Here is a 57671-nt window from a genome sequence, read left to right on the forward strand (position 1 = left end):
GCAAGTGGGAGGGGATGGTTTCTTTGATTTTCAAGAAGGAATCACGGTCAACGTGCAAAACGGAAGTATCATTTTTACTTCGGTTGAGCCTTTTGGGGAATATCTGTTTGATAAACTGCGTGCGACAGCAGGTGAGAATTATGAGAATTCAGATACGTATAATGCCAATCAGCGCAAGTACGTATACACTTCATTATACGAGTCTACCAAAACCATTGCGCAGGACAATGCTGATAAAAACCTGTTTCAACTGCAAGGAACTTTTAAATCCACACAAGAAGAGGGGATTCCTATAGGTGCGTTTAATATTCCACAAGGTTCGGTTACAGTAACTGCCGGAGGTCGCGTACTTCAGGAAGGTTTAGATTATTCGGTAGATTATGCAAGAGGCCGCGTGATCATTTTAGATCAGGCGCTTAAGGGATCTGGTGTTCCTATTCAGGTTTCTACCGAAAACAATGCTTTATTTGGTCAGCAGACTAAGCGTTTTACAGGGTTAAATGTCGAGCATCAGTTTAATGAGAATTTTATGATTGGGGGTACTTTACTCAATCTTAATGAGCGTCCCTTAACACAAAAAGCAACGTACAGCTTTGAGCCCATCAACAATACAATCTTTGGTTTTAATGCGAATTATTCTACTGAAGTTCCCTTTTTAACCCGACTTGTAAACAAACTTCCTAATATTGATACCGATGTGCCTTCTAATATTTCGGTTAGAGGTGAGGTTGCTTATTTGATTCCGGGGCAACCCAAAGCAACTGAATTTGGTGGGGAAGCGGCTTCGTATATCGATGATTTTGAAGGAACACAAACCTCGCTAGACATCAGTTCGCCGTTACAATGGTTTTTATCGTCTGCACCTATAGATTTTGGAGGCGAACTTTCTAACGGAGACTTGAGAACGGGCTATAAACGCGCAAAGTTGGCGTGGTACACAATAGATCCTATATTTTACACCAGTCAGCGCCCGGATGGAATAACAGACGCCGATGTTTCAACTTATGCGACGCGTCGCGTTTTTAGAGATGAGATTTTTCCGGAACAGGATATTATTGCAGGAACCACCCAAGCATTATTTACGCTAGATCTCGCGTTTTACCCGGGAGAACGCGGACCGTATAATTACAGTCTGGATGCTCAGGACGGTATTTTAGAAAATCCGGTGGAGAATTTTGGAGGCATTATGCGTCAATTTGCTTCAACAGATTTTGAGCAGCAAAACGTGGAGTTTATTGAGTTTTGGGTAATGGATCCATTCATTTATGCTGAAAATGCAACCAATACCGGTGGACGTTTGACAATAGATTTAGGAAATATTTCTGAAGACGTACTGAAGGATGGCCGAAAACAATATGAAAATGGGTTGCCACAAGACGGCTCTGCGAGCAATACAGTTGCGACTTCTTGGGGTAAAGTACCTACCAATCAAGCGCTGATCTATGCTTTTGATACAGAAGGTGAGCAGCGTACCAATCAAGATGTAGGATATGACGGTCTGAGCGATGATCAAGAAGCGGTAAATTTTCCGGAGTTTGCCGGCTTTGAAGATCCTTCGGCAGATAACTATCAATATTTTGTTGCGGCAAATGGTTCGGTTTTAAACCGATATAAGAATTATAACGGCCTGGAAGGAAACTCTCCGGTTGATGTTTCTCAAACCGATAGAGGTTCAACAACGGTTCCTGATGTAGAGGATTTCAATAGAGATTTTTCTATGAATACTGTTGACAGTTATTATGAATATCAAATGGAAATCACCCCGCAAAGTCTTGATATTTCAAACGAATTTATAGTTGATCAGCGGGATATTGAAGTGACGCTTCAAAATGGAAATACGATGCCGGTGACCTGGTATCAATTTAAAATACCTATCAGTGAGCCTACGGGTAGCAAAGGCGGTATTAACGATTTTAGATCTATTCGCTTTATGCGTATGTATATGAGCGGCTGGGAAGACCCTACGGTGCTGCGTTTTGGCGCGTTTGACTTGGTGCGTGGAGATTATCGTCGCTACTTATACACGCTTGATCCTGACGAATCAGACCCATCAACTGAGAATACACGTTTTGAAGTTACTTCGGTAAATATTGAAGAAAACAACAATCGTAACCCTATTCCTTATGTGTTGCCTCCGGGTGTTTACAGGGAAGAGCTTATCAATAACAATAACAATATTAGACAGAATGAGCAGTCGCTGTCTTTAACGGTTTGCGATCTAGAAACGCAAGATAGTAGAGCGGTATATAAAAATTTCAGGTTAGACATGCGTCAGTATGAAAACCTAGAAATGTTTATACACTTAGAATCTCTGATCAATGAAGTGGCTATTCAAGAAAATGAAATGGTCGCGATCATTCGTATGGGGACCGACTTAACTTCTAATTTTTATCAGATTGAATTGCCACTGACCCCAACTGCGTTTGGAACGACAAGTCCTGATTTGATTTGGCCGGAAGCTAATCAGCTCAAAGTGCCTTTGGATGTTCTGCAAACGGTAAAAGCGACATTCTTTAATGGTAATTATAATACACTCTTAGATGAGATCACCTATTTTGATGAGGAAGGAAATCCTATCGCTGACCCTGCCGGAACGCCTTATGAAACCGGAAAAGTTCGTGTAGGTATTCAAGGGAATCCAAGTTTTGGAGATGTGCGCGTGTTGATGCTGGGGCTTAAAAATGGAAATGACGAAGGTCGCTCAACAGTATGCGCCGAAGCTTGGTTTAATGAATTGCGTTTGTCTGGTTTGCAAAACGAAGGCGGCTGGGCCGGGATCGTGAATATGGATGCTAATCTTGCGGACTTTGCTACGTTTTCAGGAACGGCAAGACAATCTACTACTGGTTTTGGTAGTATTGATGCGGGACCAAATCAGCGTGCTCGTGAGGATGTGAAGTCGTATGATGTGGTTACCAATGTGAATTTAGGACAACTATTGCCACAAAAGTGGGGCATTAAAGTGCCTTTTAATTATGCCAAAGGTGTTGAAACCATCACGCCACAATACGATCCGTTATATACCGACTTAGAATTAGATGATAGGTTGGCTTCTGCGTCTTCTGAGGCGGAACGTGAACGCATTAAAGAGATCGCGATTGAGCGCACCAAGCGAGAGAGCATCAACTTTATTGGTGTACGTAAAGAGCGCACAGGAGATAAAAAACCGATGCCGTGGGATATTGAGAATTTTACATTTGCTTACAGTCACAATCAGGAAGAACACAAAGATTTTGAGATTGAGCAATCAGTAAATAAAAACGTGCGCGCGGGAGCGACATATACGATGGCGTTTCAACCAAAAACAGTGGAGCCTTTTAAGAAGAATGATTCTCTATTTGCCAACAAATATTGGAAGCTTTTAAAAGACTTCAACTTTAATTATTTGCCGGCTAGCGTTAATATCTCTTCTAATATTACGAGACAATTTAGTCAGCAACGCTTTAGAGATATTCTTGCGACAGAAGGCTCTATTCCTATCCCAGAATATTTGCAACGCAATTATCAGTTTGACCGCAACTTTACGATCAACTTTCCGGTTACGAAATCCTTGCGTATCAATCTCGATCAATATCAGAACCGCGTAGTGCGTAATTATTTGAATCCGGATAGTTCCATAGATGAAAACGCCGGAGGGGTTTATTCGCAATTTTTTGATGTAGGAACACCTGATCGTCATAATCAGACGATGCAACTTAATTATGACTTGCCGGTAAATAAACTTCCGTTTTTAGATTTTGTAAAATCTACCTATTCCTATAGTGCAGATTTTCAGTGGACGCGTGGTTCTTATCAATTTCAAACCTTAGAGGGAATACCTGATCTTGGGAATTCGGTTCAAAATGCAAATACCCACGCATTGCAGACCACCTTAGATATGAAAACGCTTTACGATGCGATCGGCTTGTCTAAAAAATCTGCAGGCCCTTCTTCTAGATCAGACCGTAGTCGGGCTGTTCCTACCTTAGGAACACCAACACAGCCTAAGCAACAGCAAGAAGAGAATGCGCTGAGCGCCGGCGAAAAGGCTACCAATACATTGATAGGTATTGCAACCGGTATTAAGCGTATTCAAGTTAATTATGAGCAAAATAATGGGACCTATCTTCCAGGGTATTTGCCTGGAGTAGGCTTTTTAGGTACGGTGCGACCTACAACAGCTTTTGTATTCGGAAGTCAGGCAGAGGTTAGAGATTATGCTGCGAGACAAGGTTGGCTTACCTTATACCAAGAATATAATGAGCAGTATAGCGAAGTTGAAAACCGAAATCTAGACATTCAGGCACAGACGAGTTTTCTTGAAGATCTTACGATCGATATTAATATGAATCGTATTTATCAGGAAACCTATAATGAAAACTATAGAGTAAACCCGACGACTTTAGAGTACAATAGCCTTACCGGAAACACATTAGGAAATTACAGTATTTCTACCTTAATGATTGGTACAGCGTTTAACTCGAGTTCGCTGGAGTCATCGGCTAATTTTAATCGTTTCCGAAGCAATCGCCTTGTGATCGCTGAGCGTCTTGCAGAGGACTTTTATGGGAATGACCAGTATCCAAGAGATGAAAATGGCTATCCGGTAGGCTTTGGTCGCACGAGTCAGCGTGTATTGTTGCCCGCATTTTTATCGGCATACACTCCGGGGAATGCTTCAAATGTTTCTTTAGGCGCGTTTAGAAGTTTTCCGTTGCCCAACTGGAATTTAAAATACACCGGGTTGATGAAGTTAGATTGGTTTAAAAAACGGTTTAAGCGTTTTTCTATCAATCACGGGTATCAGGCGGGTTACACGATCAATCAATTCCGTACAAATTTAAATTATGATCGGGATTTGAATAATGATCCTAGCGATGCGCAAACCAATCAGGCGGGAGATTTTTTGAACCCCACATTGTATTCAAATATCAACTTAACCGAATTATTTTCACCCTTGGTACGACTGGATTTTGAGATGAATAATTCAGTAAAGATTTTAGCCGAATTGAGAAAAGATCGTACCCTGTCATTGAGTTTTGATAATAACTTACTTACCGAAATTCACGGAAACGAATACATAATAGGGCTGGGATATCGACTAAAAGATATTAGATTTGCCACCAGAATTGCAGGACGACAAACCGTTTTAAAAAGTGATTTAAACTTTAGGGCAGACCTATCGTTGCGGCAAAATGAGACCATTGTGCGTTATTTAGATCTTGAAAATAGTCAGATAACGGCCGGTCAGGATATTTATGGTTTGACATTTAAGGCAGATTACGCGTTGAGCAAAAACCTAACCGCGATCTTTTATTATGATCACGCGTTTGCCACGTATGCGATTTCAACCGCGTACCCGCAAACCACAATACGTTCAGGAATAACATTAAGATATAATTTCGGAAATTAATTAACACTAACTATGAGTTTACCAGCTGATTTAAAATATACAAAAGACCACGAGTGGGTGCGTATAGAAGGAGATGTTGCAACCGTGGGCATTACTGATTTTGCTCAGGGAGAATTAGGCGATATCGTTTATGTAGAAGTAGAAACCGAAGGGGAGACCTTAGATCGCGAAGAGGTTTTTGGTACGGTTGAGGCCGTAAAGACAGTTTCAGATTTATTTTTGCCGCTTACCGGTGAGATCATCGATTTCAATGCAGATCTTGAATCTGAGCCCGAAGCAGTAAACGAAGACCCATACGGTAAAGGGTGGATGATAAAAATTAAATTTAGCGATGAGAGCGAATTAGAAACGCTTTTAGATGCATCTGCCTACCAAGAAATTATAGGTGGATAACCTTTTAAAAATTGCGGTTTACATCTATACGGCATTTATCGCATTTGTTTGTTTAATGCCCATGCCGCACATAAGTGATGCGCCAAAAGATAGCGACAAGATCGTTCATCTCTTGGCGTATACTTTTTTTGTAGGCCTGTGGTTTTTGTTTTTTTATTGTTTGAAGCAAAAAAAAGACAATTTTTTGCCTGCTTTGATAAAATCTTGCATACTTGCTTTTATTTATGGTATAATTATTGAGATTTTACAGGGTGAGTTAACAACCTCTAGGTCAGCAGATTTTAATGATGTTTTAGCAAATAGTATTGGGATTGTAATAGGAATACTGCTTGTATTCCTCGCAAAAACTCAATTTATTAAGCTAAAATCAAAACTTTAATTTCGAGTTGATACTATTTTTAATTAAATTAGCAATCCTTAATAACTAAAGATTCACATGGAACCTAAGAAAAATCCTAAAGCAGATCTAAGTAAAAGAAGTGTACTCTTCTTTCAGTTAGGTCTTATTCTGATACTCGGGCTGAGTTATTTGGCTATCGAGTGGAAGACGTATGAGAAAGAGGCCATTGATATCGGACAATTACAGATGGACGATATGCTTGAAGAAGATGTGCCTATTACAGAGTTAAACACGCCACCTCCACCACCGCCACCTCCACCGCCACCACCGGCTCCCGAGCAAATCGAAGTTGTTGAGGATGATGTTGAAATCGAAGAAACTGTAATAGAGTCTACTGAAACAAGTCAAGAAGAAGAGATTGTTGAGGTTGAAGAGGTTTCTTTTGAGGAAGAAGAGGTTATCGAAGATGTACCGTTTGCAGTAATCGAGAACGTACCGGTTTACCCTGGTTGCGAAGGAGAGAAAGGCAACGATGCAAAGAAAAAATGTATGTCTGAGAAGATTAGCCAGTTTGTAAACCGAAAGTTTAATACTGAATTAGGCAGTGAGCTAGGTTTATCTGGAATCAATCGTATCTATGTACGTTTTAAAATCGATCAAAAAGGAAACATCGTTGATATAGGATCACGTGGGCCACACCCTCGTTTAGAGCAGGAAGCTGCACGTGTTATTAAACTATTGCCACAAATGACTCCTGGTATGCAGCGAGGAAAGGCAGTAGGGGTATTATACTCACTACCAATTGTGTTCCAAGTTCAGGATTAATTCTTGAACACATAGAAAATTTAAAATCCCGTCCACGAAAGTGCGACGGGATTTTTTTGTGGCAAGCTTATTGTTAAAGTTTTATCGAATATTAATCATTAAAACTTTTCTTATGAAAAATTCACAAGAAAGCTCAAAAGTCGCTCGGCAAAGCGATAATCGAGCTACAAGCAAGCACGACGTAAATTTACGTAAAAACAATGTGGTCCATTTTCAAGTGGGATTGATCTTGGCTTTAATTTTAGCAATTATTGTTATTGAGCTGAAATCACCCTTACTCGCTCAAGAACCGCCAAAAATGAATGATGTTGCTGTGGTTTCCTTTAATGACGATTGGAATGAGCCCATTCGTCGGGAGGTTAAAAAGCCTGAAGCGCCAAAACCGGTTGTAGTGTCTCTTGATGTTCCACCTATTGTAGACGAGGAATTGCCGGAGACTTTAGAACTTGAAGTTGAAACTCCAGAGCCTACTTCTGAAGCGCCAGATGTTACTGATATTGAGCCGGTACCTGACGATGAACCTGTTGTATGGGTCCCTTTTATGGCTGTGGAAACTGTTCCTGTTTTTCCGGGTTGTGAGGGGTTAAAGAGCAATGCAGAACGCAAAGCCTGTATGCAAGAAAAAATGAATGCACACATCAGTAAAAATTTTGATACTTCTTTAGGCGATAAGTTTGGTCTAAAGGGAATGAACAAAGTAGATGTGCAGTTTACCATTGATGAGTATGGTGAAATTATTGATCTCCGAACACGTGCACCACATCCTGCTCTAGAGAAGGAAGCTATACGTGTTATGGAAAAACTCCCTTCTATGGAACCGGGAAAGCAAAGAGATCGCAAAGTGCGTGTAATTTACTCTCAACCCATTTGGTTTAAAGTTCAGAATTAAATGATATAGAACTACCTTGATCAAAAGCGTCTGCAACTTGTTGCAGACGCTTTTTTGTTTTTAGCAGTTTTCAATTTTTGACCGGCTCAGCTGCTTTTTAAAAAAATACTATCTTTCGTCTCCTAAATCTTTTGAGTCCATGTCATTGAAGACTTTTGCTTTTGGTTGCGTATTGCTTATTTCAACTACAGGAATAGCGCAACTCATAAGCGGCAATTTTGAAAAATATCCTGTTTTTAGTTCGTGTGAGACGGTTGCTGCTGCAGATTCTAAAGACTGTTTTAATCAAACCCTTATCGCTAAAATAAAGACGGAGTTTAAGATTCCGCAGGATATTTTAGATACCAACTATAAGGGAGATATGGTTGTGCTTTTTGAGGTGACAAAAGAAGGGGTATTTAAGGTGATCAATATTACTGCAGTATCTGAAGCTTTAAGAGAAGAACTTAAGCGTGTTTTTGATGAGCTTCCTAAAGTGAAGCCGGCAACCTATAATGGTAGGCCTACGTATATGCAGTTTAGTATGCCTATTCCTGTTCCTGAAGGGCTTCGGTCTGCGTCAGATTCTTTAGAGGTTAACGATAAATCTTTCGGAGTAACACCGGTGCAGGATCTGGAATCTGAATACGATGCAATTAAAACCTTTCCTTTTAAAAATAGAGAATACAACTCTGAGTTGTACATACCTTTTTCGCATCAAACCTATAGCAGATTTGATCAAGAGATGAATGCTGTAGGCACTAACGCGCATACTGCCGGGAAGCCTTTTATTTATTCCGAGGTCAATAAATACTATGACTTAAAAGAGAAGCGCGAAATCCTGTATAAGGATAAGGAGTCTTGGTTTGGTCGTAAATTATGGAATGAACATATGGTGACGTTGCAGGGAGAAGACTACTGGTTTACTCTTGATCCAGCAGCAGATTTACAGTTCGGTTTTGAAACCGCAGATAACGAAGATCAAAGTTTCACTTATAATAATACGCGGGCTTTAATTTTTCAAGGCGGACTAGGGGAAAAGCTTAATTTTTATACGGTCTTTTATGAGAGTCAAGGTACGTTTGCGGGTTATTTTAACCGCTATGCGCGTTCTATTGCTCCAGACGGCGGTAATCCTGCTATTGTCCCGGGAAGGGGCGTAGCTGCCGAAGCTGCTGACGGTAATTTTGACTATCCGGTTGCAGAGGCTTATTTGTCGTATTCACCTAGTAAATATTTTAATTTTCAATTTGGCCACGGTAAAAATTTTATCGGTGATGGTTACCGCTCGTTGCTTTTAAGTGATAATGCGAGTCCATATCCCTTTTTTAAAATGAGTACTAGTTTTTGGAAATTTAAATATACCAACACGTGGATGTCTTTAAGAGATGTGCGCTCTGATGTGGTTGAGAATGGTTCGTTTAAAACCAAATTCATGGCCAATCACTACCTGAGTTTTAATGCGACCAAGCGATTAAATATAGGTCTCTTTGAGAATGTGATTTGGACAAACGATAATGATCGTGGTTTTGATCTTAATTATTTGAATCCTATTATTTTTTATCGGGCCATTGAATTTTCAACGGGATCCCGCGGCGGAAATGCTTTAATAGGTTTGAGTGCGAAGTATAAGTTCAGCAATCAGTTTAATGCATACGCACAGGTGATCATAGATGAATTTTCTACAGGAGCTGTTTTTAGTTCTACTAAAAGTTTTCAGAACAAGCAGGGCGTTCAGTTAGGGGTGAAATATTATGATGCGTTTAATGTAGACAACCTTCAACTGCAACTGGAGTTTAATCAAGTTCGGCCTTATGTGTATAGCAATAATGAGATCATTTTAAATTATGGTCATAACAACCAGTCGATGGCGCATTTGTGGGGAGCGAATTTTAGAGAGCTCATCGCTATTGCGCGCTACCAGAATGACCGCTGGTACGGTACTGCTAAAGCCATTTATGGAAAACGTGGTTTTGAGATAGGGGATATTGATGATGTTTATTATGGAGGAAGCATCTACGGAAATGATGAAAATATCCCGAGTGAATTTGGTATTGAAATCGGTCAAGGAAATGCCGCAACAACGCTCATTGGTAATGTAGAGCTGGGCTATATTGTAAATCCTTCAACCAATTTTAAATGCTACGCTAATGTGCTCTACCGAAACCACACGATAGATCAATTTGATCCCGTGAACCTTGAGGAAAGTACGCTCTGGGTGAATTTTGGTATTCGTACAGATATTTTTAACTGGTATTTTGATTATTAAACTATTATAAATGAAAGCAGCACTTTTAGGATTACTTATTATGTTGAGTACTCTTGCAACATCTTGCAAAAACGAAACAACGCCTATGAAAGAATTTGATACCAATTTTGCTCATGTAGTGTATTTCTGGTTGAAAAATCCAGAGAGTCAAGAAGATCGAAGCGCTTTTGAAGCTTCTTTGAAGAAATTTTTAAGTACCAGCGATTATGCGCAAACTCAATTTATAGGTACGCCGGCCAATACGCCTAGAGAGGTGGTTGACAATAGCTGGACGTATTCTATCATTTTAACTTTTCCATCTAAAGAAATTCAGAATAAGTATCAGCAAGAACCTGTACACCTCAAATTTATAGAAGAGTCTGAGGATCTTTGGGAGCGCGTTCAGGTTTATGATGCTGTTGGTTTAGAGTGATTTGCCAAGAGTAATTGTTCTGTACTTTTTATGAAAACATACTCGGTTTTCAGTTAAGACCTTTTATTTCATTCTCATCTAAAACGGTGCTTTGTTGAGCGTTTATATTAAGTGTTGATTTGGTTGTGTAAAAGCACTTCGTGCAGTATCTTTGCACGACTTTTTAAAGCCCTTGAATAACACACTTTTGAGCCTCGTAGAAACCCATAAATCACCTTCATCTATCTGGATTGATTTTAAAGAAATCACTAAGATGCGGCTTGCCATTAGCGTGGTTTTTTCTAGTATGGCAGGTTATCTGTTGGGGGCTTACACTTTAGATTGGGTTACTATTGTGATGCTTGCTGTTGGCGGATATTTAATGGTGGGCGCTTCTAATGCTTATAATCAGATTTTAGAAAAAGACCTCGATGCGTTAATGGATCGCACCAAAAATCGCCCGGTACCTTCCGGCCGAATGTCAGTGCGTACTGCTTTTGTGATCGCTTGCGTTTTTACTATTCTGGGATTGGTGACACTGTATTATATCAATCCTATTACCGCAGTTTTCGGAGGGATTTCAATATTTCTATACGTTTGCGTGTATACGCCTTTAAAAACTAAAACACCACTTTCTGTATTTGTGGGAGCATTTCCGGGGGCTATTCCTTTTATGATGGGCTGGGTTGCCGCAACAGGTGATTTTGGCATCGAAGCCGGAACCTTATTTATGCTTCAGTTTTTTTGGCAATTTCCGCATTTCTGGGCTATCGGCTGGTTTTTGTATGAAGATTATAAAAAAGGCGGGTTCTTTATGTTACCTACCGGAAGACAAGACCGCGGTACGGCCGTGCAGGTGGTTTTATACACGATCTGGACGATATTAGTTTCTCTAATTCCTGTTTTTGGCGTCACCGGCAGGTTGTATTTAACACCTGTATCGGCGGTGTTGGTGGGGATTTTAGGTCTTGTGCTTTTATACTACGCCATTCGTTTATTCAGATTTAAAAATAATGTTACAGCAAAACGATTGATGTTGTCAAGTGTAAGTTATATCACCTTGATTCAGATCATTTATGTGGCTGATAAATTTTTGAGATAATGGATTATACTTCACAATCAGAACAAACTAAAATTGCACGTTCTAAAAAGATGATGCTTTGGTTTGGAATTATTAGTCTTTCCATGATGTTCGCCGGCTTGACTAGTGCTTACATTGTAAGTAGTGAGCGTCGTGATTGGTTGCGTGATTTTGAATTGCCACAGGCGTTTTACATCAGTACATTTATAATTATACTTAGTAGTTTGACTATGCTTGTTGCCAAGCAAGCAGTTAAAACGAGTAAGAAAAGCTTAGCGACTATAATGCTGCTCCTCACACTAGGCTTGGGGATTGCCTTTGTTGCTTACCAGTTCATAGGTTTTGATCAGATTATTGCTAATGGTTATTTCTTTACCGGAAGTGAAAGCACCGTAACCACTTCTTTTATTTATGCTTTTGTAATTAGTCATATTGTGCACGTTGCAGCCGGATTAATAGTGTTGTTGGTCGTGATCGTGCAGCAATTGCGCGGGAAGTATACTAAAGATCAGATGCTTGGTTTGTCTTTAGGGGCGACCTTCTGGCATTTTGTAGATATTCTCTGGGTCTACCTCTTCTTGTTTTTCATATTTGCAGACGATTTAATTCATTAACATTTGATCTCGCAAATACTAAGAATTCTTAAAAATTCTTTTTTTTGAATGGTTATAAATACCGATTATTGCTTTGAAAAGCATTTTTAAAATACCTATTTTTGCAACGCTTATAAACCCGATATTAAAATATGGACGCTACTGCTGTTAAAACAGGCACAGAAGGCAAAATTTGGGGAGGTGGAGAAGCTCAACCTCTCAAAGCTAGCTACGGAAAGATGATGATGTGGTTTTTCATCCTTTCTGATGCACTTACCTTTTCAGGATTTCTTGCCGCTTATGGATTTTCTAGATTTAAATTTGTTAACCAGTGGCCTATAGCCGATGAAGTGTTTACACACTTTCCGTTTTTACATGGTGTTGATGCACCAATGTATTATGTGGCGTTAATGACTTTCATATTGATCTTTTCATCGGTAACTATGGTTCTTGCAGTTGATGCAGGGCATCATATGAAAAAGAACAAAGTAATATGGTATATGTTCTTTACCATTTTAGGTGGTTTTATATTCGTAGGTTCTCAAGCTTGGGAATGGGCGAATTTCATCTCAGGTGAGTATGGGGCAATTGAAACTAAAGGAGGTAAAATACTTCAAGTAGTTAATGCTGAAGGTGAGCAAGTAGCTCTAGAAAGTTTTGCTGTAGAATTGCCAAGTGCCAGAACACAGCTTACCAAGAGCGAAGCATTATGGTATGAGTCAGAAAGTTCTATGCCTGATTTTGATCTTGCAGAAGTAGTTGAAGGCTTTAAAGCAAATCCAGATCTATTAATTCGCACACAATTACTTACCGAAGCAGGTGAGAAAACAATTCTTTCTCGTGAAGAGTCTCTTGCAAAATTAGAAAATGACGCAATGGGTGTTGTTCAGGGTGCAAACCTTATTCATAATGAGTATGGTCCACCACTTTTTGCAGACTTCTTTTTCTTCATCACAGGATTTCACGGATTCCACGTATTCTCGGGTGTGATCATCAACATCATTATCTTTATCAACGTGATTTTAGGTACTTATGAGCGTAGAGGAAGTTATGAGATGGTTGAGAAAGTAGGTTTATACTGGCACTTTGTAGATTTAGTGTGGGTATTCGTATTTACATTCTTCTACTTAGTTTAATAATAAAGGATTTAAAAAATAGATAATGGCACACGACGCAACAAATCACGGATCAGCCACAAAAAGAATTTGGACGGTTTTTGCAATCCTTTCGGTTGTAACAATTGTAGAAGTTATTTTAGGTATCATCAGACCGGCATTTTTAGTGGAAACTCACTTACTGAGAATGCACTTACTTAACTGGGTCTTTATAATCCTTACCATTTATAAAGCATATTATATCACTTGGGCATTTATGCACATGGAGCACGAAACTAAAGGGTTACGTCGCTCTATTGTTTGGACAGCCATTTTCTTGATATGCTACTTGATCTTCATTCTTTTAACCGAAGGTGATTATATCTTTGACGTTTATGATGAAGGATATATCAGCTGGGATTTCTAAACAGAACGAATTATAGAAAAAAAGACGGCAAGCGCCGTCTTTTTTTATGCCTTATTTCTTGAAAAGCGGTCTGTGATGTACCTTTGCAACCGCTATAAATACAGCGTAAAAAGGTTGAGATGAAGAAGTTTATTGTACTGGGAGTATTATTTATTCTACCTATTGTTGCGTATCTCTTTTTTGCTTCTGGGGTACATAATTTTGCTAAACTTCCTGTTTTAGAAGAGCAGTTACCGGAATTGCCCTTTGATCAAAAGGTAAAGCTTCAGGATAAGATCACTGTACTTGGATTTTTAGGAAGTACTATCGAGCGGGAAGGAGGTGATCTTTTCAACTTAAATCAAAAGATTTTCAAGCCATTTGCTGCCTTTGATGATTTTCAGTTTGTATATCTGGTGCCCGAGGAGATTGATGATGCAGCCTTAGAAAAAGTAACCTACGAACTTGGGCAATTAGTAGATTTGTCAAATTGGTATTTTATAAAAACTTCTCAAGAGCGTATACATACAGTGTTTAACAATTTAAATACTCCATACAGTTTAGAGGCTGATGGCGGATCTCCATACATTTTTATCATCGATAAAGATCGTAACCTTAGAGGGCGGGATGATGATGAGGATTACGGGGTGTTGTATGGCTATGATAGTACTGATATCGCAGAATTGGCTGATAAAATGAAAGATGATGTAAAGATTATTTTAGCCGAATACCGCCTGGCGCTGAAAAAGAATAATGCTGATCGCAAAAAATAAATGCTATGAATAGAAAAAAAACCTATATAGGAATTGCTGTCATCGTTTTGATTTTTGGAATCATTGTAATTCCAAAAATTATCGATAGGTCTATGCGCGGTGAGGTTGTAGATAACGATCGTCTCAATGTTGGGCAATTAGATACTCAGGAAAATGATGGTGAACTGGCATATATCAATATAAATGGCGCTGATCGCAAAGTCCCGCATTTTGAGTTTATAGATCAGAATAGAGATACGATCACAGAGGAGACTTATAAGGGAAAAGTCTTTTTAGTGGAATTTTTCTTCACAAGTTGCCCTACTATTTGCATCCCGATGAACAAAAATCTCGTACTTATACAAAACAAGTTTCAAGATAACCCTGACTTTGGTATTGCAAGTTTTAGTATTGATCCTGAGCACGACACTCCGGAAGTTTTAAAGGAGTATACTGAAAGCTATGGAATCACCGATCCTGACTGGCATTTGATGACCGGAGACCGCAAAGAGATTTACGAGCTGGCTAACGTGGGCTTTAATCTTTTGGCGCAGGAAAACCCTAATATTGAAGGTAATTTTCAGCATTCAGGTTTGTTTGCTTTGGTAGATCAAAATGGTTTTATCCGTTCGCGCAGAGATGAATTTGGAAATCCGCTGATCTACTATAGAGGTTTCATTCCGTATGGAGCGCCAGAAGTGGAAGGTGAAGAAACTTCACAAATCGATATTTTGATAGAGGATATTAATAAGTTGCTTAATAAGAACAAGAAATAAATGGAGAATCTGGCTCAAAAAGAAAAAGTATATAATCGGTGGATTATTGCATTGTCTATCGCAATTCCTGTGGCTGTTGCGTTTTTGTTTACCATTCGTATTCCTAATGTGCCTAGATTAGGCTTTTTGCCGCCTACCTATGCAGCGATCAATGCGCTTACCGCGATACTGCTATTTTCCGCAGTGATTCAGATTAAAAAAGGAAACCGCAAATTACACGAGCGATATATTAAAATCTGTATTGTGCTTTCGGTGATTTTCCTGGTTTTGTATGTTTTATATCACGCAACATCAGATTCTACTAAATTTGGAGATGCTAATCTAGACGGAATAGTGTCAGAGGCGGAAAGCGCTGCGGTGGGCATCTATAAATACATTTATTATTTTATCCTCATATCTCATATACTTTTATCTATTGGAGTGATTCCTTTTGTTTTGGTGACTTATGTGAGAGCTATGTTAGGTAAATTTGCACTACACCGAAAGATTGCACGGATCACATTTCCTATATGGTTGTATGTTGCCGTAACAGGAGTAATCGTATATTTTATGATTTTTCCGTATTACCCAGCTTAAATTGAATGCTATGAAACGTTTCTTACTCACTGTACTTTTTATTGTAGTTAGTTTTGTAGCTAATGCCCAATGCGCTATGTGTCGAGCGGTTTTAGAAAGTGAGACTGATAACAGTATGGCAGAAGGCGTAAACAATGGAATTATCTATTTAGCAGCAATTCCGTACTTATTAATGGGTGGTTTGATTTGGTTTATTTATAAAAGCCGAAAGAAGGCAAATAAAGGCGCGTAACGGCTATTCAAATTATTTTCTTCCTGTTTTCGTGTAACAAATGATAGGTTTTTGGGTCTATTAAACAGATAAGCGTTAAAAATTTAACGTTCGTCAATACACTTAACCATCACTTGTTTATGATCACCATTAAAGATTTGCATAAATCTTATACCATGGGAACAAATTCTCTTCATGTTCTCAAGGGTATTAATTTTTCGGTTCAAGAAGGCGAACTCGTTTCTATTATGGGTTCTTCAGGTTCAGGAAAGTCTACGCTACTTAATATTTTAGGAATGCTAGATGAGGCCGATCAAGGTTCTTACACACTTGATGGGGTTCCTATTAAAAATCTTAATGAGAAAATTGCAGCCCAATATCGCAATAAGTTTCTTGGTTTTATTTTTCAGTCCTTCAATCTAATTAACTATAAAAGTGCCCTAGATAATGTAGGTATGCCGTTGTATTATCAAGGAATGAAGCGTAAAGAGCGTACGGAAAAAGCCATGGCTTATTTAGAGAAAGTGGGATTGGCAAACTGGGCACATCATATGCCTAACGAACTTTCCGGAGGTCAAAAGCAGCGTGTTGCTATCGCCAGAGCTTTAGCTAGTGATCCTAAAGTCCTGCTGGCAGATGAACCTACCGGTGCATTAGACACCAAAACCAGCTACGAAGTGATGGATCTTATTCAGGGGATTAACGATGAGGGTAAAACTATTCTTATCGTAACGCACGAAGACGATATCGCCCACATGACTAAACGTATTGTAAACCTCAAAGACGGTCTTATAATCGATGACGCCCCGGTAAATCAAATACGAGCTGCAAGTCATGTTTAGTCTGGAGCGCTGGCAAGAAATACTCGAAACGATTTCTAAAAACAAACTGCGTACGTTTTTAACCGGACTTTCTGTGGCATCGGGAATTTTCATTCTGGTCATTCTTCTGGGTTTTGGTCAGGGAATGCAAAACGGAATCAGCGCCGAATTTCAACGGGATGCTGCGAATAGAATTTCGGTTTATAGCGGGGTTACATCAATGGGGTATAAAGGGCTCAATCCTGGGCGTTTCATTGAGATGACCAATGATGATTATAACTACCTGATCACAAAATATGAAGATGATATCGAATTTAAATCTTCGGTCTATCGCATCTGGAGCGGAACGTTAAACTATGGTAATGAAAGCGGAAGCTATCGCGTCGAAGGCGTTTATCCTGATTATCAATTTTTAGAAAACGAAAATCTTGTTGCGGGGCGCTATATCAATTATGATGATCAGCGCTTAAAATCCAAGATTATGGTTATTGGTAACAAGGTGCAGCAAGATCTTTTTGCAGGCAAAAGTGCGGTTGGCGAATATGTTCAAATCAATGGAATCAATTTTAAAGTTGTTGGAGTGTATTCAGATCCGGGTGGTGAGCGCGAAGAAACCCGTGTGTTTGTCCCGCTTTCGACTTCGCAGCGTGTTTTTGGAGGAGCAGACAAAGTGCGCAATCTGGGATTCACACTAAAACCCCAGGAGAATTTTGAAGATGCTCTGGCGCAATCGCTTCAGTTTTCTGCAGAAATAGAAGAATTTCTAAAAGAGCGCCACTTGGTTGCTCCTGAAGATACGAGTGCGATCAATGTCAATAATACATTAGAGAGCGCTAAACGATTTTATGATCTAATTGGGATGATCAAAACCTTTTTCTGGGTAGTGGGTATTTGTACCATTATTGCAGGAGTGGTTGGGGTGAGTAATATTATGCTCATCATCGTAAAAGAGCGTACTAAGGAAATTGGTATTCGCAAGGCGCTAGGAGCACAACCTTTATCTATAATCGGGATGGTGTTGCACGAATCTATTTTTGTTACGGCAATAGCAGGCTTTACCGGTCTTATTTTGAGTATGGCCTTGCTTGAGGTTCTAGGGCCTAATATGCAAATGGATTATATTAAAAATCCGTCTGTAAACTTTAATGTTGCGATTACCACAGTGTTTATTTTGGTGTTTGCCGGAGCGTTGGCGGGCTTTGTGCCTGCGTGGAGAGCCGCACGCATTAAACCCATAACCGCCCTTCGGGAAGAATAACTTAAGCGTATGTTTAGTAAAGATCGTTGGGATGAAATTATTGAAGCACTAAGCCAAAATTGGTTTAGAACTGCCCTTACCGCTTTTGGAGTGCTTTGGGGAATCTTTATTTTGGTAGTGCTTCTCGCCGCCGGAAAGGGGTTGGAAAACGGAGTCAAAAAGGATTTCGGAGGTATTGCCACAAACACGATGTTTATGTGGACGCAGACTATCTCTAAACCCTATAAAGGCTTACCTAAAGGCCGAAGATTTAATTATGATCTTGACGATGTAGCGGCTTTAAAACAGAATATACCACAGTTGCGGTTTGTATCTCCACGCAATCAGCTAGGAGGTTTTGGAGGTGCAAACAATGTGGTTCGTGGCCTGAACTCCGGGGCATTTAATGTGTATGGCGACTATCCTGAATATATAGAGCAGCAACCTATGAATATCACTTCGGGGCGTTTTATGAATTATGGCGATATTCAGCAAAAGCGTAAAGTTGCGATCATTGGAGAAGGCGTAAAAAATGCGCTTTACGATAAGGGGGAAGAACCTATAGGTACATACATCAAGATCAATGGTGTCAACTTTATGGTGGTTGGGACTTACGCTAAAGTGGCGAGCGAAGGCGATTCCGAAGAAAATCAAAAAGAGATTTATGTACCGTTTACGGCTTTTTCTCAGGCATTCAATATGGGTAATCGCGTGGGATGGATGGCTGTTACCGCAAAAGACGGGTTTTCTATCACGGCATTAAAGCCCAAAGTTTTTGATGTGATCAAGTCACGTCACAGCATTCACCCGGAAGATGAGCGCGCCATAGGTAATTTTGACCTTTATGAACAATATCAAAAAGTAGACGGACTCTTTATAGCGCTGAAGATCGTGGCTTATTTTGTGGGGATTTTGGTATTGCTTTCGGGTATTATTGGGATCAGCAATATAATGCTCATCGTTGTCAAAGAACGTACAAAAGAGATAGGAATACGTCGTGCTTTAGGCGCGAGCCCTTGGTCTATCCGCGGGCAAATTTTAATGGAATCTGTGTTTTTGACCATTATTTCAGGAATGGTTGGGATTTCTCTAGGAGCAGCATTGATTTATGTACTCAATAAAATTCTTGATGCAAACGGCCCTGTGGAGATGTTCGCAAATCCTAGTGTTGATTTAGGAACAGTGATTACCGCACTTTTTATTCTAATATTCTCAGGACTCTTAGCCGGTTTTATTCCTGCTCAGAATGCCATAAAAGTTAAACCCATAGATGCCTTGCGCACCGAATAACAATTTCATCAATAAAACGAATATCTAACCCATGAAAAAATCTGTTACTATTGTTGTCCTGGCAGTTATTGCTGTCATTTTTATAGGATCACTCTATTATTTGTACCAAAAAAATCAGGAAGATCCAGTGGTCTACACTACTGAAAGTCCGTCTACGCAAACCATCGTTAAAAAAACGGTGGCTACGGGAAGCATTGTTCCTCGTGAAGAAGTACTGATCAAGCCGAATATTTCTGGGATTATAAAAGAAATTCTTGTCGAAGCAGGACAGTTTGTTGAAGCTGGTGATCTACTGGCGCAAATAGAGGTCGTGCCTAACGCGTCGTCTTTGGTAAGTTCGCGCAATACGATTCAGACTGCAAAAACAAATTTGGAAACCGCTAAGCTTACGCTAGAAAATCAAGAAAGCATTTATCAAAGACAAAAAACACTATTTGATAAAGGTGTGGTAAGTGCCAACGATTTTGATAACAGTCAGCGGGAGTATAATCAGGCAGTACAAAACTATAAGCAACAACAGGTAAGTCTGGCGAGTGCGCAACAAAATTATGATATCGTAAAAACGGGAACCACTACTGGTTTGGGCAATAACGCCACTACTTCGGTGCGTGCTACCATAACCGGGATGGTTTTAGAAGTTCCTGTTAAAGAAGGGAATCAGGTGATCGAGTCTAACAACTTTAATGACGGGACTACAATTGCCTCTTTAGCGAACGTAAACGATATGATTTTTGAAGGAAAAGTTGACGAAAGTGAAGTAGGTAAAATAAAAGAAGACCTTCCGCTAGAGATCACTGTGGGTGCTATTGAAAATAAAAAATTTGATGCCACTTTAGATTATATCGCTCCTAAAGGAGTAGCAGAAAATGGCGCAATTCAGTTTGAAATAAAAGGGACATTGGCTAAAAAAGATTCCACTTTTATTCGTGCAGGATTGAGTGCCAATGCTTCTATAATTCTTGAGCGAGCAGACGAAGTTTTAGCGATCAAAGAAGCTTTAGTGCAATACGATTCTAAAACGCAAGAGCCTTTTGTAGAGGTCGAGGTCGGTGAGCAAGAATTTGAAAAACGTGACATTAAACTGGGAGTTAGCGACGGTATTTATGTTGAAATTTTAGATGGAGTTTCAGCAGATGACAAGATCAAAGTTTGGAATGCGGTTAAGCCTGCTCAAAGTTTTTAACAAAATATAAAACCTATTGTGTAACACTTTATTCTTAAGTACTACATATCATACAGAAATTAAATCATGAGAAACGCAATACTCTTTTTTATTTTAGTTTTTTCGGTAGCTTCTGGTTTTTCACAGAAAAAGTGGACGCTGCAAGAGTGTATTCAGCGCGCTTTAGACGAAAACATCCAGATTCGTCAGGCACAGCTTGATGTTGAGGCGGCTGCTTTAGACAAATCTGATGCAGACGGTAGCTTTTTACCTACCTTAAATGCAAACGCTTCAGTTTCAGAAAACACGGGTTTGAACTTTGATCCTACGAGTAACCTAGCAACTACAACCCAGTTCTTGTCAGCGAGTGGTGGGATCAACACTTCTTATAATCTTTTTGACGGACTTCGAAACTTTAAGCAAGTACAGCGTGCAAAGCTTTCGGCTTTAGCTGCACAATACGGCTATGAGAAGCTTGAAGATGATATCGCGCTCAATGTGGCTAACGGCTACCTTCAGGTGATATTAAATAAAGAAAATTTAAAGGTGTTACGCTCGCAAAACGAGGTGACGCAGCAACAGCTTCAGCAAACTACTGACCTTGTAGAAGGTGGTGTTGCCCCAAGAGGTGATTTGCTTGAGGTACAGGCGCAAAATGCTAACGAAGTTCAAAATATTGTGGCAGCAGAAAATGCGGTGCAGATCTCGTTAATAAGTCTTGCGCAAACTTTGTTGATCAGAGATTATAAAAACTTTGATATTGCAGATGGTGATTATCAGATTTACGGTGAAGACGTACTGCTAAAAACCCCAGCTGAAATTACAGATGCTGCTAAAGAGGAGCGTTATGAGGTTAAAATCGCTGAAAATAATCTGGAATTAGCAGAGAAGGATGTAGAGATCGCTAAAGGTGCTGCCTGGCCTACACTTTCCGCTTTCTTTGGGTACAGCACGCGATACTCTGAGCAAGATGTTTTAAACTCGTTTCAAGAGCAGTTGTATTTAAATGACGGGGTTTCTTACGGGCTGCGTTTAAATGTTCCTATTCTTAATGGTTTTCAGACAAGAAATAATGTACGCCGAAGCAAGATCGCTGCAGACCGTGCGGCTATTAATTTAGAGCAGGCACAGTTAGATTTAGAATCTACCGTGTATCAGGCTTATTTAGATGCCAAGGGTGCGCTTAAAACTTTTGAAGCAGCACAGACCGCTGTAGAATCTCAGGAGTTAGCGTTCTCATACTCTCAAGATCGCTATGAGGTGGGACTGATCAATGCTTTTGATTTCAGCCAATCTAAACAACGTTTTGACAATGCGCAGATCGACTTGAATCGCGCAAAATATGATTATATATTCAAGCTGAAAGTACTCGAATTGTATTTTGGAGTTCCGGTTGAGGAGCTAAAATTCTAATTACAAAACGATCGCTTTCTCGTAATAAGTAAAAGATGAATAGAAAGACCCTTATCATTATTCTGGTTGTAGCAGTTGTTTTAATTGCTGCATTAATTGGTGGAAAAAAAGCCGGATTGTTTGGTAAAACCGGCGAATTTAAGCCTGTGGAAACTCAGGAGATCGCCTTGGCGAGTGTTGTAGAAACCGTTGCTGCTACCGGAAAAATTCAGCCGGAAACTGAGGTTAAAATTTCTTCTGAAGTTTCAGGGGAGATTATAGAACTTCCGGTTGTTGAAGGGCAGCAGGTAGAAAAAGGAGATCTTCTGGTGCGCATCAACCCAGATTTGATTCAATCTGCCCTAACGCAAGCACAGGCATCTTTACAGAATGTAAAAGCGAATCAAGCCCAATCTGAAGCTGCTCTAAAAGTGGCTAAAGCGAATTATGAGCGTAATCAAAAATTGTTTGAGAAAGGGGTTATTTCACGGTCAGAGTGGGATCAATCAATCTCTGATTATGAGATTGCGCAAGCCAATGTAAAATCGGCTTTCTATAACGTACAAAGTGCTGCGGCAAATGTGAATCAGTCTCGCGATAACTTATCGCGTACCAGCATTTATGCGCCTATAAGCGGAACGATCTCTAAACTTGATGTAGAATTGGGAGAGCGCGTTGTGGGAACTCAGCAAATGGCCGGTACCGAAATGATGCGCGTGGCAGACTTAGGCAATATGGAAGTTGAGGTAGATGTAAATGAAAATGACATTGTAAAAATTAATATAGGTGATTCTACCCGCGTGGAGGTTGATGCTTATCTTAAAAAGCGATTTAAAGGTGAAGTAACAGAGATCGCTAATTCTGCTGAAAGTAACCTGACCGCTGATCAGGTGACCAACTTTAAAGTCAAAGTGCGTATTTTAGAAGAATCCTATAAAGACCTGGTTGAAGGGAAACCTGAAGCGTATTCGCCGTTCAGACCGGGAATGACAGCGACGGTTGATATCATCACCAATAGAGTAGATGATGCGATTTCAGTGCCTATCAGTGCTATTGTGATTAAAAATGATACTATAGCGACCACTGGTTTTGGAACTAGTCAATACGAGGCGGTTTTTGTTAAAAACGGAGATAAAGCTTCATTAAAACGCATTAAAACCGGAATTCAAGATGATTCTAATATCGTTGTTTCAGAAGGTTTAGAAACCGGTGATGAAGTGATTACAGGGCCTTACAATACGGTGACCAAATTACTTAAAGACGGAGATATGGTTGAGGTTAAAAAAGATGCTAAATTTGGTGCTTCAGAAGAAGACTAAATTATGGCGCTTATACTTTGCTTAGAAACTACAACCACTAACTGTTCTGTAGCCCTTTCTCGTGACGGAAATGTTATCGCGTTAAAAGAGGATATGGGGCTTAATTACAGTCACGCAGAGCGCTTGCATCAGTATATTGATGCAGTATTGGCAGAAGCAAGTCTAAACAAGCAAGATTTAGATGCTGTTGCTGTTAGCAAAGGCCCGGGATCTTATACCGGTCTTCGTATAGGAGTGAGCAGTGCTAAAGGTTTATGTTTTGCTTTAGACATTCCTCTAATTGCTACAAATACGCTCAAGGCGTTAGCAATGCAAGCAGATACCACAGATGTGCAGACTATTATCCCGGTGCTTGATGCCCGTAGAATGGAAGTTTATAGCGCAATTTTTGATGCCGAATTTAAAGAGCTTCGGGGGATCGAAGCGCAAATTATTGAAGAAGACTCCTTTCAAGAACAACTCACTAATGGAAAGTGCCTATTTATAGGAAATGGTTCCGAAAAGTTAAAAGATATTTTAAACCATACTAATGCGCATTTTGCTACCGAAGCATTGCCTTCAGCACGTGAAATGGCACATTTAGCCGAAGCCAAATATAAAATAAGCGACACCGAAGATGTCGCTTATTTTGAACCTTTTTATTTGAAAGACTTTTTAGTAACTAAGTCTAAAAAATAGCAAGTTATTCTTTACTGCTAAAGGTCGCACCGCTTTCATTAAAAACGTGTACATCGCGTTGTGGAAACGGAATAACAATACCTTTATCTTCAAGGCGTCTTTTACCTTCTTCAAGAATATACCAGTGCAATGCCCAGTAATCGTCATTAGTCGCCCAGAAGCGTAGTGACATATTTACGGAACTATCTGCAAGTTCGGTAACTACGATCATAGGTTCCGGATGTGGATCGTGTAAAACAGTCTCTTGCTCGTTTACAAGCTCCAATAAAATATCTTTAGCAAGTTTAATATCGCTGTCATAAGAGATTCCCCAAGTCTGCGCATTTCTTCTGATACCTAAAGAAGAATAGTTGATGATGTTGTCATTAGAAAGTTTTCCGTTAGGGATCACGGCTTCTTGATTCCCGAAGGTAACCAAGCGTGTGTTGAAAATTGAAATTTCCTTTACCGAACCATCAACACCCTGAGCAGAGATCCAATCGCCTACTTTAAACGGGCGCAATAATAAGATGAGAACTCCACCGGCAAAGTTGGCTAATGATCCTTGCAGTGCAAGACCAATTGCCAAACCAGCGGCACCAATTACAGCGACTAAAGATGCAGATTCAACGCCTAGTTGGGTAACCACTAACACAAAAAGTAAAATCTTTAACGTCCAATTGATTAGATCTGCGATAAACTTTTCTAGGGTTGCGTCGTAATCTTTTTTAGCAAAGAATTTTTTTACAAGCCTGTTGATCATTTTAATGATCCAAAGACCTATGAACAGCGTTAAAACTGCCCCGATCAAACTCGGAATAAAATCTATAATCTTAGCGCCAAATCTTGAGGCGTAATCTTCCCATTGGGTAATGTCAAAATCCATAAATAATTTTTTAGTTTCTGCAAAGGTCACAGATAGGTGGCATAAATAAAAAATACGAGTGTTTAAATATCGTTAATTGTTAAAACCTTAATAGTTTTTGGGAGGTGCGGTATTTTAATAGGTAATCAAATATTGATAACAATAAAAAATCCCGCAATAGCGGGATTTTAAATACTTATAAATGCAAAGTGTTACTTGACTTCAAAAGTGATTTTTACATTCACTCTGAATTCTGAAACCGTATCGCCGGTTACTACAGCGCTTTGCTCATTTACATAAACAGAGCGAATATTTTTTACGGTTTTTGAAGCTTCTTTCACTGCATTTGCTGTGGCTTGTTCCCAACTTTTGTTAGAACTCGCCAATACTTCGATTACTTTTAAAACTGCCATAATTATTAGTTTAGTTAATTTCTAAGTCGAAATTTGAATATACAATAATCTAAGCGGTTATAAAAGAGAATGTATTGTTAATGTGTTAACCGTTTATAGCTTCTACGCTATTGATCTTTCCGCGAAGCATTTCTTTGAGCATCGTTTCAATACCGTTCTTCAACGTGAAGGTAGAAGAAGGGCAACCGCTACAAGCCCCTTGCAGAATCACTTTTACATTTTTTGATTCAGGATCATAATGTTTAAAAAGAATATTACCACCATCGCTCGCAACTGCAGGCTTCACATATTCTTCAATAATATTGGCGATTTCTTTTGAGGTATCATCGAGCGCTTCAAACTCCACTTCTTTTTGCTGTTCAACAGCTTGAGGCGTTTTTTTGAAATTTTCAGAAACGATTTCTTTACCTTCTTCAATGTAGTTTTTAATAAACTCACGTACTTCTTGAAAAACATCATCCCACTCGGCTACTTCATATTTTTGAACACTCACGTAGTTAGAGTCCATAAAGACTTCCTTCACAAAAGGAAAATGAAATAATGCCAAGGCCAATGGAGCATTTTTTGCCTCATCAATATTCTTGAACTCTAGCGTTTCGGTTACGATCTTTTTATTAGTGACAAATTTAAGTACTGCAGGGTTCGGCGTACTTTCGGCATAAACCGTTACGGGAATCTTCTTAGCAGTGGAGGCATCTTCAATGATCACCACACCGTTGTCATTTAAAAAGTTCTCAATCTGACCTGAAAGTTCATCCTGAATATCAATCCATTCTACGATATTAAATTTTTCGATCGCAATAAAATTTTGCGCGATGTATACCGTTTTTACAAATGGAAGGTAGAATAATTGCTGGGCTAGTGGAGAATTCTTTGCTTCATCAATATTCTTAAATTCATAACTGTTATGATCTACCAGAAATGAATTAGCCTGAAATTTTTTAATCGCAGGATTAGAAGTAGGTTCTATAGTGATATTAAAAGTACTCATGGTTTTATTTTGTACAAATTTAACTAATTTATAAGTGCTGCTTCTTTTTTTAGTCGTGTATCATGCCATCTCCTTATATTATTTATTTAGATTTACAAGGTTAACGTTTTATAAAACTGAGCTATAAAAAGCCGAAGATTATTTTGAGAAAAGTACTACTCTTAATTTGCTTAGTGTGTGGTTTTTATGCAAAAGGTCAAGAGGGTATTCCTGTTTATTGGGATTACCTTACCGAAAATCTTTATCTGTTGCACCCCTCAATGGCCGGCGCTGCAAATGCTAATCAAATACGACTTACCGGGCGTCAACAATGGTTTGATGTTGAAGATGCGCCTAATTTGTATACGGCTGCGGTAAACGGTAGAGTGGGAGAAAAGGTAGGTTTGGGAATGCAGCTATTTTCTGATGAGAATGGTAATTTTTCTCAGCGCGGTGTTTATGGGACGTTTGCTTATCATTTATTGCTATCGCGTAATTATGTTGATTTAAACCAACTTTCTTTTGGTGTAAGCGTGGGGCTTATGCAAAATACGCTTGACGAAAGCAGTTTTGATCTTACCGATTTTGATCCCATAATAAGCGGTGGGAGTCAAACAGATAACTACTTTAATGTAGATATCGGTATGTCGTATTATTTTCTAGATTTTTGGGCGCATGCTACTGTGAAGAATGTGCTTCCGCGAAATAGAGCGATGTTTACAGCTTTAGAGTCTACCAATCAACGCCGGTATTTAGCTTCTGCGGGGTATGTATTCGGAAAATTAAACAGTCCGTGGAGTTATGAGCCTTCAGTGATGTTTCAGGCAACAGATGAAACGCAGGAAGTCTCTGTTGATATCAACGGAAAAGTCTACCGCAAGTTTGACTGGGGTAAACTCTGGGGCGGTTTGTCGTACCGAAGAAACCTAGACGGAGCACAGTACTTGAATAGCGACGGAGACGTAGAAAGTCAAAAATCGCAGTATTTAACACCGTTTCTGGGCGTCAACTATAAGCGCTTTTTAGTGGGCTATACCTATACCTATCAGCAGAATGATATTGTGCTGTCTAATGGATTTCATCAGATTACCTTAGGCTACGATTTTGGCGAGCGTCGCGAACCTTATGAATGTAATTGTCCTGCGGTCAATTAAAAATCAAGAAAAGAAACGCTTCGGTTTACAGGTACATCTTCGGTAAGCGCTTGTAGCACTTCAATTGAAGCATTGCTGAACAAGGTATGCTTTCCTTCCTTTTCACCTTCAAAAAGCAACTTATTTTCACTTAGAATACGTTCTGTCTGTTTAGCCACCGCTTGACCGCTATCTATGATCTGAACGTGCTCTGGAAGTATTTTCTTTAAAACTGGTATTAAATACGGGTAGTGGCTGCAACCCAAAACCAGATAATCAATATTTTGATCCATCATGGGTTGAACGTAGCTTTTGAGTAGTTTAAAAAGTTCTTCAGAATGCAATTTTCCGCCTTCAATAAGTTCAACGAGACCAGTACCTATAACTTCAATTACATTTAGGTCTGTGGTGTATAAACTAGAAGTCCGGGCAAACAAGGCGCTGCTGAGCGTGCCTTTGGTGGCGAGTATCCCGATGGCTTTGGTTTTTGAAGCCAAAGCAGCAGGTTTAATGGCGGGTTCGATCCCAATGAAGGGAATGGCATAATTCGCACGTAGAACGTCAATGGCATTGGTTGTAGCGGTGTTACAGGCGACCACAATAATCTTACAGCCTTGACTGATGAGGTATTCTGTATTTTTAATGGAAAGCGCTAGAATAACTTCTTTGGAGCGTTCTCCGTACGGTGCATTTTTGATATCCGCTAAATAGATTGTGTCTTCCTGGGGAAGTTTGTGTACGATCTCTTTCCATATCGAAGTGCCGCCTACGCCACTGTCAAAAACGCCTATTGGTTGCTTGTGTTGCATAGGCCAAATATAAAAAGCCCTTCTGAATCAACAGAAGGGCTTTTGAAAATTATAAGCTTTTTAAAGTATTAGATACCTAATTCTTTTTTAACGTCAGCCATTAGATCGTATCCGTCAGCAAGGATAAGACCAGTACCGGTTGTGCTGTCTAATACATACTTGTATCCTTTAGCACGTGCTACTTTTTGAATTGCTGTACGCGCTTTTTCTACGATAGGTTGTAGCGCTTCAGATTCTTTTTTCTGTAGATCTCTAAGTGCATTTTGACGATACTCCATAATTTTATTACGAGTTTGCTCTACCTCTGCTTGACGCTGTAGGTTAGTCTCGTCAGTTTGACTTTGAGCTTCATTACCATAACGCTCCATAGTTTTCTTAAGCTCATTTGCCATCGTGTTCATTTCAGCATCGTAAGAATTCTGAAGTTTCTCTAAGTCAGCTTGAGCTTTCTTGTATTCAGGCATTGAAGTTAATAATTCTTGAGTTGCAATATGCGCTACTTTAGAATCCTGAGCTTGAACAAATCCTGTTGTTCCTAAAATTAAAGCTAAGGCTACAACTAGGGTTTTAACGTGTTTCATTTTAGTAATATTAAGTGTTATAATTATTTAAGTTTTAGGTGCCAATTATGACCTGTTGACAAGGTTTAATTTATAGAGTCTTTTACTTTTTTTCTTGCTTCTAATATAGAGTCTCTTCTGCGTTGACGCTCTTCTAATAATTTTTGTCTGCGCGCTTCGTACTCTGCTTTACGAGCTGCTTGAATAGAGTCTCGCGTTGCTTTACGCTCTGCGATGATCTGTTCTCGCTCTGTTTGTTGGGCTTGCGCTTCTGCTTCCCGTTCTTCTCGCTCATTTACCTGATCTAAGGTTAAGGCTTCGTCGCGCTTCAATTCTTCTTTGTCAGCTCTAGAGTTTACCTGCGTACGTTTTGAGGAACGCTTGATGCTTAATAAAATTTGATCGCTAATATCGTGTCTTTTATTTGCATACAGCATCACTAAGTCTGAGGATTTGTCTAAGACAAAGTCATATTGTCTGGCTTCTGCAATCTCTTGAACGGCATTAAATACCTGATCTTGAATAGGCTCAACTAAAATGCTGCGCTGTTTCATCAAATCACCTTCAGGGCCAAAACGCTTCTGCTGGTATTGTAAAACTTCATTTTCAACGAACTTGATCTCATCTTCACGCTCTTTGATCAACTCTTGAGTGAGCAGTACACGCTCATTCTCGAGCGCTTTTTTCATTTGATCAATCTCTTTGGTACGCTTTTCAATTTCCTTTTTCCAGTCGGCTACGCGCTTATCTAGTTGCGCTTGTGCTTCCTGATACTCGGGGACATTTTCTAAGATGTAATTCATGTCTACATACCCTATACGAATACTACGTTGTGCTTCTGCGGTAAGCCCTAAGAAAATGAGGGCGATACTAAGAAAAATAACGTTGTTTTTCATATGCAATTAGAGTATTAGAAAATATCGTGCCAAAATTAAAACTGCTGTCCAATTATAAAGTGCGTCTCCCATCCGTTAGGTCCACCAACGGTTCCCGGAATAGGATCAAACCCGTACCCAAAATCAATACCTAGTAAACCAAAGGCTGGCATATAAATACGTACCCCGGCACCGGCAGATCTGTTCATTAAGAACGGATTATAGTCTCTAAAATTGTCAAACGAAGATCCGGCTTCAGCAAACATCAATGCATAAATAGATGCAGAGGGTTTCAAAGTTATAGGATATCTAAGTTCAAATTCAAATTTATTAAAAATAGTTGCACCAGTGTTTCCATTTAAAGTACTTGCCTCATCGCGGTCTAATGGAACTACAGATTGGTTTGGATAACCACGTAAACGAATTACCTCACGACCATCTAGTGCATAACCACCCAGACCATCACCACCTAAGAAGAAACGGTCAAACGGAGGAATACCACGATCGTTATTATAAGCTCCTAAGAAACCAAAATCTACTTTAGAACTCAATACTAATTTACCAACTAAAGAAGTAAACCACTGTCCTTCAAATTTAACTTTATAATATTCTAACCAGTTAAAACGCTCTTGATCAATTTCTGCAACTCGGTCATTATTTCCGTTTTCTACAGCGGCTGCACGATCATCTGCAAGTTCTTTATAATCGGTTCCATTCCAAAGAGAATAAGGTGGCGTTAACTTAGCTGTAAGGCTGAATCGTGATCCTGTTCTTGGGAAAATAGGGTTGACATCCCCTTCGTTACGAGAAATACCAATGGTGTACGCTAGGTTTTCAGAAGAACCGTTTCCGAAGGTAAATAAACCTACATTATAATTTTTTAAATCAAAATGCTGAAAGCTTATCGCGTGTGAAATGGTAAAGTAGTTATCAGGCACTTCTAGACGTTTAGCAAGACCTAAGGATCCACCCGTGATCAAAAAGCGACGGTCACGATCTACATTAGCACCTGAAGTACCATAATTGTATAGATACTGCACACTATGAGAAAAACTCATTTGCAATTGCACCGGCTTTTTACCACCTAACCAAGGTTCTGTCAATGAAGCACTATAGGTCTGATAAAATGTACTCGCTTGAGCTCTTAAGCTGAATTTTTGCCCATCTCCCATAGGAAGCGGCTGGTATGCGTCTTTATTAAACAGATTCTGGATAGAGAAATTGTTGAACGAAAGCCCTAAGGTTCCTACAAAACCACCACCACCATAACCACCTTGTAGCTCGATTTGGCTAGCACCTTGCTCTTCTAAAGCATAGTTGATATCAATAGTACCATCATAAGGGTTCGCATTTAAAAACTGCGGGTTTAAAGTTTCAGGGTTAAAGAATCCGGTTTGACCCAATTCTCGGGTTGTTTGTAAAACAGCGGCCTGGCTGTAACGTTGACCCGGTTTAGTACGTAAGTTTCGGTAGATTACGCGGTCTTTAGTTTTGTCGTTTCCTGAAATGGTGATGCGGTCAAAATATGCAAGTTTACCTTCGGTAATTCTAATTTCAAAATCAATGGTGTCATTCTCAACATTAGTTTCCACCGGGTTGATAGAGGAGAATAAATAACCACTGTTTTTATAAAGGTTAGAAAGGTCGTCTGCGTTAGGGTCACCATCCTTAGAGATACGTTCTTTTAATAAAACCCCATTGTAAACATCGCCTTTTTCAAGACCTAATTGTCTTGCTAGTTCACGATCTGAATACACCGTGTTCCCTAAGAAATCAATATCACCAATGTAATATTTATCACCTTCTTCAACGCTTAATTTAAGTGTGATCAAATCTTCACCGCTATGAATCAAAGTATCTGAAACGATACGCGCATCTCTAAAACCACGCTCTTTGTATTTGTCAACCACAGAAACTTTGTCTTCTGCAAAATTCTCAGGGATGTATTTTGAGCGTTTCCAGAAGCGTAATAGGCGCTTTTCTTTAGTGTTTTTCATCGCTTTGCGCAGCTTTGCGTCAGAAAGTTGCTCATTGCCAATGAACTCAATGTCTTCAATTTTAACGCGATCACTCAAATTAACATTGACTAACATATCTACTTTTTGAGTTTCGGCGGTATCTGTAGCCGGACGCGTGATGATGTTAACCTTAGAGTTTAAATACCCTTGCTCTTTGTATTTATTCTCAATGTAAAATTTGGTTTTTGTGATCAGGTTTTCGGTCACCTTGGTGCCTTTTTTAAGATCATTGTCCTTGATGATGTCTTTAGCCTTCTTTTCTTTGATACCGTTGATGGTAACTTTATTAAGCTCAGGAACTTCTTCAATTTCAAATTTAAGATCCACCACGTCACCGTTAATTGTAGCATACAAATTGATGTCGCTAAAGAGATCTAGGTCCCACAAGCGCTTGATCACATTACTTATACGGTCTCCCGGTAAATACACCTGCTCCCCGGCACGCAAACGGGTAAATGCGATCACCGTTTGCTCGTTGTACTGTTTTGCACCCACTACAGAAATCTCTCCTATAGTATACTGTTTACCGTTAGAAACGGGTAAATCTTCTTGGGCAATTGCGGTTGTAAAAGTTAGGCAGTTTAATAAAAAGGCCAGGAACAGGCCTGCTTGTTTAGGCATCTGCTTAATTAATTTGCTCGCTCGTCTTTCCAAATCGTCGTTCTCTTTTCTGATAATTATAAATTGCTTCGTACAGATGTTTTCTTGTAAAATCAGGCCATAGTACAGGTGTGAAATATAACTCTGCATAGGCGATTTGCCATAATAAAAAATTACTTATCCGCTGCTCTCCGCTTGTGCGAATAAGTAAATCAACATCAGGCATATCGTGAGTATACAAATGCTCCTTAATGACTGACTCATTTATTGAATGTGGCGAAATTAAGTTTTTTTTAACTTTATGACTGATGTCTTGTATAGTTTTTACTAACTCCTCGCGAGACCCGTAGCTGAGCGCAAGGGTAAGCTTAAGGCGAGTATTATTCTTAGTCTTTTCAATAACTTCTTTGAGTTCGCGTTGTGCTTTTTCGGGCAAGTTATTGAGACTTCCAATGGCAGATAAGGAGATGTTGTTGTCTTGTAAGGTTTTGATTTCCTTTTTAAGAGAAGAAACCAAAAGATTCATCAACGTATCCACCTCAAGTTTAGGACGGTTCCAGTTTTCGGTAGAAAAGGCGTAGAGCGTAACAAATGCTACACCTAGTTCTGCGCAGGCTTCAATGGTTTCCCGTACAGCTTTAGTCCCTTTTTTATGACCTTTTACACGCAGAAGTCCTTGATTTTTAGCCCAACGACCGTTACCGTCCATTATCACGGCAATATGCTTAGGGAGCTTATGTTGATCTATTTCGTCTAAAAAATCCATTATTCGTCATTAAAAACCGCAATAACACGGTTGTCTGCCAAAGGTATAGGTTACAGTGATTCCTGAAAACATATACCAGTCTTTATTATTAATGTTGCCAAAACTGGCATAATTATATTCTTCGGTCCCCGGAAAATTTCCGTCAAGGTTATCGGTAAAGGTGTACCGTGCACCTAACTCTGCAGCAAGTACGATGCTGCCGCCAATGTACGCTTTGTAACCAATAACCATTGGGATTGCCAGATCCCATTCAGAACTTGTGTTAACCAATGCATCTTCTACGGGATCAAGCGCAAAAGAATCGTGGTAAAAGTAAGTAAATCCTGTATATAAATACGGAGTATGCGGCTTATCAAAGCTTTGATGCATGTCAAAATCCCAAAAGTTATATTCAATACCTACTGATCCTTCAATGACAGTGTTTGTGAAACTATATCCGCGGTTTTGACGTCTGGCATCATTACTGTCTGTGTCTGAAGCCTCTAAGTTGGTAAAAAGAATACTTGCTCTAAATGCATGTCTGGCGCTTCGGTTCCATTTAGCGATTCCGCCGAAAACAATGTTGTTTGGAGAAATATAATTCGTTCTGCCTACATCGCCTATAAAATTGCTTCCTCCTGCGAGTACACCCACCTCGTACGTCTGGCTTTGTGTAGAACCAACGGCGAATAAAACAAGTGTAAATACTAAAAGATACCTCATAGGCTGTAAAAAGTTTGCAAATATAACAATATTGTTTAGGTGCTTCTTATTAAGACGAATGCATCTGCTGAATAAACAAGAAAGTGTAAAAAATATTGCCTAGTTGCGCTTGTCTTCGCCCCACAATAATTTTTTGCGTAATGTGGTCAGGAAAGTGTCTTCTTCTAAAAGCACCAGTTTAATATTGAAGGGTGCTTTGGTAAGTGTGATCTCTGTTTCTACCGGAAGCGTGGCGATTCGAGAATCTAGTGATACCAGATGTTCTTCTTCTCTACCGCTCACTTTTAATTTTATTTCGGTAGAATCAGGAACCACAATAGGTCTGGCGTTGAGGTTATGTGGTGCTATGGGTGTAAGTATAAAACTTGAAGTTTTTGGCATAATTACCGGTCCGCCGCAACTTAGGGAATATCCTGTAGATCCTGTGGGAGTTGAAATGATTAAGCCGTCTGCCCAGTAATTTGTGAGACGTTCACCGTTTAGCGAAGTATCTACAGAGATCATCGAGGTAGAATTTTTTCGGCTTACTGTAACCTCATTGAGTGCAAAGTTGAGTCCGCCAAAAGTTTCTTCCCCTTTGGAAGTTTTGATACTTATTAAAGATCGCTCAGTGATGCTATAGTTGTTTTTGAGAATTTCATCTACAGAACTAACTAGTTTCTCTTTATTTACTGTGGCTAAAAATCCTAAGCGTCCGGTGTTGATACCCACTATGGGAATGTCAAGGTCGCGTACATAGGTAACTGTTTGCAGGATCGTGCCATCACCGCCAATGCTAAAAAAAAGATCGTAGGTGTTATCTAACTCTTCAAAAGTGCTGAAGTGTGAATAGGTTTTGTCAATTTCTTCATTTTCATGAATCAACTTCAGAAAATTCTCTTCAATTATAACTTCAACGTCCTTTTGATTTAAAAGATCAAGCAGTTGTTGAACGTAATGTCCTGAATTCTTATGATAAAATTGACCGTAGATACCTACTTTCATACATTTTAAATGTTGAGATATTTATCTAAATATTGAGAGCGATCACGTAAATCTTTTATAAAGGCATCTTCTTGATGCTCAGAAACGACTACGTAGCCATAGCGCCTAAAGGCTTGAAGAATCGTATTAAAGCTCGTGTCTGATCCAATCTTTATGGAAATTTGAGCAACCTCATTTTTTACCTGAGAAATGAATGCGCCTAGCACTTTACCGTCATTAGACTCAATGATCTGGCTGATTTCACTAAAGCTGTAATCATAAATGCCGTGCTCAATAACGATGATGCTTCCGTTTTTGCTTAAAAAAGGCGTGCTGTTAAAATACGTCATCACATCTGCAAGCTCGTAGTAGCCCAGATAAGAAGCGTTTTCCTCATCAAGTACAGGCATCAAGTTAGCGTTGTTTTGAGCGAATGCTTCTAAAACATTGAGCCAGTTAGTGTCAGTACGTACAAAAAACACTTCGTACATATGATTGTTTTCTGCGATCACTTCTTTTGCATCCAGACAGTGTACATCATTTTCATTCAGGCAACCTACATAAACTCCTTCTCTTAAAATAGGCACGTGGGAGTAGGTGGTTTGTGTAAACAGTTCTTGAGCCTCGCCCATGAGCACATGCTCGTCAAGCGGGTCAATATCCTTAATGATGTAATCTGTGATTTTCATAGCCTCTTTGATGCAATTTAATTAAAAAAGTAGGGTCAGAGCCTGTGTTACTTCGTATTTTTGCAAGCAAAGTTACAATTATTGAGATGACAAAATTAAGTGTAAATGTTAATAAGATCGCAACATTACGTAACGCCAGAGGGGGTAATGTTCCTGATTTAATTAAGACTGTAAAAGATATTGAATCTTTTGGAGCGCAGGGAATTACCATTCACCCAAGGCCCGATGAGCGTCATATTAGATATCAGGATGCCCGAGACTTAAAAACGGTTGTAAAAACCGAATTGAATATAGAAGGTAATCCGGTTGAGAAGTTCATTAACTTGGTTTTAGAAGTTCAGCCAGATCAGGTGACATTAGTACCAGATTCTGTAGATGCAATCACTTCAAATGCAGGTTGGGACACGTTAAAGAACAAAGTCTTTTTAAAAGAAGTTATCGCCGAATTTAAATCTCATGGAATTCGCACCTCTATTTTTGTTGATCCGGTTGCCGAAATGATTGAAGGAGCAAAGGAAACCGGTACAGATCGCATCGAGCTGTACACCGAAGCTTTTGCGGTAGGTTTTAAAGAAGGACATCCTAATGCAGTTAAGCCTTATGTAGATGCTGCATTGCTAGCTCAGGACTTAGATTTGGGGCTCAATGCCGGGCACGATCTTTCGTTAGAAAACATCAAGTTTTTTGCTGATAGTATTCCGGGGCTGTTAGAAGTTTCTATAGGGCACGCATTGATCGCCGAAGCGCTTTATGACGGACTAGAAAAAACCATCAAATCGTATTTAGACGCCTTAATTTAATTTATGATTTTACACAGCAGTATTACCGGCTCAGGAAAACCCTTTGTGATTTTACACGGTTTTCTGGGAATGGGAGATAATTGGAAAACTTTAGCCAATCAGTTTGCAGAAGCCGGATATCAAATGCATTTGGTTGATCAGCGCAACCACGGAAGAAGTTTTCATAGCGACACTTTTAACTACGAAGTTCTAGCTGAAGATCTAAAGAATTATTGTCAGGAGCATGGCTTGAAAGATATTGTGCTGCTGGGGCATTCTATGGGAGGCAAAACCGCAATGCTCTTCGCTATGCGCTATCCGGAATACATTAATAAACTTATTATTGCTGATATCGCACCAAAATACTACGCGCCGCATCATCAGCAAATTTTAAAAGGTTTAACGGCATTATCTGAAAATCACGAAGCAAGAACCTCACGTGGAAACGCAGATGACTTTTTAAAAGAATACATCTCAGACTGGGGAACGCGCCAATTCTTATTAAAAAACTTGTATTGGCAGAAGGATAAAACTTTAGCCTTGAGAGTCAATCTGCCGGTACTCAAAAGGGAAGTAGAGGCTATAGGTGAAGGATTACCAACTCAAACGGTTTATGAAGGGGCGACTTTATTTTTAAATGGATTAAAGTCTGATTACATCACTGAAGATGATAAACCACTAATCAAAGCACATTTTCCTGCTGCCAAAATTATAGGGATTGAAAAAGCCGGTCATTGGTTACACGCAGAAAACCCGAAAGACTTTTATGCGGAAGTAATGAAATTCCTAGAGTAGGGCTTTGTCTTTTTCGATAAACGTTTCCTTCTTAAGATGAACTTCAGCTTTGTAATAAATTAAAGTTCTTATTGCTATTACTGCTAGTGCTTAAACGAATTAGTTGTTAGGTAATCATAAAATCACTATAAATCCTATTACAACTCAATAAATTTTTATAACATTGTTGAAGGTATTTATTGTGCATGCATAATAAATATGGTTAATTTTTATGAGATTCTTAAAAAATTTCACCTCAATTATTAAATTATAATTTTACCCTTTTAAAGTATGAAGAGAGTTTTAGCAACGTCTTTATTTTTATTAGCCTCGGCGATAACGTTTGCGGGAGGTTATAGAGTTGGACTTCAAGGTCAGCGTGCCCTTGCGATGGGGCATACCGGAGTGGCTTATGTAAACAGTGCCGAGTTGGCCTTTTTCAATCCTGCCGGTTTAGTGTATTTAGAGAACAAGATTAATGCTTCAGCCGGTGGTTTTGGTGTTTTTTCTAGTGTGGCGTGGCAAAATGAGAGTACCGGTCAGTTTGCCAATACTGATAGCCCTATGGGAACTCCATTTTACCTATACGGCTCTTATGCATTAAATGAGCAATTGAGTTTAGGGCTCGCAGTATATACACCTTATGGTAGTACAGTAGAATGGCCAACTGATTGGGCAGGTTCGCATCTGGTTAACAATATTGAGTTGGCGGCCGTGTTTATTCAACCTTTGATTTCTTTTAAAATCAGCGATAAATTCAGTGTTGGTGGTGGGCCTATTTTTGTAACAGGTAATGTAAACTTTAACCGAAATGCCAATCGTTTCTTAACCGATCAAGAGGGTAATCGCTCTAACGTAACTATTGATGATAGTGGGGTAACCAATTGGGGATGGTCTGTAGGTGGTATGTTTAGAGCTACTGAAAACCTGACTTTTGGGGCAAATTATCGTTCTGAAATTATTTTGGAATCTGAAGATGGTGCGGCAACCTTCGCAAACTTTCCTAATGACAGTGGTCAACCTGTAGTCGTAGGAGGAACTGCAATTCCTTCAAACGGAACTCAAGGTTTTAATGCATCACTTCCACTTCCAGCAGAACTTACTGTAGGTGCTTCGTATAGCAAAGATAAGTGGGTGGTTAATGTGGATTATACCAGAACATATTGGGATGTTTATGAAGATCTGGATATTGTTTTTGCAGATGGTTCAGAATCTATAAACCCTCGTAACTATAAAAATTCTTCTATTTATAAGTTTGGTGTAGGCTATGCGGCAAGTGAAAAATTCATGCTGCGTGCAGGTTATTATTTTGACGAATCACCGGTGCAGTCGGGCTACTTCGCTCCTGAGACACCGCGTAACGATAGTAATGGTTTTTCAGCCGGACTTTCTTATGCGATCTCAAGCAGTTTTGCTATTGACGCCTCGTTCCTTTATGTGCGCTTTAAAGAGATCAATGAATCTTATGATTATGTAGATGACGGGTCTTCTTTTGGGGGTACTTATAAATCAAGTGCGTTTGTGCCGGGAATTGGTTTGACTTATAAACTTTAAAAAGAGCTATACGATGAAAAATTATATTAAATATATGGCTTTGTCAGCCGTGCTTTTAACAGCTTGTGAGGCAGAATTAGACAATCCTATTGAAGATGGCGGCTTTTATAGCAGTGGCTCGGCAGATTTTTCTAACTATGTTGCTGTTGGAAATTCACTGACCTCAGGTTATGCTGATGGCGCATTATACATAAGTGGGCAACAGAATAGTTTTCCTAATATTTTAGCAGGTCAATTTGCCTTAGCTGGCGGAGGCTTGTTTTCACAGCCTCTTGTTGATGATAATACGGGTGGTTTGTTAGCTAATGGTACGCAAATTCAACCGAATCGTTTTGTATTGACCTTAGATGCTGATGGTAATCCAGGACCAACACCTTTGCAGGGTACACCTACGACTGATATTGCAAATGTTTTAGAAGGACCTTTTAATAATATGGGTGTTCCTGGGGCAAAAAGTTTTCATTTAGTAGCACCGGGTTATGGTAATATTGCCGGGGTAGCAGCAGGTGCAGCAAACCCCTATTTTGTGCGTTTTGCGTCAAGTACTGATGCTACAATAATAGGAGATGCGGCAGCTCAAAGTCCGTCGTTTTTCTCACTTTGGATCGGTAACAATGATATTTTAAGCTATGCAACGAGCGGGGGAACTGGAGTAGACCAGACCGGAAATTTAGACCCGACGACGTACGGTGCTAATGATATTACAGACCCTAATGTGTTTGCGAGTGTATATAATCAAGAAGTTCAAGCTTTAACAGCTTCGGCTTCTGGCGGAGTGGTTTTTAACATTCCTGACGTGACTTCTATACCGTTTTTTACGACGGTGCCTTATAACGCAATTCCTTTAGATGAGGCTACTGCAGCAGGAGTAAATCAAGCATATGTGCAATATAATGGTGCTTTAGCGCAGTATGCGGCTTTAGGAGTTATCACTACTGAAGAGCGTGACGCAAGAACTATTAATTTTACAGCGGGTCAAAACGCGATTGTGATCGAAGATGAAAATCTTACCACATTGCTTAATCCTACCAATGGTCAGGAAATCCCAAAAATAAGACAAGCGACTCCAGATGATCTTTTTGTGTTAACATCATCAAGTATTATCGGGACTCTTGCAGACCCTAGTAATCCTAATTCTGTAATTGGAGTAGGAGTGCCTGTTGGAGATCAATATGTTTTGATTCCTGAAGAGCAGGCGATGATCGCTACTGCGCAGGCTTCGTATAATGCTACAATACAAGGTTTAGCTCAAGCTAACGGGCTAGCATTTGTTGATGCGCGTGCTATTTTAAACCAACTGGCAGAAAGTGGTATCGCTTTTGACGCAGGAACATTGACTTCTACTTTTGCTACCGGTGGAGCGTTCTCTTTAGATGGTGTGCACCCTACACCAAGAGGCTATGCCTATTTAGCAAATCAAGCAATTGCTGCAATAAATGAAACTTACGGTTCTACATTACCAATGGTTAACGTAGGTGATTACGGAACGGTGAACATCAGTAATTAAGCTAAAACATTAAGTTTACTTTATAGAAATCGCTATCTGTGAGGATAGCGATTTTTTTATTTTTACGTAAATCCTAATATGCCTAAAATCGGTTTCTTTATGGTTTCGATTCTAGTTTATTATGATTTGACTGGATGGCTTTGAATGGCATCGCCAAAGGGTTGGATATTTCGCCGATAGCGATCGAAATACATTAAAATTAAAAATTTTTTACTAACCAATGCCTCACGGACTTGCTCTTAGGTAGTTTACTTTAACTTGACCTAACCTTATGAAAACCTTAATCAAATTATTACTTACCGCATTAGCCGTTATCATTTTAGGGTATTTGCTACCGGGTGTAGGGGTAACCTCATTTTTTACAGCTTTTATCGTCGCTGTGGTAATCGCGCTGTTGCGATTGATCGTGAAACCTATTTTAGTCATACTTACGCTGCCGATCACGATAGTAACGTTTGGAATTTTTCTGCTTTTCATCAATGCGATCATCATTTTGATAGCAGATTATTTCGTGGGCGGTTTTGCAGTAGATGGTATCTGGTGGGCATTGATTTTTAGTTTGTTGCTCTCCTTGTTTCAGTCCTTGCTTTTTGCACTTATAAAAGAGGATTAGAAGCTTGCTGAATACCAAATGCTTATAAACTTTGTGGGGATATAAAAAAGATGTACTTTTGCACTCCAAATTTTATAGGAAAATATCACTAGAAGATGAATATTACACGCGAGAATATTGATGATTTAAATGCAGTACTTAAGGTAGATATTGCAAAAGATGACTATAATGACAAAGTACAGAAAGTACTTAAAGATTATAGAAAATCTGCAAACATTCCTGGTTTTAGAAAAGGGCACGTGCCTATGGGTCTTGTTCAAAAGCAGTACGGTAAGGCCGTTTTGGTAGATGAGGTAAACAAGCTTTTACAAGATAGTCTGCAAAAATATCTTACTGAAGAAAAACTTGATGTGTTAGGTAATCCATTACCTAAAGATCAAGAAGATCTTAATTGGGATGCCGGTGATTATACCTTTGAATTTGAATTAGGTCTTGCGCCTAAGTTTGAAATAGATCTTCAGCCTAAAAAAGCGATCACAAGCTATACTATTGTTGTTGATGATAAAATGGTAGATAATCAAATCACTACTATTCAAAAGCAATACGGAAAAATCACAAGCAAGCAGGAGGTAGAGAAAGACGATGAGGTTTCTGGAAGCTTTGTTAATGAAGAAGCTGAGTTTGAGAAGAAAACCATGTTTGAAGTAAACAAACTTAAAGGTAAAGCAAATACTTCGGCGTTTGTGGGTGCAAAAGTAGGTGACACGGTTACTGTTTCTACTAAAGGTTTGTTTAAAGAAGCGGGTGACTACCGTTCTTTCTTAGGTCTTTCAGAAGAAGAAGCAAAAGAGAAAAATCTTGAAGTTTCTTTTACTATTGAAGAAGTTAACCACAGAGAGCCTGCAGATTTAGATCAGGATCTTTTTGATAAGCTTTACGGTCCGGGTGTTATTACTTCGGTAACTGAGCTTAAGGAAAAAATTAAAGAAGAAGGTGAAAATCAATTCAAGCAGCAAAGCGATCAGCAGTTGCTTAATGATGTAACCGAAAGATTGATCGAGAATACAGAATTTGATCTTCCTGCTGAATTTTTAAAGAAATGGATTCAGAGAAGTGGTGAGAAGGAGTTGACTTTTGAAGAAGCTGTTGAAGAGTACGAGCGTTCTGAAAAGGGACTACGTTACCAGTTGATCGAAGGTAAGATCATTGCGGATAACGAGCTGCAGATCACTTTTGAAGAGATCAAAGCTTACGCTAAAGAAATGATCAAAGCACAGATGGCACAGTTTGGTCAAAACGATCCTAAAGATGAAGAATTAGAAGGTATCGCAGCACGTATTTTGAGTAATCAGGATGAGGTTAAAAGACTTTCTGAGCAATTGATGAACAAAAAATTGCTTGATTTCTTTAAAGAGAATGTAAAATTAAAAGAGAAAGAAGTGACTTTTGACGAGTTTGTCAAAGAAGTTTACAACTAGTAATTCTCTAATTTATATAGTATCTTTAAGGCGTTTTAACGGTATGTTGAAACGCCTTTTTACTTAAAAATTAGTAAGGTGTTTTAAACACCTTTTTTATTGAACTTTTATTTTGAAGCCTTAGCGCGCTTCAGGAATTAGAAAAAAATACTATGAACTACGCAGACGAATTTAAAAAATACGCGATTAAAGATCAGGGCGTAAACAGCATGTACTACGATAAAATCATGAGTAGCATGTACCCGGTAGGTCTTACTCCAAATATTATCGAAGAACGTCAGATGAACGCTGTGGCGATGGACGTTTTTTCACGTTTGATGATGGATCGCATCATCTTTTTGGGGACTGGTATCAATGACCAGGTAGCAAATATTGTTCAGGCACAATTACTTTTCTTAGAAAGTACAGACGCTTCTAAAGATATTCAGATTTATATTAACTCTCCTGGAGGTAGTGTGTATGCAGGTCTAGGGATCTATGATACCATGCAATTTATTAAACCTGATGTGGCTACTATTTGTACCGGTATGGCGGCCTCTATGGGCGCAGTTTTGCTTTGTGCTGGTGCACAAGGAAAACGTAGTGGATTAACACACTCACGAGTGATGATTCACCAGCCATTAGGTGGAGCACAAGGACAAGCGAGTGATATCGAGATCACCGCGCGTGAAATCCTTACGCTTAAAGAAGAATTGTATAAGATTATTGCAAAGCATTCAGGTCAGCCTTACGATAAGGTTTATGAAGACAGTGATCGTGATTACTGGATGAAAGCTGATAAAGCTTTAGAATACGGAATGATTGACGAAATTCTGGCGAGAGAATAAGTCAGAACAACGTTGAAGTTGTTGAATTACCCAAATGATTGAATTATGGCGAAAGAAGAATTAGAATGTTCATTTTGTGGCAGAAAAAAGTCTGAGACTAACTTGCTTATTGCAGGGCTGGACGCACACATTTGCGACCGTTGCATCGAGCAAGCACACGGTATTGTACTTGAGGAAGCCAAAGACGTGAACAAAAATGGGTTAGATGGAGAGCTGACACTCAAGAAGCCTAAAGAGATTAAAGATTTTCTAGATGAGTATATCATCGGTCAGGACTTTACAAAAAAGGTAATGGCCGTAGCGGTGTATAATCATTACAAACGTCTATTACAACCTGAGACCGAAGATGAGATCGAGATTCAGAAGAGTAATATTGTAATGGTAGGGCAAACCGGTACCGGTAAAACGCTTATGGCAAAAACCATTGCGCGTATGCTGAATGTGCCGCTTGCTATTGTAGATGCTACCGTTTTGACCGAAGCAGGTTACGTAGGAGAAGATGTAGAGAGTATTTTAACGCGCTTGTTACAAGCAGCAGATTACAATCTTGAAAAAGCGCAACGCGGAATCGTTTTTATTGATGAGATCGATAAAATCGCACGTAAGAGTGATAACCCTTCGATCACACGAGATGTGAGCGGAGAAGGCGTACAACAAGCGTTATTGAAGCTTTTAGAAGGAACTACTGTAAACGTTCCGCCTAAGGGAGGTCGAAAACATCCTGATCAGAAGTTTATTGAAGTCAATACAGAGCATATCTTGTTTATTGCAGGTGGTGCGTTTGATGGTATTGAGCGTGTGATCAGCAAACGCTTGAATATGCAGGCAGTAGGCTTCAGTGCGAGTATGAGCGACGAAGTGATTGACCGCGAAAATCTTTTGAAATACATTATTCCTAAAGACTTGAAAGATTTTGGTTTGATCCCAGAAATTATTGGTCGTCTTCCGGTACTCACACATATGGATCCGCTTGATGCAAAAACCTTGCGAGCAATTCTTACCGAGCCTAAAAATGCTATTATAAAGCAGTACGAAAAGCTCTTTGAGATGGATGATATCGAATTTGAGATCACTGCACCGGCGCTGGATTATATTGTGGATAAAGCGATCGAATATAAGTTGGGTGCGCGTGGATTACGCTCACTTTGTGAAGCGATCTTTACTGATGCGATGTTTGATCTGCCAAGTTCTGATCTTACTACCTTTAAAGTAGATAAAGAATATGCGCAGTTTAAGCTAGAGAAATCAACTATTAAAAAGCTTAAGGCAGTTTCTTAAGCTGAAATACATAAAGATGAAAAAGCTCGGTATTGCCGAGCTTTTTTTATTGGCCCCCGCGAAAGGCTTGAATACTCTGTCCCAATAACTATTGGGAAGCTTCGAAATCAAAAATTTACTTCCAGCTAATGCCTCAAGAGCTTGCCTTTAGCTAGTTTGCTGATGGAAGGTTATTCCATTAACTAGCTCGCTTAAAATCCAGCTACCGAAGCTGTGTGCTCATACTGATAAACATTCATCTTTTGGCTCAACGAATTCTTATTAGAACTGAAATAGCCCTTAGTTGTGGTAACTGGTACAAAACCTACTTCATCTGCCGCGGAGTTGATCGCCGAACCTAAAGTTTGAGCAGAACTATACAGCTCAGCATCGGTATATGCGCGATACAGATCATAGCCGCCATAAGCTCCCGGGCGATCAGATGCGAAATAGAGTATATGGTTCTCAACGCTTAAGCTGGGATATTTTTCGTTAGCTGAAGTATTGATGTTTTTACCAAGATTTTTTGGTGTTGTAAATCTTCCGTTAGGTAAAATTTCAACGGAATATAAGTCGTAACCGCCATAACCACCGGGCATATCACTCGAAAAATACAACGTTTTGCCATTGCGACTTAACCACGGATTTTCAACAGAATATCCTTTAGGAGCTAAGGTTAAACGTTTTGGGGCAAACCATTGTGCGGGGTTTTTAGGATTTCGGGTGGCAACGTATAGTTGATAATTTGTACTACCTGCTTCGGTTTTAGTGTAAAACACCTGCGTTTGTGTTTTATTAAATGTGAGACCGCCGTGGTTGGTTTTTCCTGTAAAAACTCCAGCAAGTAAATGAGGATTCCGCCAGTTGTTTTTAAATTTTGAAAAACCTAAAAGTTTGTATTCGCTTTGATCTAAAACTGTAGAACTTCCGGACCGTGAAGTGATTTTTCGGTTGGAGACCACAACTAGTTTATCTTCAAACAAACACGTGGCATACTCATCTGAAGCAGTGTTGAAACTGAGTTCAGAAACGATATAGGTATGGTCATTTGGCGATGACGTGTACCTTTTTGCAAATAAATTAGGTGAGGAGTTTGAATTGAAAGCGATCGTAGTTTCGCTTTTTTTACTTTGACACTGATAGTAACCCGCTTTGCAGGGTTACTATCAGTGTCAAAGCTATTAGCTTCGAAAAGCTTGAGTAATTTGAGTTGTGATTTGTTGCAGCCAATTTAGGGGAGACTGGGCGCATATGCTAATATTTTAGTTGAAGCGGGATTAAAATTCGTTGAAGTGAAAATCTAGGGGTTATCCTTGTGTGCAGGCGGCGTTTAAAACCAGCAATTCTTCTACTAATTCTCTAGAATTACTGAGTCTGGGAACTTTGTGCTGACCACCAAGCTTATTTTTTGATTTTAACCAATCGTAAAATAGATCGGTACGGGCGTAGTGTATAGTGGGTGGATTTAAAGTCATATTATTTTTGCGTTTGGCTTCATAATCGCTATTGATCTCCTGTAAAGCCTTGTCAAAAAGTTGATTAAAATGCTCGGGATCCTTAGGAGCCACTTTAAATTCAATGAACCATTCGTGAGCACCTTTTTCTTTTCCATCCATAAAAATAGGTGCAGCTGTGTAGTCTACGATTTCAGACTGGGTAAGCGCTGTTGCTTTCTTTAGGGCTTCTTCGGCATTCTCAATGATCAATTCTTCGCCAAAGGCATTAATGTGGTGTTTAGTGCGCCCACTCACGCGTATACGATACGGATTTATAGAAGTAAATCGCACCGTGTCACCTACGCGATAGCGCCACAATCCGCTGTTGGTAGTAATCACAATAGCGTAGTTTTTTCCTTTTTCAACTTCGCTAAGCGGAATAATTTTCTGACCGGGCTGCCCATAGCAATCCATTGGGATGAATTCATAGAAAATTCCGTAGTCTAACATAAGCAAGAGATCGCTACGTTCGTTTTTATCCTGAAGCGCAAAAAAACCTTCAGAAGCATTATAGATCTCATAATACTTAAAGTCGTGACGCGGCAATACTTTTCTGTACTGATCGCGATAAGGTTCAAAACTTACACCCCCGTGAAAATAGACTTCCAGATTGGGCCAAACCTCAAAAAGGCTTTGTTTGCCGGTTGTAGCTAAAATATTGTTGATGAGCACCAGCATCCAAGAAGGTACACCGGCAAGACTCGTAACTTTTTCTTGAATGGTTTCCTGAACGATAGCTTGCATTTTAACTTCCCAATCGCTCATCAAGGAAACCTCATTCCCGGGAGTACTGCTAAACTCTGCCCAAAACGGCATATTATCGATCAATATCGCTGAGAGATCACCATACGAGGTGCCGTTACTTTCATAAAGGCGTTTGCTTCCGCCCAGGCGCAAGCTTTTTCCGGTAAACAATTGAGAGTCGGGATTGTTATTTAGATAAACACAAAGTAGATCTTTACTCGCTGCATAATGGCAATCTTCAAGCGCTTCAGGGCTTACCGGGATGTATTTGCTTTTTGCGTTTGTTGTTCCGCTGCTTTGCGCAAATAGTTTGACGGGGGAAGGCCAGAAGATGTTGCTTTCCCCACGACGCGCACGCTCGATCATTTCGTGCGAGGCTTCATAATTGGTTATGGGAACTTGTTGTGCAAAATCGTTATAGGAACGAATATCTTTAAAACCGTATTTTTTACCGATCTCTGTATTTTTAGCTTTGTGTACTAACTTCAGCAGCAATTCATTTTGAACTTCGTGAGGATATTTTAGAAACAATTCCATTTGGTGAATACGCTTTTTGAGAAACCAGCTGGCGATAGAATTGACTAAGGGTATCGGCATTTTGTTAGTATATTTGAGCTCTAGTTTATTAGGATTGATAAAAAATCACGCCTAAAAATACTTTTTTTAAACTGAATTAATTCAACATCCTTCACTTTTATGCAATACCAAGGCGTACTTACCAAAATGCAAACCGAACTCCAAAATCCGGTGCAATATTATTTGGTTTTTGAAGATGATTTTATTCACGTCAACCAGCTTTTAGACAAAGAAATACGCATCGAATTTTTAAAATATCAATGCCTTGCGTGCGGCCTGAATAAAAAAATATACCGTCAAGGTTATTGTTATGAAGACTTCTATAAAGTGCCTCAAGCAGCCGACTGGATTATGAAACCGGAGCTTAGCAAAGCGCATTTAGATCAAGAAGATCGCGATCTGGAGTATGAAAAGAAAGTGCAACTGCAGCCGCATATTGTATATCTGGCAAACAGCAGCAATATAAAAGTTGGGGTTACGCGCAAAACGCAAGTACCTACGCGTTGGATAGATCAAGGCGCGCATGAAGCGATTGAGATCGTCGAGGTTCCAAATCGGTATTTAGCAGGAATCACCGAAGTCGCTCTTAAAGAACATATCGCTGATAAAACCAACTGGCGTAAAATGCTCAAAAATGAGATCGAAGATGAGAATCTGGTCGAGCAGCGCGACGCCTTAAAACAGTACATTCCAGAGGAGGCGCTAGAGTACTACATCGCCAGCAATCAGGAAACCAATATAGAATTCCCGGTTTTACAATACCCTAAGAAATTAAAGAGCCTTAACCTTGAAAAAACGCCGGAGTATCAAGGTGTTTTAAAAGGAATAAAAGGGCAGTATCTTCTATTTGAGGACGGAACCGTCTTTAATGTACGCAACTGGGAGGGCTATGTAGTAAGCCTTAGCGTTTCGGCCTAAACCTTAGTATTTACAGTAATTCGCACCAATCTGAAGGATGCTTTTTCTTTAGGTTGGCAAACTTTTTTTAAAATTAATTGAACTAATATGTTAGTTAAACTAATTAATTAGTTATATTTGAATAGTTCAATAACAAAACTAATTCCCTAAACAGTATAAATTATGAAACAGTTAACCAAAGCCGAAGAAGAAGTAATGCAGATCTTATGGGATCTGGGAGAAGCCAATGTAGCTGCGATGCTTGAGGTGATGCCGGAGCCTAAACCGGCTTATAATACGGTGTCTACTATTGTGCGTATTCTGGAAACCAAAGAATTTGTGGGCTACAAAAAGGAGGGTAGAGGACATATTTATTTTCCGCTGGTGAAAAAATCAGATTACAGTAGTGCCTCGATGTCTAAAATGGTCAACGATTATTTCAATGGAAGCTTCAAAAGTATGGTTTCCTTCTTTGTGAAAAAGAAAGAAATGAGCGCGAGTGAACTCGAATCTATTTTAAAAGAAATTAATAAAGACGACTAGTTATGGTAAGATATATACTCGAAGTTATTGTTTTTCAGGCATTGTTTTTAGCCGTGTACCAGCTTTGGTTTCGCAAAGAAACCTTCTTCAATATCAATAGAATTTATTTGATAAGTACAGCGCTTTTAGCTTTCGTTTTGCCCTTTATGCAATTTGAATTATTTGAAAATCAAATTCCGCTGCGCGAAAACATATTTTTTCTACCGGAAGTAGTGGTAACTGCTGAAGCAAGTGAAGTTGCACATGCACCGGAACCACAAGAAACAGACTGGAGTATCTATCTATTACTTTATGCAGCCGGAGTGTTTTTTAGCACGGGAATGCTGTTCAGAAAATATCAAGAGATTCAGCGCTACTTCAGGTTTAAGCGTAAAAATGATACGACGCCTAAGATCATCACCATACCTAATAGTGATGCTGCCTTCACGTTTATGGGGACCATTTTTATTGGCGAAAATATCAATGCTGAAGCTAAAGCGCATATTATGGCTCACGAAGAGGTGCATCTCAAACACTGGCACGGTCTTGACCTGATGCTGTTTGAGCTGATGCGCGTAGTCTTTTGGTTCAATCCGCTGGTGTATATCTATCAAAATAAACTAGCCGAAATACACGAATTTATCGCAGATGCTCAGGCAATGCGTAAAACCGAAATGAAAGCCTATTACAATCAGTTATTAAATACTGCTTTTGGTACGCAACATATTTCATTCATCAATACATTTTTCAATCATTCATTAATCAAAAAACGAATCGTTATGTTACAAAAACAAAGTAAACAAAGAGCCGGACTCAAATATTTAGTCCTGATCCCAGTCATTGCGGGAATTCTAACCTATGTAGGGTGTACCGATGACAACGGTCTCGCCGAAAATAAAGCTGCACTTACGCTTGAGGAACAAGTGGCGGATCTAGAGGCAACTTTAGATGCCAAAGAAGAGATAAGCACTGAAGAGCGCGAACTTGTAAGTAATCTTTTAAATAAGGCGAATCAAAAAGCTTTGCCACCGCCACCGCCTTCGCCTAACGAAGATGCTGTTATAGAAGTGGTAGAAACTCAAAGCCAAAAAGAAATTAATGATGTTCCTTTTGCTGTAGTGGAAGAAGTACCTGTTTTTCCGGGGTGTGAAAGTCTGCAAACCAATGCAGAACGTAAAAAATGTATGTCAGAGCAGGTGTCACAATTAATAAATGCAAATTTCAATACCAAAGTCGGGGAAGAGTTGCAATTGAAAGGAGTTCAAAGGATTTATACAAGATTTCGTATTAATGAAAATGGCGATATCGTAGATATAGAATCTAGAGCCAGTGTACCTGAATTGGAAAAAGAGGCAGAACGTGTAGTTAGTCTATTGCCAAAAATAACTCCCGGAAAACATAAAGGAAAAAATGTAGGTGTTTTGTATTCATTACCTATTGTTTTTCAGACGAAGTAATCCTTTAAAATATACATTATGAAAAAGATTGTTTACTTGTCTATAGGTATTGCCGTTTTTGCATTGACATCGTGCTCTTCAGAAAAGGAAAATAGAGATGTAGCTCAACTTTCTTTTAAAGATAGAGTTGCGAATCTTGATGCTGCTCTAGAAGCTAAAGCCGAATTGAATGAAACAGAACGAGAGCAAATTGCAAGTTTAAACCAAATGGTTTTGAACAAATCTCAAAAACCCTTTATTACGACTGCACCGCCTAATAAGAGTTTTAATTTTGATGATCTGGGTGCTGATCGCGTCGAGTTTAATGCGATCACACAACCGCCATATTATAGTTCTTGTGAAGATGCTAATATGGAAGTGCAACGTGTGTGCGTTGAAGAAGCAATTGCTACTTATGTCTCCTCCCATTTCAATGCTGAAGTTTACAAAGCCTCTAAAGTGCGCGGCCGCTATGAAATGACCGCAAGCTTTTTAATTGATACAGAAGGAAAGATTCAGGATGTAAAGATTAGAAATGACTATGACAAAGCATTAAGCGCTGAAGCAAAACGGGTAATTAAAGATCTACCACAAATGCAACCGGGTAAACATAAAGGAAAGCCAATGGCGGCATTATTTACGTTACCTATTGTTTATGATTTAAAACCTTAAGCACTCAAAAATGCGCAGTTTTTATCTATTTATATTTTTAGTACTAGCCAGCCGGGCCGAAGCACAAGAGGTTTCGGCTTTGGCCATTGGCGATAGTTTATATGCTGTGGGAAACTACAGCAAGGCCATTGAGAGCTATGAACAAATTAAAGCTAAAAACGAGCGTGTTTATTTAAAGTTAGCGCGTGCCCATCAAGCTAAAGGGACCCTTGATGATGCGTTGGTCAACTATAAATTGGCAGCAACAGGTACAGACGAAGTTATCGCGATGAATGAGTATGGAAAACTGCTCATCACCAAACGTCAGTTTAAGGAGGCAGATAGTGTTTTTTCAGCTTTAATTTCAGTTTATGATACCAATCCAGACTTTTATTACCAGCGCGGCCGCGCTAATGAAAACCGACCTAGGGATATTTCAGGAAAAGAGTCTGATAGTGTTTTAGTAGAAAAGCTTGCAAAAGTTCACGATCCTTTAGAAGATTATGAAAGAGCTATCGCCTTAGACAGTACGCACCAAAAAGCACTTGCCGAAGTTGCGACCTCTTATCTTAAACAAAAGGACTTTGCGATGGTTGAAAAACTGGCGTTTAAAGCCTTAGAAAGTTATCCTACTAATGTGGAGATCATCAGCACGCTCGCTCAAAGTTATTATTACAAGGGATGGAATGAGGAAGGCATCCAGTGGTTTGAAAAATTATTGGCACTGGGGCAAGACACCCAATTCATCAGAGAAAAACTGGGCAATCTTTATTATAAAAAACGACAGTACGAGGATGCTATCGAGCAGTATCTTGGCGCTTTAAAGTTCGCTCCTGAAGATGCTTACGATCACGCAACCCTAGCCAAATTATATAATTTCACAGCCGATTTAGATGCTGCTGAAATGCACGGCTTGTTTGCAGTTCTTTACAAAGACCAACCATTGTTTGAGGAGTACTATACCTTATCGCGAACCTACGAGATGAAAAAAGAATGGGCCAGCGCTATGAAGTATGTCAACCGGTCTTTGGATGAAAACCCTAGAAATAAGAGCGCAGAATATACTAAAGCGATCATCGCCGACAATTATTACGAAGACCGCCGTGCGGTGCTCAAACTGTACGAAGACTTCATTAAAAAATATGAGGATGGTAAATACGCAAAGTTTGATCATACACTAAAGCTCGCTAAAGAACGTCGCGATAAACTCAATCGGGAGATCTTTATGGCTGAGGGAGAAGAGGAGTAAGTTGTTCTGTTACATTGAGCGCTTCCGAGATACTTTTAAATTCTCAGTATATAATTCGTAATTACAATATCAATAATTAAAGCAGTTGCTTACTTTTAGCATTCTTAATCAAAGGCTGTGAAAAATTACCTACTTCTATCTTTTAGCTTTATCTTTTTTCTTTCCTGTAACTCAGAAAAAGGACTCAATTGTTTTCAAGCTGAAGGGGAGCGCATCGAACAAGAAATCCCGGTTGAAGCATTTTCTAAGATTATTGTTGAAGAGCGTTTGCAGCTTATTGTAAAACAAGGCGAAACGCAAAAAGTTGTGCTTGCAACCGGTGAAAATTTGGTCAATGATATCGAAGTAAGCGTTACCGATGGCATTCTCACGCTGTTTAACGATAACGGCTGCAATCTCGTGCGCGACTACAACATCAGCAAAGTTTATGTAACCACTCCAGAGCTTACCGAAATACGTAATGCTTCAGGATATGAAGTGCAAAGCGATGGCGTGTTGTCTTTTGATTCCTTAACGCTGACTAGTGAAGATGTTGAAGAAGAAGATTTTTATCATAAAGACGGCGATTTTAGGTTGGAGCTGGATGTGAATACGCTCAACATCACCGCAAACGGACTCAGCAATTTCTTTATTTCCGGCGCAGCCGAAACAGCAACTATTGAATTTCTAGAAGGCGATATTCGTTTTGAAGGCGAAAATTTTGCCATTCAAAATGCCAATATCTATCATCGCGGAACCAATAAAGTGATCGTAAATCCCATTCAGTCTTTGCGCGGAAGTGTTCTAAGCACGGGAGATTTAATTTCAGTCAATCGCCCGCCCATTGTTGAGGTTGAAGAGACGTACACCGGACGCTTGATTTTCCAGTAGGAAAATCACTTTAGTCATTTCCGCGAAGGCGGAAATCTCACAAATTTCATTCATTTCGAAATCCTGCATCCGTGATTACAGGATGCTCTAATTTTCCATACCTATCAAAATCTCAAACGCTGATTTTAAACCGTATCTTTGCAGCTTAAAACCTCAAAAACACCTCAATCTTGGAAGCTCAAAATAATAATCCATTGCAATCTGAAGCTGAAAATAAATCGCATAAAGCCGGTTTTGTAAACATCATCGGGAACCCAAATGTGGGTAAATCTACCTTGATGAATGCGATCGTGGGTGAGCGCCTTTCGATCATTACTTCAAAAGCGCAAACCACGCGGCATCGTATTTTAGGTATCGTAAATGGTGATGATTTTCAAGCGATTTTTAGCGATACTCCGGGAATTATCAAACCCGCATACGAGCTGCAAGCGTCAATGATGGACTTTGTAAAGTCGGCTTTTGAGGATGCCGATGTGTTGATCTATATGGTTGAGTTGGGTGAAAAAGAATTGAAAGACGAAGACTTCTTCAATAAAATTCGCAATACGGATATTCCGGTGTTGCTGCTCATCAACAAGATCGATAAAGGAAATGAGGAGCTGCTTGAAGCCAGCCGCATGCATTGGCAAGAAAAAGTCCCTAATGCAGAGATTTTCGCTATTTCAGCTTTGGAAAATTTTGGGGTAAGTCAGGTGTTTGATCGTATTCTTGACGCTTTACCGGTGTCCCCACCATTTTACCCAAAAGATGCGTTGACCGACAAACCCGAACGCTTTTTTGTAAATGAGATCATACGGGAGAAGATTCTGATGCATTACAAAAAGGAGGTCCCGTATTCTGTAGAGATCGACACCGAAGAGTTTTTTGAAGAAGAAAATATCATTAGAATGCGCAGCATCATTATGGTGGAGCGCGATAGTCAAAAGGGAATCATCATCGGGCATAAAGGTTCGGCGCTAAAACGCATCGGTGTAGAAGCCCGAAAGGATCTCGAGATTTTCTTTGGCAAACAAGTGCATTTAGAACTCTATGTAAAAGTTAATAAAGACTGGCGCAGCAGCGAGCGTGAATTGCGTCGCTTTGGGTATAATGGGAAGTAAAATCCTATGAAAGTTGTTTTTATAATTATACTCGTTTTTAGTTATTCTTTTAATGTTTTAGCTTGTAGCTGTGATATTCCAAAGCCTGCTATTGAGTTTTATGCTTCAGATTATGTTTTTGAAGGAGAAGTTATTAGTAAAATCTATGCTAAAGACTCATTAACATATACCGTAAAGTTTAAGGTTTTAAAGCATTATAAATTTGGTGATGAGCCAGAATTTATAAGCTATACATTTCCTGCTGAAGGAGAGTTTCCAGGTCATTTTACATCCTGCGATTGGAGTGTTGATTTTGGGGAGAGATGGCTTGTTTACAGTAATTTATACAACGGAAAGCAAAGTTTTAGTTTTTATTGTTCAAATAGTAAACCTATTAATGAACATTATGGGATCAGAAAATCAGAGCAAAAAGTTTTAGATAATGGTAATAAACTTGAGCTTGAAAATTACAGGTTTATTAATCACGAGGCAAAGCCGATAACTGATGTAGACTCTATTCTGTCAGCATATAATTCAAAAGATTTGAACTTAGAATCAAAGACATTTGCTCCTTTCTGGATAGATGTAGATAAAGAGGGAAATTTGACAAGTGTAAATTTGAGCCCTCGAGAAAATAGAGAAATGGAAGTTGTAGATACTATTTACGGGCTTAATATTCGTAAAAATCAATATTCTAAACCGAGAAATGAATTTGAATCAGTAGCGCTTGAAATTGCCAAAAAGGTTAAAAAATGGGATACATATGTTTTTCACGGCAAGCAGGTAAGGTATAGAACATTTTTAACTTTTATCTTGGATGAAAATTCGAAAATAGTTCTTTATAACTAAAAAAAAAGCCCCACATCGCGGGGCTATATATTTCTGCCACCGGCTGCAAGCCAGCGGTTAGCAGCATCCACCACCATCATAGTGAAAGGTGCTTTCACTGATAAATATATCGTCGCGACCTAAAGCAGCAAGAGCACCAGCCGTCTTATCGCAAACAGCCAATGGTTGGTTTTTCAATAAAACGTGGCCTTTTTTATCATCAAAATAATCCTCAGCGCCGTAATAGATGGCAGCTTTTCCGGTGAAGATACACGGGCCATCCTCGGGCATCGGGTCTTTGATCGCTGCAACCTCAATCGATTCGATGTAGATGAGTTCGTCTGTCGGGTAGTTTTTAGGATCAAGAATGCGATACGGCTTGCGCGCACGGATTTCGATAGTGCCAAAACCGGCGTCGGTCAAGGCTTTTACATATTCTTTTATAGGTAAACTTCCGCTTAGGCATAATGCACGTAGGCGCTCATCGTTGCGCAAGGTTTCATTTATTTCCTGCTCACAAGTAGGATCGCTCATTACGAGTCTTCCGTGAGGTTTGAGCACGCGGTACATCTCTTCGATCGCTTTTTTCAGCTCTTCTGCTTTAAAAATATTAAAGAGGCAATTTTGAGCAGCTACATCAATGCTGTTATCTTCCACAGGTAAGTGGAGCGCGTCTCCTTTTTTAAGATCTACAAATTCACTCTTGAACCAAGGATTCAACTCCTCAGCTTCCTCAAAGTTTTTACGCGAAGCTTCGAGCATTTCATCGACCACATCCACGCCAACCACGCCGCTTTTTTGGCGCGAGAAATAAGCGAACTGTAAGAGCTCCATTCCGCCGCCTACACCCACATAAAGTACGCGCGGATCGTTAGTAAGATCACATGCATTTACGGTGCTTCCGCAGCCGTAATTCATCTCTTGCATGATCTTAGGGATTTTCAATCCCGGTAATTCCCAGATAGGATTTGTAGTGCAACAAAGTCCAACGTCTGGAGTGAGTGCAGCGTCACGATATACATTTTTGGTGGTTTCTAAATAGCTCATAATTTCGTTTTTTTAGATTAATACCTTTTAAAGTTGAATGCCAAAACCTTGCAACCCGCTTTCATATGCCGGCAAAATTTCGGTGTTGTCCCAAATTCCTGTGATCAGGGTTCGGGCGTATTCCTGCGGTAAAAAGTCGGTTTGCATATGTTGGTTTGCCAATTTGTAATTGTAATCCATCGTGTGATGCGTAAACTTAAGTTGGCCATCCTGTTCCTCTAAAATCGCATACCACACGTGCGGACTTCCATCATTTGCAGGCATCCCGATCACTCCGGGATTGAGCCAGAGTTTTTCATTCTGACTGTGATTAAAAGGTAAACCGCAATGACCAGCGATGATCACATCGGCACCCGTTGCATCAAAGTTTTTCTGTTTAAGGGACCAATCGGTAGACTTATATACAAATTCAGAGACGTTAAAAAAGTCGCCGTGAACCATAACGAACTTTTTATCCACAAAGCGGAATTGTATGTGATCAGGCAAAGTGGCAATGAAGTCTAACGAACTTTTACTGAGTTTACTTTGCGCGTACGGAAACCACATTTGACTAAACCCATCGCAACGCGAACCTTTTCTAAAATCACAACCGCAATCTTCTGCACCATCCCGCAACTGGATCTCCACATTACCTAAAACACTTTGCGCTCCCCAAATTTTAAAGAGTTGCACGACTTCTTCGGGTTGTGCGCAATACCCCACAATGTCCCCTGTGCACAAGCAATTTTGTGGTGCGATGTGTTGTGCTTCGGCTATTCGCTTCAGCGCTTCTAAAGCTTGAAGATTGCTGTACACTCCACCAAACAAAAGCACCTTTCCGTCAAGGTTGCCAAGGTCTACCACAGTTTTATCCATGCCGGTATCATATATAAAATTAAACAACATCCCGCGGCCCAAATGTTGGCCCATAGTAGGTCTGCATAGCGACCTTGAGTTAAAATCCAACATTCAGGAATCAGGTTAAAAACCAATAAAAGTCCGAAACCGATCCCGCAAAAAACACTCAGGTAAAAACTGAGTTTAGGGGCAGGGAGTTTCCAAAAGAAAAATATAGGCGTAAGGCCAATAACCATCGTGCCTGAAATGGTTGTTGCCGATAAAATTTCAGCATCTAAAAAGATAGGAATTGTACCCAGAACTACCAATACACACATCGCTAAACGACCAAAACTGATACTTTCGCCGAGTTTTAAATCCACTGCTGCCAACTTGGAAAATGATGAAAACGTAGAGTCTAAAGTCGAAGCCGCTGAGGTGATCATTATAAAATTGATGATCAACAAGATTACGCTACCAAAGGCTTTTCCTACTTCAACTGCAGCTTGGCCTTGCATTCCCATTGCTTTGGCATAAACGCCAATGACGCTGAAAAGCACAATACAGATCGCTCCTAAAATTCCTGCCCAAAGAAAACTTCTAAGCGTGACTTTTGGCGAACTTAAAAAGCCGCGGTCTGTCAAAACGGGGTCGTGAAAGGGATAACTCAAACTTTGAATGAGCGCGGCAAACAATAAATTCAAACCAGTGTCAAAACCCCAAACTCCAGATTGCAAGGTTTCTGCCACTGTAAAATTAGTAGTCGAATAAATGCTCGCCAAGATCACAAACAGCAGAATCCCAAAAAGTCCCATTTGCAAAACGTCGGTAAAAATCGAACTGCTCAAGCCACCCTTGAGCGAATACGCAAGCGTCAATAGCGTAAAAACAATGATCGAGGCGTAATATGGAGTGCTGCCAATATCTCCAAAATAACTTCCGATCACCATCGTATTACTCCAAACCTCATTAAACAGTCGTATCGCGATCAACACCGAAAACACACGCATCGCATTTTTACCGAAGCGCGAGGTGAGAAACTGATGCAAACTGGTAAAACCACCTTGCGTACGCAGCGAATAAATAAGAATACCGGCCATTACAAATGAGAGGTAATATGCTGCGTAGGCGACACCACCCACGATGCCGAACTCCAACCCCAGATTGGCTGCATTGGTAATACTTTTGGCAAAAATCCAGGAAATGATCAAGCTACCGGTAAGCATAAAGGCATTGGGCGCCTTCCTGCGATGCGTTGCTTTAAAAAAATCATCGGTTGTTTTTGCCAGAGGCGAAAGGAAAAAGAGCGTCACACTAGACGCAATAATCAAGATCCACTGCCAGATTGCTATATCCAAATTGGTAATTTTAATTATCCCACCAAACGGGACTGTTTAAACTGTTGTCATTTGTGGCTGCTGCCGCGGCTTGATAATTATCTGCATTCAAAGCTTGTTCTTCTGCCGGATACGGCATACGCACAGGAATGATCCCATCATTCAAGCTCGCTGCAACGGCCCTAA

General features: G+C 39.6%; 56 protein-coding genes (2 of these 56 only partly in view). 39 read left to right on the forward strand and 17 right to left on the reverse strand.

What is annotated here, in order from left to right:
* The 22 genes from sov to tsaB all read left to right on the forward strand — a co-directional run.
* Positions 1-5392: the 3' portion of a T9SS outer membrane translocon Sov/SprA gene (sov, locus tag BUA96_RS11135; protein WP_233430639.1), read on the forward strand. The gene continues 1850 nt to the left of window position 1, outside the view; 5392 of the gene's 7242 nt are visible here — the last part of the coding sequence; its start codon lies off the left edge, out of view; it ends in the stop codon at positions 5390-5392.
* A gap of 12 nt (positions 5393-5404) precedes the next feature.
* Positions 5405-5785 carry a glycine cleavage system protein GcvH gene (gene gcvH, locus BUA96_RS11140; protein WP_072983122.1) on the forward strand — a complete coding sequence of 127 codons (381 nt, stop codon included), beginning with the start codon at positions 5405-5407 and terminating at the stop codon, positions 5783-5785.
* Positions 5778-6164, forward strand: coding sequence for a VanZ family protein (locus BUA96_RS11145; RefSeq protein WP_084673137.1), 387 nt, complete (start codon positions 5778-5780; stop codon positions 6162-6164). The genes gcvH and BUA96_RS11145 overlap by 8 nt, the downstream gene beginning before the upstream one ends.
* Positions 6165-6221: 57 nt before the next feature.
* Positions 6222-6950: an energy transducer TonB gene (locus tag BUA96_RS11150; protein WP_072983124.1), complete on the forward strand. Its 729-nt coding sequence runs from the start codon at positions 6222-6224 to the stop codon at positions 6948-6950.
* Positions 6951-7062: 112 nt separating this feature from the next.
* The gene (locus BUA96_RS11155; RefSeq protein WP_072983126.1) at positions 7063-7839 is read left to right on the forward strand and encodes an energy transducer TonB; all 777 of its coding nucleotides are present in this window, start codon (positions 7063-7065) and stop codon (positions 7837-7839) included.
* A gap of 139 nt (positions 7840-7978) precedes the next feature.
* On the forward strand, positions 7979-10087 hold the full coding sequence (locus tag BUA96_RS11160) for a gliding motility protein RemB (RefSeq protein ID WP_072983128.1): 2109 nt from the start codon (positions 7979-7981) through the stop codon (positions 10085-10087).
* Between the two features lie 10 nt (positions 10088-10097).
* Positions 10098-10499 (forward strand): Dabb family protein, encoded by a 402-nt coding sequence (locus BUA96_RS11165; RefSeq protein WP_072983129.1) that lies wholly within the window; start codon positions 10098-10100, stop codon positions 10497-10499.
* Between the two features lie 187 nt (positions 10500-10686).
* Positions 10687-11580 (forward strand): heme o synthase, encoded by an 894-nt coding sequence (gene cyoE / locus BUA96_RS11170; protein ID WP_072983838.1) that lies wholly within the window; start codon positions 10687-10689, stop codon positions 11578-11580.
* Positions 11580-12173 (forward strand): cytochrome c oxidase subunit 3, encoded by a 594-nt coding sequence (locus BUA96_RS11175; protein WP_072983131.1) that lies wholly within the window; start codon positions 11580-11582, stop codon positions 12171-12173. The genes cyoE and BUA96_RS11175 overlap by 1 nt, the downstream gene beginning before the upstream one ends.
* A gap of 131 nt (positions 12174-12304) precedes the next feature.
* Positions 12305-13288, forward strand: a complete 984-nt coding sequence (locus BUA96_RS11180) for a cytochrome c oxidase subunit 3 (RefSeq protein WP_072983133.1) — start codon at positions 12305-12307, stop codon at positions 13286-13288.
* A 25-nt stretch (positions 13289-13313) separates the two neighbouring features.
* Positions 13314-13673, forward strand: coding sequence for a cytochrome C oxidase subunit IV family protein (locus tag BUA96_RS11185; RefSeq protein WP_072983134.1), 360 nt, complete (start codon positions 13314-13316; stop codon positions 13671-13673).
* A gap of 119 nt (positions 13674-13792) precedes the next feature.
* Complete coding sequence (locus BUA96_RS11190; protein WP_072983136.1) at positions 13793-14425, forward strand: hypothetical protein; 633 nt, start codon at positions 13793-13795, stop codon at positions 14423-14425.
* 5 nt (positions 14426-14430) lie between these two features.
* Positions 14431-15180 (forward strand): SCO family protein, encoded by a 750-nt coding sequence (locus tag BUA96_RS11195; protein ID WP_072983137.1) that lies wholly within the window; start codon positions 14431-14433, stop codon positions 15178-15180.
* Positions 15181-15756 (forward strand): DUF420 domain-containing protein, encoded by a 576-nt coding sequence (locus tag BUA96_RS11200; protein WP_072983139.1) that lies wholly within the window; start codon positions 15181-15183, stop codon positions 15754-15756.
* Positions 15757-15766: 10 nt separating this feature from the next.
* On the forward strand, positions 15767-15988 hold the full coding sequence (locus BUA96_RS11205) for a hypothetical protein (protein WP_072983141.1): 222 nt from the start codon (positions 15767-15769) through the stop codon (positions 15986-15988).
* A 119-nt stretch (positions 15989-16107) separates the two neighbouring features.
* The gene (locus BUA96_RS11210) at positions 16108-16809 is read left to right on the forward strand and encodes an ABC transporter ATP-binding protein (RefSeq protein ID WP_072983142.1); all 702 of its coding nucleotides are present in this window, start codon (positions 16108-16110) and stop codon (positions 16807-16809) included.
* The gene (locus BUA96_RS11215; RefSeq protein ID WP_072983144.1) at positions 16802-18046 is read left to right on the forward strand and encodes an ABC transporter permease; all 1245 of its coding nucleotides are present in this window, start codon (positions 16802-16804) and stop codon (positions 18044-18046) included. Before BUA96_RS11210 ends, BUA96_RS11215 begins: the two co-directional genes overlap by 8 nt.
* 9 nt (positions 18047-18055) lie before the next feature.
* On the forward strand, positions 18056-19315 hold the full coding sequence (locus tag BUA96_RS11220; protein ID WP_072983146.1) for an ABC transporter permease: 1260 nt from the start codon (positions 18056-18058) through the stop codon (positions 19313-19315).
* A 31-nt stretch (positions 19316-19346) separates the two neighbouring features.
* Positions 19347-20498 (forward strand): efflux RND transporter periplasmic adaptor subunit, encoded by a 1152-nt coding sequence (locus BUA96_RS11225; protein ID WP_072983148.1) that lies wholly within the window; start codon positions 19347-19349, stop codon positions 20496-20498.
* A 66-nt stretch (positions 20499-20564) separates the two neighbouring features.
* Positions 20565-21890 carry a TolC family protein gene (locus BUA96_RS11230; protein ID WP_072983149.1) on the forward strand — a complete coding sequence of 442 codons (1326 nt, stop codon included), beginning with the start codon at positions 20565-20567 and terminating at the stop codon, positions 21888-21890.
* A 35-nt stretch (positions 21891-21925) separates the two neighbouring features.
* Positions 21926-23188 (forward strand): efflux RND transporter periplasmic adaptor subunit, encoded by a 1263-nt coding sequence (locus BUA96_RS11235; RefSeq protein ID WP_072983151.1) that lies wholly within the window; start codon positions 21926-21928, stop codon positions 23186-23188.
* A gap of 3 nt (positions 23189-23191) precedes the next feature.
* Positions 23192-23866 (forward strand): tRNA (adenosine(37)-N6)-threonylcarbamoyltransferase complex dimerization subunit type 1 TsaB, encoded by a 675-nt coding sequence (gene tsaB, locus BUA96_RS11240; protein ID WP_072983153.1) that lies wholly within the window; start codon positions 23192-23194, stop codon positions 23864-23866.
* A 4-nt stretch (positions 23867-23870) separates the two neighbouring features.
* Here the strand turns inward: tsaB and BUA96_RS11245 are convergent, their stop codons facing one another.
* The 3 genes from BUA96_RS11245 to BUA96_RS11255 form a co-directional block, all read right to left on the reverse strand.
* A complete protein-coding gene (locus tag BUA96_RS11245) occupies positions 23871-24731 on the reverse strand; it encodes a mechanosensitive ion channel family protein (protein WP_072983840.1) in 861 nt (286 codons plus the stop codon).
* Between the two features lie 191 nt (positions 24732-24922).
* Positions 24923-25123 (reverse strand): dodecin family protein, encoded by a 201-nt coding sequence (locus tag BUA96_RS11250; protein WP_072983154.1) that lies wholly within the window; start codon positions 25121-25123, stop codon positions 24923-24925.
* Positions 25124-25208: 85 nt separating this feature from the next.
* Entirely contained in the window at positions 25209-26114 is a 906-nt protein-coding gene (locus tag BUA96_RS11255) for a NifU family protein (RefSeq protein ID WP_072983156.1), read from the reverse strand.
* Positions 26115-26257: 143 nt separating this feature from the next.
* On the opposite strand from BUA96_RS11255, the gene BUA96_RS11260 reads away from it, so the two are divergent.
* Positions 26258-27247: a PorP/SprF family type IX secretion system membrane protein gene (locus BUA96_RS11260; protein WP_455565124.1), complete on the forward strand. Its 990-nt coding sequence runs from the start codon at positions 26258-26260 to the stop codon at positions 27245-27247.
* Here the strand turns inward: BUA96_RS11260 and murI are convergent.
* From murI to BUA96_RS11300, 8 genes are all read right to left on the reverse strand, one after another.
* The gene (gene murI, locus BUA96_RS11265; protein ID WP_072983159.1) at positions 27244-28035 is read right to left on the reverse strand and encodes a glutamate racemase; all 792 of its coding nucleotides are present in this window, start codon (positions 28033-28035) and stop codon (positions 27244-27246) included. The two genes, BUA96_RS11260 and murI, sit on opposite strands and share 4 nt — an antisense overlap.
* 68 nt (positions 28036-28103) lie before the next feature.
* Positions 28104-28616 (reverse strand): OmpH/Skp family outer membrane protein, encoded by a 513-nt coding sequence (locus BUA96_RS11270; RefSeq protein ID WP_072983161.1) that lies wholly within the window; start codon positions 28614-28616, stop codon positions 28104-28106.
* A gap of 65 nt (positions 28617-28681) precedes the next feature.
* A complete protein-coding gene (locus BUA96_RS11275) occupies positions 28682-29491 on the reverse strand; it encodes an OmpH family outer membrane protein (RefSeq protein ID WP_072983162.1) in 810 nt (269 codons plus the stop codon).
* Positions 29492-29526: 35 nt separating this feature from the next.
* Positions 29527-32109, reverse strand: coding sequence for an outer membrane protein assembly factor BamA (gene bamA / locus BUA96_RS11280; protein WP_175546498.1), 2583 nt, complete (start codon positions 32107-32109; stop codon positions 29527-29529).
* 4 nt (positions 32110-32113) lie between these two features.
* Positions 32114-32854, reverse strand: coding sequence for an isoprenyl transferase (locus tag BUA96_RS11285; protein WP_072983165.1), 741 nt, complete (start codon positions 32852-32854; stop codon positions 32114-32116).
* 9 nt (positions 32855-32863) lie between these two features.
* On the reverse strand, positions 32864-33556 hold the full coding sequence (gene porG / locus BUA96_RS11290) for a type IX secretion system protein PorG (RefSeq protein ID WP_072983167.1): 693 nt from the start codon (positions 33554-33556) through the stop codon (positions 32864-32866).
* Positions 33557-33655: 99 nt separating this feature from the next.
* Positions 33656-34540, reverse strand: coding sequence for an NAD kinase (locus BUA96_RS11295; protein WP_072983168.1), 885 nt, complete (start codon positions 34538-34540; stop codon positions 33656-33658).
* 5 nt (positions 34541-34545) lie between these two features.
* Positions 34546-35208 carry a CBS domain-containing protein gene (locus tag BUA96_RS11300; RefSeq protein WP_072983170.1) on the reverse strand — a complete coding sequence of 221 codons (663 nt, stop codon included), beginning with the start codon at positions 35206-35208 and terminating at the stop codon, positions 34546-34548.
* 86 nt (positions 35209-35294) lie between these two features.
* On the opposite strand from BUA96_RS11300, the gene BUA96_RS11305 reads away from it, so the two are divergent.
* The 8 genes from BUA96_RS11305 to clpX all read left to right on the forward strand — a co-directional run bounded on the left by BUA96_RS11305 (position 35295) and on the right by clpX (position 43958).
* Positions 35295-36008 (forward strand): pyridoxine 5'-phosphate synthase, encoded by a 714-nt coding sequence (locus tag BUA96_RS11305; RefSeq protein ID WP_072983842.1) that lies wholly within the window; start codon positions 35295-35297, stop codon positions 36006-36008.
* A gap of 3 nt (positions 36009-36011) precedes the next feature.
* Positions 36012-36782, forward strand: a complete 771-nt coding sequence (locus BUA96_RS11310; RefSeq protein ID WP_072983172.1) for an alpha/beta fold hydrolase — start codon at positions 36012-36014, stop codon at positions 36780-36782.
* 270 nt (positions 36783-37052) lie between these two features.
* The gene (locus tag BUA96_RS11315) at positions 37053-38315 is read left to right on the forward strand and encodes an OmpP1/FadL family transporter (RefSeq protein WP_072983174.1); all 1263 of its coding nucleotides are present in this window, start codon (positions 37053-37055) and stop codon (positions 38313-38315) included.
* A gap of 13 nt (positions 38316-38328) precedes the next feature.
* Complete coding sequence (locus tag BUA96_RS11320; protein ID WP_072983176.1) at positions 38329-39822, forward strand: SGNH/GDSL hydrolase family protein; 1494 nt, start codon at positions 38329-38331, stop codon at positions 39820-39822.
* Positions 39823-40093: 271 nt separating this feature from the next.
* Positions 40094-40435: a phage holin family protein gene (locus BUA96_RS11325; RefSeq protein WP_072983177.1), complete on the forward strand. Its 342-nt coding sequence runs from the start codon at positions 40094-40096 to the stop codon at positions 40433-40435.
* Between the two features lie 95 nt (positions 40436-40530).
* Positions 40531-41853 (forward strand): trigger factor, encoded by a 1323-nt coding sequence (gene tig, locus BUA96_RS11330; protein ID WP_072983179.1) that lies wholly within the window; start codon positions 40531-40533, stop codon positions 41851-41853.
* Between the two features lie 152 nt (positions 41854-42005).
* A complete protein-coding gene (clpP, locus tag BUA96_RS11335) occupies positions 42006-42680 on the forward strand; it encodes an ATP-dependent Clp endopeptidase proteolytic subunit ClpP (RefSeq protein WP_072983180.1) in 675 nt (224 codons plus the stop codon).
* A 45-nt stretch (positions 42681-42725) separates the two neighbouring features.
* Positions 42726-43958, forward strand: a complete 1233-nt coding sequence (gene clpX, locus BUA96_RS11340; protein ID WP_072983182.1) for an ATP-dependent Clp protease ATP-binding subunit ClpX — start codon at positions 42726-42728, stop codon at positions 43956-43958.
* Positions 43959-44149: 191 nt separating this feature from the next.
* Here clpX and BUA96_RS11345 read toward each other — a convergent pair whose 3' ends face one another.
* Positions 44150-44920, reverse strand: coding sequence for a TolB-like translocation protein (locus tag BUA96_RS11345; RefSeq protein WP_072983184.1), 771 nt, complete (start codon positions 44918-44920; stop codon positions 44150-44152).
* A gap of 324 nt (positions 44921-45244) precedes the next feature.
* Positions 45245-46774: a GH3 auxin-responsive promoter family protein gene (locus tag BUA96_RS11350; RefSeq protein WP_072983185.1), complete on the reverse strand. Its 1530-nt coding sequence runs from the start codon at positions 46772-46774 to the stop codon at positions 45245-45247.
* 99 nt (positions 46775-46873) lie between these two features.
* On the opposite strand from BUA96_RS11350, the gene BUA96_RS11355 reads away from it, so the two are divergent.
* The 8 genes from BUA96_RS11355 to BUA96_RS11390 all read left to right on the forward strand — a co-directional run bounded on the left by BUA96_RS11355 (position 46874) and on the right by BUA96_RS11390 (position 54306).
* Entirely contained in the window at positions 46874-47671 is a 798-nt protein-coding gene (locus BUA96_RS11355) for a DUF2797 domain-containing protein (RefSeq protein WP_072983187.1), read from the forward strand.
* 162 nt (positions 47672-47833) lie between these two features.
* Positions 47834-48193, forward strand: a complete 360-nt coding sequence (locus BUA96_RS11360; protein WP_072983189.1) for a BlaI/MecI/CopY family transcriptional regulator — start codon at positions 47834-47836, stop codon at positions 48191-48193.
* Between the two features lie 2 nt (positions 48194-48195).
* Entirely contained in the window at positions 48196-49629 is a 1434-nt protein-coding gene (locus BUA96_RS11365) for a M56 family metallopeptidase (RefSeq protein ID WP_072983191.1), read from the forward strand.
* Positions 49630-49647: 18 nt separating this feature from the next.
* Positions 49648-50280, forward strand: a complete 633-nt coding sequence (locus tag BUA96_RS11370) for an energy transducer TonB (protein WP_072983192.1) — start codon at positions 49648-49650, stop codon at positions 50278-50280.
* A 10-nt stretch (positions 50281-50290) separates the two neighbouring features.
* Entirely contained in the window at positions 50291-51508 is a 1218-nt protein-coding gene (locus tag BUA96_RS11375) for a tetratricopeptide repeat protein (RefSeq protein ID WP_072983194.1), read from the forward strand.
* Positions 51509-51625: 117 nt separating this feature from the next.
* Positions 51626-52378, forward strand: a complete 753-nt coding sequence (locus BUA96_RS11380) for a head GIN domain-containing protein (RefSeq protein ID WP_072983195.1) — start codon at positions 51626-51628, stop codon at positions 52376-52378.
* Positions 52379-52548: 170 nt separating this feature from the next.
* Complete coding sequence (gene era, locus BUA96_RS11385) at positions 52549-53478, forward strand: GTPase Era (protein ID WP_175546499.1); 930 nt, start codon at positions 52549-52551, stop codon at positions 53476-53478.
* A gap of 6 nt (positions 53479-53484) precedes the next feature.
* On the forward strand, positions 53485-54306 hold the full coding sequence (locus BUA96_RS11390) for a hypothetical protein (RefSeq protein WP_072983197.1): 822 nt from the start codon (positions 53485-53487) through the stop codon (positions 54304-54306).
* Positions 54307-54363: 57 nt separating this feature from the next.
* Here BUA96_RS11390 and arsM read toward each other — a convergent pair whose 3' ends face one another.
* The 4 genes in view from arsM to BUA96_RS11410 are tightly spaced (at most 27 nt apart) and all read right to left on the reverse strand, a layout consistent with a single transcriptional unit that may run on beyond the window.
* On the reverse strand, positions 54364-55332 hold the full coding sequence (gene arsM / locus BUA96_RS11395; protein WP_072983199.1) for an arsenosugar biosynthesis arsenite methyltransferase ArsM: 969 nt from the start codon (positions 55330-55332) through the stop codon (positions 54364-54366).
* A gap of 27 nt (positions 55333-55359) precedes the next feature.
* Positions 55360-56187, reverse strand: coding sequence for a metallophosphoesterase family protein (locus tag BUA96_RS11400; protein WP_072983201.1), 828 nt, complete (start codon positions 56185-56187; stop codon positions 55360-55362).
* The gene (locus BUA96_RS11405) at positions 56169-57506 is read right to left on the reverse strand and encodes an SLC5/6 family protein (protein WP_072983203.1); all 1338 of its coding nucleotides are present in this window, start codon (positions 57504-57506) and stop codon (positions 56169-56171) included. Before BUA96_RS11405 ends, BUA96_RS11400 begins: the two co-directional genes overlap by 19 nt.
* Before the next feature lie 10 nt (positions 57507-57516).
* Positions 57517-57671: the 3' portion of a SusD/RagB family nutrient-binding outer membrane lipoprotein gene (locus tag BUA96_RS11410; RefSeq protein ID WP_072983204.1), read on the reverse strand. Its footprint extends 1288 nt past the window's final position; the window shows 155 of its 1443 coding nt (coding positions 1289-1443); the start codon falls outside the window, past its right edge — the gene reads right to left on this strand; its stop codon occupies positions 57517-57519.

Source organism: Leeuwenhoekiella palythoae, from assembly GCF_900130045.1.
In the GTDB taxonomy this organism is placed as follows: domain Bacteria; phylum Bacteroidota; class Bacteroidia; order Flavobacteriales; family Flavobacteriaceae; genus Leeuwenhoekiella; species Leeuwenhoekiella palythoae.

Bases quoted from the DNA above. Each gene is read 5' to 3' on its own strand.
- gcvH (WP_072983122.1), top strand. From the start codon at position 5,405: ATGAGTTTACCAGCTGATTTAAAATATACAAAAGACCACGAGTGGGTG.
- BUA96_RS11150 (WP_072983124.1), top strand. From the start codon at position 6,222: ATGGAACCTAAGAAAAATCCTAAAGCAGATCTAAGTAAAAGAAGTGTA.
- BUA96_RS11155 (WP_072983126.1), top strand. From the start codon at position 7,063: ATGAAAAATTCACAAGAAAGCTCAAAAGTCGCTCGGCAAAGCGATAAT.
- BUA96_RS11160 (WP_072983128.1), top strand. From the start codon at position 7,979: ATGTCATTGAAGACTTTTGCTTTTGGTTGCGTATTGCTTATTTCAACT.
- BUA96_RS11165 (WP_072983129.1), top strand. From the start codon at position 10,098: ATGAAAGCAGCACTTTTAGGATTACTTATTATGTTGAGTACTCTTGCA.
- BUA96_RS11175 (WP_072983131.1), top strand. From the start codon at position 11,580: ATGGATTATACTTCACAATCAGAACAAACTAAAATTGCACGTTCTAAA.
- BUA96_RS11180 (WP_072983133.1), top strand. From the start codon at position 12,305: ATGGACGCTACTGCTGTTAAAACAGGCACAGAAGGCAAAATTTGGGGA.
- BUA96_RS11185 (WP_072983134.1), top strand. From the start codon at position 13,314: ATGGCACACGACGCAACAAATCACGGATCAGCCACAAAAAGAATTTGG.
- BUA96_RS11190 (WP_072983136.1), top strand. From the start codon at position 13,793: ATGAAGAAGTTTATTGTACTGGGAGTATTATTTATTCTACCTATTGTT.
- BUA96_RS11195 (WP_072983137.1), top strand. From the start codon at position 14,431: ATGAATAGAAAAAAAACCTATATAGGAATTGCTGTCATCGTTTTGATT.
- BUA96_RS11200 (WP_072983139.1), top strand. From the start codon at position 15,181: ATGGAGAATCTGGCTCAAAAAGAAAAAGTATATAATCGGTGGATTATT.
- BUA96_RS11205 (WP_072983141.1), top strand. From the start codon at position 15,767: ATGAAACGTTTCTTACTCACTGTACTTTTTATTGTAGTTAGTTTTGTA.
- BUA96_RS11210 (WP_072983142.1), top strand. From the start codon at position 16,108: ATGATCACCATTAAAGATTTGCATAAATCTTATACCATGGGAACAAAT.
- BUA96_RS11215 (WP_072983144.1), top strand. From the start codon at position 16,802: ATGTTTAGTCTGGAGCGCTGGCAAGAAATACTCGAAACGATTTCTAAA.
- BUA96_RS11220 (WP_072983146.1), top strand. From the start codon at position 18,056: ATGTTTAGTAAAGATCGTTGGGATGAAATTATTGAAGCACTAAGCCAA.
- BUA96_RS11225 (WP_072983148.1), top strand. From the start codon at position 19,347: ATGAAAAAATCTGTTACTATTGTTGTCCTGGCAGTTATTGCTGTCATT.
- BUA96_RS11230 (WP_072983149.1), top strand. From the start codon at position 20,565: ATGAGAAACGCAATACTCTTTTTTATTTTAGTTTTTTCGGTAGCTTCT.
- BUA96_RS11235 (WP_072983151.1), top strand. From the start codon at position 21,926: ATGAATAGAAAGACCCTTATCATTATTCTGGTTGTAGCAGTTGTTTTA.
- tsaB (WP_072983153.1), top strand. From the start codon at position 23,192: ATGGCGCTTATACTTTGCTTAGAAACTACAACCACTAACTGTTCTGTA.
- BUA96_RS11245 (WP_072983840.1), bottom strand. From the start codon at position 24,731: ATGGATTTTGACATTACCCAATGGGAAGATTACGCCTCAAGATTTGGC.
- BUA96_RS11250 (WP_072983154.1), bottom strand. From the start codon at position 25,123: ATGGCAGTTTTAAAAGTAATCGAAGTATTGGCGAGTTCTAACAAAAGT.
- BUA96_RS11255 (WP_072983156.1), bottom strand. From the start codon at position 26,114: ATGAGTACTTTTAATATCACTATAGAACCTACTTCTAATCCTGCGATT.
- murI (WP_072983159.1), bottom strand. From the start codon at position 28,035: ATGCAACACAAGCAACCAATAGGCGTTTTTGACAGTGGCGTAGGCGGC.
- BUA96_RS11270 (WP_072983161.1), bottom strand. From the start codon at position 28,616: ATGAAACACGTTAAAACCCTAGTTGTAGCCTTAGCTTTAATTTTAGGA.
- BUA96_RS11275 (WP_072983162.1), bottom strand. From the start codon at position 29,491: ATGAAAAACAACGTTATTTTTCTTAGTATCGCCCTCATTTTCTTAGGG.
- bamA (WP_175546498.1), bottom strand. From the start codon at position 32,109: ATGCCTAAACAAGCAGGCCTGTTCCTGGCCTTTTTATTAAACTGCCTA.
- BUA96_RS11285 (WP_072983165.1), bottom strand. From the start codon at position 32,854: ATGGATTTTTTAGACGAAATAGATCAACATAAGCTCCCTAAGCATATT.
- porG (WP_072983167.1), bottom strand. From the start codon at position 33,556: ATGAGGTATCTTTTAGTATTTACACTTGTTTTATTCGCCGTTGGTTCT.
- BUA96_RS11295 (WP_072983168.1), bottom strand. From the start codon at position 34,540: ATGAAAGTAGGTATCTACGGTCAATTTTATCATAAGAATTCAGGACAT.
- BUA96_RS11300 (WP_072983170.1), bottom strand. From the start codon at position 35,208: ATGAAAATCACAGATTACATCATTAAGGATATTGACCCGCTTGACGAG.
- BUA96_RS11305 (WP_072983842.1), top strand. From the start codon at position 35,295: ATGACAAAATTAAGTGTAAATGTTAATAAGATCGCAACATTACGTAAC.
- BUA96_RS11310 (WP_072983172.1), top strand. From the start codon at position 36,012: ATGATTTTACACAGCAGTATTACCGGCTCAGGAAAACCCTTTGTGATT.
- BUA96_RS11315 (WP_072983174.1), top strand. From the start codon at position 37,053: ATGAAGAGAGTTTTAGCAACGTCTTTATTTTTATTAGCCTCGGCGATA.
- BUA96_RS11320 (WP_072983176.1), top strand. From the start codon at position 38,329: ATGAAAAATTATATTAAATATATGGCTTTGTCAGCCGTGCTTTTAACA.
- BUA96_RS11325 (WP_072983177.1), top strand. From the start codon at position 40,094: ATGAAAACCTTAATCAAATTATTACTTACCGCATTAGCCGTTATCATT.
- tig (WP_072983179.1), top strand. From the start codon at position 40,531: ATGAATATTACACGCGAGAATATTGATGATTTAAATGCAGTACTTAAG.
- clpP (WP_072983180.1), top strand. From the start codon at position 42,006: ATGAACTACGCAGACGAATTTAAAAAATACGCGATTAAAGATCAGGGC.
- clpX (WP_072983182.1), top strand. From the start codon at position 42,726: ATGGCGAAAGAAGAATTAGAATGTTCATTTTGTGGCAGAAAAAAGTCT.
- BUA96_RS11350 (WP_072983185.1), bottom strand. From the start codon at position 46,774: ATGCCGATACCCTTAGTCAATTCTATCGCCAGCTGGTTTCTCAAAAAG.
- BUA96_RS11355 (WP_072983187.1), top strand. From the start codon at position 46,874: ATGCAATACCAAGGCGTACTTACCAAAATGCAAACCGAACTCCAAAAT.
- BUA96_RS11360 (WP_072983189.1), top strand. From the start codon at position 47,834: ATGAAACAGTTAACCAAAGCCGAAGAAGAAGTAATGCAGATCTTATGG.
- BUA96_RS11365 (WP_072983191.1), top strand. From the start codon at position 48,196: ATGGTAAGATATATACTCGAAGTTATTGTTTTTCAGGCATTGTTTTTA.
- BUA96_RS11370 (WP_072983192.1), top strand. From the start codon at position 49,648: ATGAAAAAGATTGTTTACTTGTCTATAGGTATTGCCGTTTTTGCATTG.
- BUA96_RS11375 (WP_072983194.1), top strand. From the start codon at position 50,291: ATGCGCAGTTTTTATCTATTTATATTTTTAGTACTAGCCAGCCGGGCC.
- BUA96_RS11390 (WP_072983197.1), top strand. From the start codon at position 53,485: ATGAAAGTTGTTTTTATAATTATACTCGTTTTTAGTTATTCTTTTAAT.
- arsM (WP_072983199.1), bottom strand. From the start codon at position 55,332: ATGAGCTATTTAGAAACCACCAAAAATGTATATCGTGACGCTGCACTC.
- BUA96_RS11400 (WP_072983201.1), bottom strand. From the start codon at position 56,187: ATGGATAAAACTGTGGTAGACCTTGGCAACCTTGACGGAAAGGTGCTT.